The 57,671-nt window shown below is 63.1% G+C and carries 48 protein-coding genes (1 of these 48 running past the window's edge); 17 read left to right on the top strand and 31 right to left on the bottom strand.

The features are described 5' to 3' along the window. The 6 genes from frc (PHO31112_RS25520) to oxlT form a co-directional block, all read right to left on the bottom strand. Nucleotides 1–1,215, bottom strand: the 5' portion of a protein-coding gene (frc, locus tag PHO31112_RS25520) for a formyl-CoA transferase (protein WP_150624318.1). It extends 33 nt beyond the left edge of the window; only the first 1,215 of its 1,248 coding nucleotides appear in the window; its start codon is at nucleotides 1,213–1,215; the stop codon falls past the left edge of the window. Nucleotides 1,216–1,227: 12 nt separating this feature from the next. Then, on the bottom strand, nucleotides 1,228–1,359 hold the full coding sequence (locus tag PHO31112_RS27995; protein ID WP_281355121.1) for a hypothetical protein: 132 nt from the start codon (nucleotides 1,357–1,359) through the stop codon (nucleotides 1,228–1,230). A gap of 517 nt (nucleotides 1,360–1,876) precedes the next feature. Then, nucleotides 1,877–2,317, bottom strand: coding sequence for a PAS domain-containing protein (locus PHO31112_RS25515; RefSeq protein ID WP_150624316.1), 441 nt, complete (start codon nucleotides 2,315–2,317; stop codon nucleotides 1,877–1,879). Between the two features lie 213 nt (nucleotides 2,318–2,530). Further along, on the bottom strand, nucleotides 2,531–3,781 hold the full coding sequence (gene frc / locus PHO31112_RS25510; protein ID WP_010806388.1) for a formyl-CoA transferase: 1,251 nt from the start codon (nucleotides 3,779–3,781) through the stop codon (nucleotides 2,531–2,533). Between the two features lie 25 nt (nucleotides 3,782–3,806). After that, entirely contained in the window at nucleotides 3,807–5,597 is a 1,791-nt protein-coding gene (gene oxc / locus PHO31112_RS25505; RefSeq protein ID WP_174995886.1) for an oxalyl-CoA decarboxylase, read from the bottom strand. Nucleotides 5,598–5,788: 191 nt separating this feature from the next. Continuing rightward, the gene (gene oxlT, locus PHO31112_RS25500) at nucleotides 5,789–7,135 is read right to left on the bottom strand and encodes an oxalate/formate MFS antiporter (protein WP_150624332.1); all 1,347 of its coding nucleotides are present in this window, start codon (nucleotides 7,133–7,135) and stop codon (nucleotides 5,789–5,791) included. Nucleotides 7,136–7,875: 740 nt separating this feature from the next. Here oxlT and PHO31112_RS25495 point away from each other — a divergent pair. The 7 genes from PHO31112_RS25495 (at nucleotide 7,876) to PHO31112_RS25465 (ending at nucleotide 16,401) form a co-directional block, all read left to right on the top strand. Then, nucleotides 7,876–8,889 (top strand): 2-dehydropantoate 2-reductase, encoded by a 1,014-nt coding sequence (locus PHO31112_RS25495; RefSeq protein WP_150624314.1) that lies wholly within the window; start codon nucleotides 7,876–7,878, stop codon nucleotides 8,887–8,889. A 566-nt stretch (nucleotides 8,890–9,455) separates the two neighbouring features. Then, a complete protein-coding gene (locus PHO31112_RS25490; RefSeq protein ID WP_150624312.1) occupies nucleotides 9,456–9,674 on the top strand; it encodes a hypothetical protein in 219 nt (72 codons plus the stop codon). A gap of 29 nt (nucleotides 9,675–9,703) precedes the next feature. Continuing rightward, nucleotides 9,704–10,417, top strand: coding sequence for a GntR family transcriptional regulator (locus tag PHO31112_RS25485; protein ID WP_039409675.1), 714 nt, complete (start codon nucleotides 9,704–9,706; stop codon nucleotides 10,415–10,417). Between the two features lie 582 nt (nucleotides 10,418–10,999). Next, complete coding sequence (locus tag PHO31112_RS25480; RefSeq protein WP_150624310.1) at nucleotides 11,000–11,467, top strand: formate dehydrogenase subunit gamma; 468 nt, start codon at nucleotides 11,000–11,002, stop codon at nucleotides 11,465–11,467. Continuing rightward, a complete protein-coding gene (locus PHO31112_RS25475; RefSeq protein ID WP_150624308.1) occupies nucleotides 11,464–13,062 on the top strand; it encodes a formate dehydrogenase beta subunit in 1,599 nt (532 codons plus the stop codon). The genes PHO31112_RS25480 and PHO31112_RS25475 overlap by 4 nt, the downstream gene beginning before the upstream one ends. A 13-nt stretch (nucleotides 13,063–13,075) precedes the next feature. Then, the gene (fdhF, locus tag PHO31112_RS25470) at nucleotides 13,076–15,940 is read left to right on the top strand and encodes a formate dehydrogenase subunit alpha (protein ID WP_150624306.1); all 2,865 of its coding nucleotides are present in this window, start codon (nucleotides 13,076–13,078) and stop codon (nucleotides 15,938–15,940) included. Between the two features lie 227 nt (nucleotides 15,941–16,167). Beyond that, nucleotides 16,168–16,401 (top strand): formate dehydrogenase subunit delta, encoded by a 234-nt coding sequence (locus tag PHO31112_RS25465; protein WP_042115138.1) that lies wholly within the window; start codon nucleotides 16,168–16,170, stop codon nucleotides 16,399–16,401. Between the two features lie 380 nt (nucleotides 16,402–16,781). Here the strand turns inward: PHO31112_RS25465 and PHO31112_RS25460 are convergent, their stop codons facing one another. Further along, entirely contained in the window at nucleotides 16,782–17,276 is a 495-nt protein-coding gene (locus PHO31112_RS25460) for a hypothetical protein (protein WP_150624303.1), read from the bottom strand. 328 nt (nucleotides 17,277–17,604) lie between these two features. Here PHO31112_RS25460 and PHO31112_RS25455 point away from each other — a divergent pair, with 328 nt between their 5' ends. Further along, nucleotides 17,605–18,153 (top strand): SLOG cluster 4 domain-containing protein, encoded by a 549-nt coding sequence (locus PHO31112_RS25455; protein WP_246178562.1) that lies wholly within the window; start codon nucleotides 17,605–17,607, stop codon nucleotides 18,151–18,153. Here PHO31112_RS25455 and PHO31112_RS25450 read toward each other — a convergent pair. From PHO31112_RS25450 to PHO31112_RS25430, 5 genes are all read right to left on the bottom strand, one after another. Next, nucleotides 18,137–19,435: a ShlB/FhaC/HecB family hemolysin secretion/activation protein gene (locus tag PHO31112_RS25450; RefSeq protein WP_150624301.1), complete on the bottom strand. Its 1,299-nt coding sequence runs from the start codon at nucleotides 19,433–19,435 to the stop codon at nucleotides 18,137–18,139. The genes PHO31112_RS25455 and PHO31112_RS25450 overlap by 17 nt on opposite strands. A 487-nt stretch (nucleotides 19,436–19,922) precedes the next feature. Next, on the bottom strand, nucleotides 19,923–21,536 hold the full coding sequence (locus PHO31112_RS25445; RefSeq protein ID WP_150624300.1) for a bifunctional aspartate transaminase/aspartate 4-decarboxylase: 1,614 nt from the start codon (nucleotides 21,534–21,536) through the stop codon (nucleotides 19,923–19,925). A 135-nt stretch (nucleotides 21,537–21,671) separates the two neighbouring features. Continuing rightward, complete coding sequence (gene aspT / locus PHO31112_RS25440) at nucleotides 21,672–23,357, bottom strand: aspartate-alanine antiporter (RefSeq protein ID WP_150624298.1); 1,686 nt, start codon at nucleotides 23,355–23,357, stop codon at nucleotides 21,672–21,674. 74 nt (nucleotides 23,358–23,431) lie between these two features. Then, nucleotides 23,432–25,120, bottom strand: coding sequence for an aspartate-alanine antiporter (gene aspT / locus PHO31112_RS25435; RefSeq protein ID WP_150624296.1), 1,689 nt, complete (start codon nucleotides 25,118–25,120; stop codon nucleotides 23,432–23,434). A 740-nt stretch (nucleotides 25,121–25,860) separates the two neighbouring features. Further along, entirely contained in the window at nucleotides 25,861–26,253 is a 393-nt protein-coding gene (locus PHO31112_RS25430; protein ID WP_174995885.1) for a YXWGXW repeat-containing protein, read from the bottom strand. 246 nt (nucleotides 26,254–26,499) lie between these two features. On the opposite strand from PHO31112_RS25430, the gene PHO31112_RS25425 reads away from it, so the two are divergent. Further along, nucleotides 26,500–27,831, top strand: a complete 1,332-nt coding sequence (locus tag PHO31112_RS25425; RefSeq protein WP_150624292.1) for an MATE family efflux transporter — start codon at nucleotides 26,500–26,502, stop codon at nucleotides 27,829–27,831. A 23-nt stretch (nucleotides 27,832–27,854) separates the two neighbouring features. Here the strand turns inward: PHO31112_RS25425 and hisN are convergent, their stop codons facing one another. Next, nucleotides 27,855–28,655 carry a histidinol-phosphatase gene (gene hisN, locus PHO31112_RS25420; RefSeq protein WP_150624291.1) on the bottom strand — a complete coding sequence of 267 codons (801 nt, stop codon included), beginning with the start codon at nucleotides 28,653–28,655 and terminating at the stop codon, nucleotides 27,855–27,857. A gap of 203 nt (nucleotides 28,656–28,858) precedes the next feature. Here hisN and rarD point away from each other — a divergent pair, with 203 nt between their 5' ends. From rarD to PHO31112_RS25405, 3 genes are all read left to right on the top strand, one after another. After that, nucleotides 28,859–29,782: an EamA family transporter RarD gene (rarD, locus tag PHO31112_RS25415; RefSeq protein WP_150624290.1), complete on the top strand. Its 924-nt coding sequence runs from the start codon at nucleotides 28,859–28,861 to the stop codon at nucleotides 29,780–29,782. A 115-nt stretch (nucleotides 29,783–29,897) separates the two neighbouring features. Next, nucleotides 29,898–30,152, top strand: coding sequence for a hypothetical protein (locus PHO31112_RS25410; RefSeq protein WP_150624288.1), 255 nt, complete (start codon nucleotides 29,898–29,900; stop codon nucleotides 30,150–30,152). A gap of 238 nt (nucleotides 30,153–30,390) precedes the next feature. Continuing rightward, nucleotides 30,391–30,852, top strand: a complete 462-nt coding sequence (locus tag PHO31112_RS25405; RefSeq protein ID WP_150586990.1) for a universal stress protein — start codon at nucleotides 30,391–30,393, stop codon at nucleotides 30,850–30,852. Between the two features lie 114 nt (nucleotides 30,853–30,966). On the opposite strand, the gene PHO31112_RS25400 is transcribed toward PHO31112_RS25405, so the two are convergent. The 14 genes from PHO31112_RS25400 to PHO31112_RS25335 form a co-directional block, all read right to left on the bottom strand. Continuing rightward, a complete protein-coding gene (locus PHO31112_RS25400; protein WP_246178561.1) occupies nucleotides 30,967–31,851 on the bottom strand; it encodes a carbohydrate ABC transporter permease in 885 nt (294 codons plus the stop codon). Then, entirely contained in the window at nucleotides 31,848–32,723 is an 876-nt protein-coding gene (locus PHO31112_RS25395; RefSeq protein ID WP_150624286.1) for a carbohydrate ABC transporter permease, read from the bottom strand. The genes PHO31112_RS25400 and PHO31112_RS25395 overlap by 4 nt, the downstream gene beginning before the upstream one ends. Before the next feature lie 111 nt (nucleotides 32,724–32,834). Beyond that, nucleotides 32,835–34,139, bottom strand: coding sequence for an ABC transporter substrate-binding protein (locus PHO31112_RS25390; RefSeq protein WP_150624284.1), 1,305 nt, complete (start codon nucleotides 34,137–34,139; stop codon nucleotides 32,835–32,837). Nucleotides 34,140–34,242: 103 nt separating this feature from the next. Beyond that, a complete protein-coding gene (locus PHO31112_RS25385; protein ID WP_150624281.1) occupies nucleotides 34,243–35,436 on the bottom strand; it encodes an ABC transporter ATP-binding protein in 1,194 nt (397 codons plus the stop codon). 134 nt (nucleotides 35,437–35,570) lie between these two features. Next, the gene (locus tag PHO31112_RS25380) at nucleotides 35,571–36,440 is read right to left on the bottom strand and encodes an alpha/beta hydrolase (protein WP_150624279.1); all 870 of its coding nucleotides are present in this window, start codon (nucleotides 36,438–36,440) and stop codon (nucleotides 35,571–35,573) included. Nucleotides 36,441–36,442: 2 nt separating this feature from the next. Beyond that, nucleotides 36,443–37,324, bottom strand: coding sequence for a DUF4118 domain-containing protein (locus tag PHO31112_RS25375; RefSeq protein ID WP_150624277.1), 882 nt, complete (start codon nucleotides 37,322–37,324; stop codon nucleotides 36,443–36,445). Nucleotides 37,325–37,687: 363 nt separating this feature from the next. Next, a complete protein-coding gene (locus tag PHO31112_RS25370; protein ID WP_150624275.1) occupies nucleotides 37,688–38,506 on the bottom strand; it encodes a M55 family metallopeptidase in 819 nt (272 codons plus the stop codon). 24 nt (nucleotides 38,507–38,530) lie between these two features. Further along, nucleotides 38,531–39,637: a DmpA family aminopeptidase gene (locus tag PHO31112_RS25365; RefSeq protein WP_246178560.1), complete on the bottom strand. Its 1,107-nt coding sequence runs from the start codon at nucleotides 39,635–39,637 to the stop codon at nucleotides 38,531–38,533. A gap of 20 nt (nucleotides 39,638–39,657) precedes the next feature. Further along, nucleotides 39,658–40,566, bottom strand: coding sequence for a glutathione ABC transporter permease GsiD (gsiD, locus tag PHO31112_RS25360; RefSeq protein ID WP_150624273.1), 909 nt, complete (start codon nucleotides 40,564–40,566; stop codon nucleotides 39,658–39,660). 10 nt (nucleotides 40,567–40,576) lie between these two features. Then, a complete protein-coding gene (gene gsiC, locus PHO31112_RS25355) occupies nucleotides 40,577–41,497 on the bottom strand; it encodes a glutathione ABC transporter permease GsiC (RefSeq protein ID WP_150624271.1) in 921 nt (306 codons plus the stop codon). A 97-nt stretch (nucleotides 41,498–41,594) separates the two neighbouring features. Further along, on the bottom strand, nucleotides 41,595–43,154 hold the full coding sequence (gsiB, locus tag PHO31112_RS25350) for a glutathione ABC transporter substrate-binding protein GsiB (protein ID WP_150624269.1): 1,560 nt from the start codon (nucleotides 43,152–43,154) through the stop codon (nucleotides 41,595–41,597). A 200-nt stretch (nucleotides 43,155–43,354) separates the two neighbouring features. Then, nucleotides 43,355–45,241, bottom strand: a complete 1,887-nt coding sequence (locus PHO31112_RS25345; protein ID WP_150624267.1) for a dipeptide ABC transporter ATP-binding protein — start codon at nucleotides 45,239–45,241, stop codon at nucleotides 43,355–43,357. An 82-nt stretch (nucleotides 45,242–45,323) separates the two neighbouring features. Further along, nucleotides 45,324–46,280, bottom strand: a complete 957-nt coding sequence (locus PHO31112_RS25340; RefSeq protein WP_150624265.1) for an isoaspartyl peptidase/L-asparaginase family protein — start codon at nucleotides 46,278–46,280, stop codon at nucleotides 45,324–45,326. Continuing rightward, the gene (locus PHO31112_RS25335; RefSeq protein WP_150624263.1) at nucleotides 46,277–47,383 is read right to left on the bottom strand and encodes a MurR/RpiR family transcriptional regulator; all 1,107 of its coding nucleotides are present in this window, start codon (nucleotides 47,381–47,383) and stop codon (nucleotides 46,277–46,279) included. Before PHO31112_RS25335 ends, PHO31112_RS25340 begins: the two co-directional genes overlap by 4 nt. 418 nt (nucleotides 47,384–47,801) lie before the next feature. On the opposite strand from PHO31112_RS25335, the gene PHO31112_RS27285 reads away from it, so the two are divergent. Then, nucleotides 47,802–48,188, top strand: coding sequence for a hypothetical protein (locus PHO31112_RS27285; RefSeq protein WP_174995884.1), 387 nt, complete (start codon nucleotides 47,802–47,804; stop codon nucleotides 48,186–48,188). Here PHO31112_RS27285 and PHO31112_RS25325 read toward each other — a convergent pair. The 3 genes from PHO31112_RS25325 to PHO31112_RS25315 form a co-directional block, all read right to left on the bottom strand. Beyond that, the gene (locus tag PHO31112_RS25325) at nucleotides 48,162–48,719 is read right to left on the bottom strand and encodes a YggT family protein (protein WP_150624261.1); all 558 of its coding nucleotides are present in this window, start codon (nucleotides 48,717–48,719) and stop codon (nucleotides 48,162–48,164) included. The two genes, PHO31112_RS27285 and PHO31112_RS25325, sit on opposite strands and share 27 nt — an antisense overlap. A gap of 64 nt (nucleotides 48,720–48,783) precedes the next feature. Further along, nucleotides 48,784–49,947 (bottom strand): enoyl-CoA hydratase/isomerase family protein, encoded by a 1,164-nt coding sequence (locus PHO31112_RS25320; RefSeq protein ID WP_150624259.1) that lies wholly within the window; start codon nucleotides 49,945–49,947, stop codon nucleotides 48,784–48,786. Between the two features lie 90 nt (nucleotides 49,948–50,037). Continuing rightward, entirely contained in the window at nucleotides 50,038–51,171 is a 1,134-nt protein-coding gene (locus PHO31112_RS25315) for an acyl-CoA dehydrogenase family protein (protein WP_150624257.1), read from the bottom strand. 434 nt (nucleotides 51,172–51,605) lie between these two features. Between PHO31112_RS25315 and PHO31112_RS25310 the strand changes: the two genes are divergently transcribed. From PHO31112_RS25310 to PHO31112_RS25295, 4 genes are all read left to right on the top strand, one after another. Next, nucleotides 51,606–53,267 (top strand): AMP-binding protein, encoded by a 1,662-nt coding sequence (locus PHO31112_RS25310; RefSeq protein ID WP_150624255.1) that lies wholly within the window; start codon nucleotides 51,606–51,608, stop codon nucleotides 53,265–53,267. A 34-nt stretch (nucleotides 53,268–53,301) separates the two neighbouring features. Further along, a complete protein-coding gene (locus PHO31112_RS25305; RefSeq protein ID WP_150624253.1) occupies nucleotides 53,302–54,069 on the top strand; it encodes an SDR family NAD(P)-dependent oxidoreductase in 768 nt (255 codons plus the stop codon). 143 nt (nucleotides 54,070–54,212) lie between these two features. Then, a complete protein-coding gene (locus tag PHO31112_RS25300; protein ID WP_150624252.1) occupies nucleotides 54,213–55,223 on the top strand; it encodes an AraC family transcriptional regulator in 1,011 nt (336 codons plus the stop codon). Nucleotides 55,224–55,920: 697 nt separating this feature from the next. Continuing rightward, nucleotides 55,921–56,316: a transposase gene (locus tag PHO31112_RS25295; RefSeq protein WP_150624250.1), complete on the top strand. Its 396-nt coding sequence runs from the start codon at nucleotides 55,921–55,923 to the stop codon at nucleotides 56,314–56,316. 154 nt (nucleotides 56,317–56,470) lie between these two features. On the opposite strand, the gene PHO31112_RS25290 is transcribed toward PHO31112_RS25295, so the two are convergent. Further along, nucleotides 56,471–57,574, bottom strand: coding sequence for an NAD(P)/FAD-dependent oxidoreductase (locus PHO31112_RS25290; protein WP_150624248.1), 1,104 nt, complete (start codon nucleotides 57,572–57,574; stop codon nucleotides 56,471–56,473). Nucleotides 57,575–57,671 lie beyond the last annotated feature (97 nt).

The raw sequence follows: 57,671 nt of genomic DNA, 5'->3' as shown, positions 1-57,671 counted from the left end.
CTGTTGCGCGCTGAAGCCGAATTCGGAGAGCACGTCGTCCGTGTGCTCGCCGAGCAACGGTGAGCGCTCCACATGCGTGGGACTGTCCGAGAGCTTGATCGGGTTGCCGACGGTGAGGTACTTGCCGCGCTTCGGGTGATCGACTTCGACGATGGTCCCGGTCTCGCGCAGCGACATGTCTTCTGCGATTTCCTTCATCGAGAGGATCGGGCCGCACGGAATGTCGTACTCGTTGAGGATGGCCATGACGTCGAACTTCGTCTTCGTCATGGTCCATTGCTCGATCGTGTCGAAGATCTCGCGCAGACGCGGCAGACGCGCACGGGGTGTGGCGTACTCCGGATGCTCGACCCATTCGGGCTTGCCGATCACCTTGCAGATCGAACCCCACACGGGCGCCTGCGTGATGAAGTAGATGTACGCGTTCGGGTCTGTCTCCCAGCCCTGGCACTTGAGAATCCAACCCGGCTGGCCACCGCCCGAGGCATTACCGGCACGCGGCACCGCATCGCCGAACTGGCCGTTCGGGAACTGCGGATACTCTTCCATCACTCGCGCGCGCTCCAGACGCTGCTGATCGCGCAGCTTCACGCGGCACAGGTTCAGCACACCGTCCTGCATCGCCGTCAGCACGCGCTGCCCCTGCCCGGTCATCGTGCGCTGATACAGCGCCGTGACGATGCCCAGCGCCAGGTGCAAGCCCGTGCCGGAGTCGCCGATCTGCGCCCCCGTCACCATCGGCGGGCCATCGTCGAAGCCGGTCGTCGACGCCGCACCGCCCACGCACTGCGCCACGTTTTCGTAGACCTTGCAGTCCTGATACGGACCGGGGCCGAAGCCCTTGACCGACGCCACGATCATGCGCGGGTTCAGCGCGTGGATGTGCTCCCACGTGAAGCCCATGCGATCGAGCGCACCGGGCGCGAAGTTCTCCACGAGCACGTCGCAGTCGCGGATCATGCGCTCGAGCACCGCCTTGCCTTCGGGGTGCTTGGTATCGAGCGTGATCGAACGCTTGTTGCTGTTGAGCATCGTGAAGTAGAGGCTGTCCGCGTCGGGAATGTCACGCAGTTGATCGCGCGTGACGTCGCCATGCCCGGCGCGTTCGATCTTGATGACGTCAGCGCCGAACCAAGCCAGCAACTGCGTGCAGGTCGGACCGGACTGCACGTGCGTGAAGTCGAGAATGCGCACACCTTCGAGTGCCTTGCCCATGGTCGTCTCCGCTCAGCAGGCAGCCTGGGCACTTGCGCCCGGGACATACACCGAAAATTGGCTCGCGGCACACGCCGGTGTCTGCTGTGCGTGTGCGCCACACGTGGGGCTGGCTTCGCGCCGGAAGCTGGCGACGGTGAACATGGTTTGTCTCCTCCTGATGCGACGGCGTTTATGTAATTGGTATGCGAAACGAATCGGTACGCGGGCCTCGCGGCATCTCACGAAGGCCGTCGCCGCTTCGGGCGCCCCACCTGTCGTTGATCGATTATTGTGATATACAGTATTTCATACACGATATTTTATCAACGGCTTTTTGTTGCCTATCCCTTTGACTGTCTCTCGATACGGAGGCATTAAAAATGGTCAAAACCCGCATGAATAAAGGGGAAATGCAGTGCAGCATAGCATGCGTGAAACGCTCTGCCTACGGGTTTACAGGCATGTGTCGCGGCCCCCAATTCGACCGCCAACGAGGCGTATTTATCAGAGCACCTTTAAATATATTGAATACAAAATACTCGTAGAGACATAACCAACGCGCTCCCGCCATCCGAGAAACAAAAAAGCACCGATTCGCTCACCTCCCCGTGGGGGGCGCAAATCGGTGCTTCATTGATTTCCGGGTGACGCCAGGTCGCTGCCGGGCGCGCCCGGGCGATCAGCCTGCCGTTGCCGCCAACTTCGCCTCCAGCTCCGCCACGCGCTTGCGCAACTGCCGATCCTCCTGGAAGCGCGCCGTCTCGTCGCGAATCACGGCGACGATGCCGGTCACTTCGCCGCCGGCACCATGCAGCAGCGCTACCGTGAACGCAATCGACATGGCACGCCCGTCCTTGTGCGCAGCGGGCACTTTCAACAGGTCGCTGCCGTACTTGGTCTGGCCCGTCTCCATTGTCTTGGCATAGCCTTCGTTGTGACGCGCGCGCAGCCGCTCGGGAATGATGATGTCCAGCGGCTGCCCGACCGCCTCGGCGGCCGAGAAGCCGAACATCTTCTGCGCGCCGGAATTCCAGAGCGTGATGATGTTCTGCGGGTCGGCCACGACGATGGCGTCGCCTACCACCTGTACCAACTGACTGACGTCGACGGATGCACTCATGATGTCTCCAATGCTCTTGTGGGGAATGCGTCTGGCATGGCTGCCAAACATGCCGATAAATTACATCAATTAGAAGGCAGCACCGTCCCGAAAATAGAAATGGGTGCCCGCTCCGAGCGGAGCCGCACCCATGAACACCTTCGCGTGCGCGCAGGCACCGCCACCGCCCGAGGGCGGCTTTGGCGCATGCGGCGCACCGTCTGCGAGCGGAATTTACACCGAACGCGACGTATGCAGGTTCGCGATCTGGTCCTTGCTGTAACCCAGCTCGGACAGGATCTCGTCGGTGTGTTCCCCCAGCAGCGGCGAGCCCGTGATTTCCGGCTTCAGGCCCGAGAACTTGATCGGGCTGCCAACGGTCAGGTACGTACCACGTTCCTTGTGCGGCACTTCCACGATCGTGCCCGAGGCGCGCAGCGACGGGTCGTTCGCGATTTCCTTCATCGACAGCACCGGAGCGCACGGAATGTCGAACTTGCGCAGGATGTCCACCGCTTCGTACTTCGTCTTGTCGGCCAGCCAGGCTTCGATGGTCGCGAAAATGTCGAAGATGTGCGGTTGACGGGCTTGCGCCGTGGCGTAGTTCGGATCGCTGATCCATTCCGGCTTGCCCAGCGCGCGGCAGATCGGCTCCCAGGCGTGACCCTGAATCGTGAAGTAGATGTACGCGTTCGGGTCCGTCTCCCAGCCCTTGCACTTGAGCACCCAGCCCGGCTGGCCGCCACCGCCTGCGTTGCCGCCGCGCGGCACCACATCGCTGAATTCGCCATGCGGGTACTGCGGATACTCTTCGAGGTAACCGACACGGTCCAGACGCTGTTGGTCACGCAGCTTCACGCGGCACAGGTTGATGACCGAATCCTGCATCGAGACGGCCACCTTCTGACCACGGCCCGTCTGGCCGCGGCCGATGAGTGCCGTCAGAATGCCGATGGCCAGGTGCATACCGGTGTTGCTGTCGCCGAGTGCGGCAGCCGACACCGTCGGGGGGCCGTCCCAGAAACCGGTCGTCGAGGCGGCACCGCCGGCGCACTGCGCCACGTTCTCGTAGACCTTCAGGTCATCGTAGTGGTGGCCGTCCGAGAAGCCCTTGACCGATGCGACGATCAGCTTCGGGTTCAGTTCGTTCAGACGCTCCCACGTGAAGCCCATGCGATCGAGGGCGCCCGGTGCGAAGTTCTCGACGAGCACGTCCGACTCCTTCACCAGCTTCTCGAGCACTTCCTTGCCTTCCGGTGTCTTCGTATCCAGCGTCAACGAGCGCTTGTTGCTGTTGAGCATCGTGAAGTACAAGGCATCGGCGTCGGGAATGTCGCGCAGTTGGCTGCGCGTGACGTCGCCCGATCCGGGGCGCTCCACCTTGATGACGTCCGCACCGAACCAGGCCAGCAACTGCGTGCAGGCGGGGCCGGCTTGCACGTGCGTGAAGTCGATGATCTTGATACCTTCGAGGGGTTTGCTCATGTCGTGTCTCCTTGATTGACTCGGATTACTTTTTCATCGCCGCGCTTTGCGGATTCAGGTTCGTCAGACGGCCGCTTTCGGTGCCCGCGGCTTCGTCGATGACGGCATTGATGAGGGCCGGCTTGCCCGCCGCGATGGCTTCCTTCAGCGCCTTCGTTAGTTCTTCCGGCGTGGTGACGTTGTAACCAACGCCACCGAAGGCTTCGATCATCTTGTCGTAGCGCGCGCCCTTCACGAACACGGTCGGCGCCACGTCCTTGCCGCCCGTCGGATTGACGTCGGTGCCGCGGTACACGCCGTTGTTGTTGAAGATGATGGTGGTCACCGGCAGCTCGTAACGGCAGATGGTTTCGAGTTCCATGCCACTGAAGCCGAACGCGCTGTCACCTTCGATGGCGACAACCGGTTGGCCGCTCGTCACGGCAGCGCCGATGGCGAAGCCCATGCCGATGCCCATCACGCCCCAGGTACCCGAGTCGAAACGCTTGCGCGGCTGGTACTGGTCGATGATGGCTCGCGCGTAGTCGAGCGTGTTCGCGCCTTCGTTGACGAGGTTGATGTCCGGATGCTGCTTGAGCACGTCGCGAATCGCGCCGAGTGCGCTGTGGAAGTTCATCGGCGATGGGTTCTGGGCAAGCGTTGCCGCCATCTTGGCCAGGTTCTTGCTCTTGCGCTCTGCAATAGCGCCCGTCCACTCGGCGGACGGCTTGCCGAACTTGCTGTCAACGCCGGCGAGCAGTGCCGACACACACGAACCGATGTCGCCGATGACCGGCGCGGCAATCGCGACGTTGCTGTCGATTTCCGTCGGCGAGATATCGATCTGCACGAACTTCTTCGGCGCCGAGCCCCACGTTTTTCCCTTGCCGTGGGCGAGCAGCCAGTTCAGGCGCGCACCGATCAGCACGACGACATCGGCCTCTTGCAACACGAACGAGCGCGCAGCCGATGCCGATTGCTCATGCGTGTCGGGCAGCAGCCCCTTGGCCATCGACATCGGCAGATACGGAATGCCGGTCTTCTCGATGAGGGCGCGAATGTCGGCGTCGGCCTGCGCGTAGGCCGCGCCCTTGCCCAGCAGAATCAGCGGACGCTTGGCGCCCTTGATGACGTCGAGCGCGCGCTGGACGGCATCCGGTGCGGGGATCTGACGTGGTGCGGCGTCGATCACGCGAATCAGCGAGTCCTTCGCCTTTTGGGCGTCGATGGTCTGCGCCAGCAGCTTGGCCGGCAGATCCAGATAGACGCCGCCCGGACGGCCGGACACGGCCGCGCGGATCGCGCGAGCCAGGCCAACGCCGATATCTTCGGCGTGCAACACACGGTAAGCCGCCTTGCAATACGGCTTGGCCGCATTGAGTTGGTCCATTTCTTCGTAGTCGCCCTGCTGCAGATCGACGATCTCACGCTCGCTCGAACCGCTGATCAGGATCATCGGGAAGCAATTGGTGGTCGCGTTGGCGAGTGCCGTCAGGCCATTCAGGAAACCAGGCGCGGAGACGGTCAGGCAGATGCCGGGCTTTTGCGTCATGAAGCCGGCGATAGCGGCCGCGTGGCCGGCATGCTGTTCATGGCGGAAGCCGATGAAACGCATGCCTTCGGCTTGCGCGAGGCGAGCCAGATCGGTGATGGGAATCCCCACCAGACCGAAGATGGTGTCGATGTCGTTCGCTTTCAGGGCATCGATGACCAGATGAAAACCATCCGTCGTTTCTGCCTCGGACCCGATGTTCGCGTGTCGGCTGGTGTCTTTGAGCGTGTCGCCCGCGGTGTCGTTTTCCGCCTTGCCGACTGGCACGGTCATCGCAATGGACATAATTCTCTCCTCCAAATTTTCCGGTTTCAGTGTTGCGTCGTCTTGTCTGACGATTAGTGGGTATTCCTGTACTGCTTCTCTGCTTGCTCATCCGGTCGTGCAACCCGACCCGCGAGGGCACGGATTGCACGCCGGTCAAACATTTCGCTAATCAAGCCAGCCAGTCTGCGTCTTCGCTTAGTCAGTGCGCGTTACGTGGTGCTGCGGCTCAGATCCGCAGCTTTCACGACCGGCTCACTGGATTGCTCCTTGAAGTCACTGGCGTAACGCTGTGCCAGACGGGCACGCATCGGCTTGAGGACGAACAAGGCAAGGAAGGCAGCGAAGGCATTCATGGCGCAGGCGACCATGAACACGGCCTGCCAGCTACCGGTCATCGAGGTGATGACACTCGAGAAGGGCACCAGCAAAGCGGCGGTCCCCTTCGCGGTGTACAACATCCCCGCGTTGGTAGCGGCATACTTCGAGCCATACGTGTCGGCGCAGGTCGCCGGGAACAAGCTGTAGATCTCACCCCAGGCGAAGAACACCAGGCCGGTCAGGAGCACGAAGGCCACCGGGTGCTGGCCATACTTCGCCAGCGCGTAGATCCCCACGGCTTCCATCGCGAAGGCGATGAACATCGTGTTTTCGCGACCGATCTTGTCCGATATCCAGCCGAACACCGGACGCGTCACCCCGTTGAGCACACGGTCGATGGCCAGTGCGAAGGTGAGTGCGGGCAGTGTGAGACCAAGAAGCGAGACAGGTGCCTGATCCAGACCGTAGTCCTTGGCGATCGGACCGAGCTGTGCCGTTGCCATCAGACCGCCGGCGGCCATCAGCACGAACATCAGATACATCAGCCAGAACACCGGGGAGCGCATGACTTCCGTCGGCTTGGCGTTGTAGCGCATGGCGCCCGGGGCCAGCTTCTTGAGTACTTCGATCGATGCAGGCGGACTGGCGAGCGCCAGACCCAGCACCAGCACGATGATCCCCTGCCCCAGCCCGAAGGTCAGGAAGGTGTTCTCGTAGCCGCTGGACTTGATCATGTTGGCGATCGGTACCACGGTCAGTGCCGAACCGGCGCCGAAACCGGCAGCGGTAATGCCCGCGGCAAGACCGCGACGATCCGGGAACCACTTCAGCGCGTTACCCACGCAGGTGCCATACACCGCACCGGCGCCCACGCCGCCCACCGCCGCTGCGAAATACAACATCGGCAGCGAGGATGCATAGGCATTCAACACCCACGCAATACCGCACAACAGACCACCCCCGACCACCACCGGGCGCGGGCCGAACTTGTCGACCAGATACCCTTCGATCGGCACCAGCCAAGTCTCAGTCACGACGAAAATCGTGAAAGCGACCTGAATGGCCGTACGGCCCCAGTGATACTTCTCATCGATCGGGTTGACGAACAGCGTCCACCCGTACTGCAGATTGGCGATCATCGCCATGCAAATCACGCCGAACACGAGCTGAACCCAAGGGCTCGCGAACACGGATTGCTTACCGTGTTGATTTATCGTCTCCACTTGTACCTCCTCCATCGGTTTCCAGTTGTTTGGCAGCTTCACAACAACAACACCTTCCGGATGGGATCTGTGCCCCCTGGGTATGCTTTACGAGGTCTTCGCCTCGTCGACTTGTCTCTGATGCGTACGGGGGCCATTGCTTTTCCCCGCAAATATACCGAACGAAATATACGATATATCAGATATAAGTCAACACTAATTTATTGCTGTCCTCGCTTTCCTCCTCGCGTGCCGAAGTCGTTTTCGTCCATTGCAGCGAAAACAACTACGGCACGCGAGGCACTGTCCTAAGTGGCGGCTAGATACAGTAACGCCACTGTAGGACGGAGCGGCGCAACAACGCAATGCGAAAACACTAAGGAGTTAACCTGATCCACGAAGCCTGCCAGATAAGGCGCACAGCCTTTTTATATCGGGCTACTTGCTATTTTTCAAAACCAGCACAAAACGATATTTTTGTTAGTTTTTTTCACAATAACCTGGATTTTTCAATCCCTCGACATCGCTGTAATACACCGTAATAATTCACTCCTCAGACGCTTGAAGCGATTTCGGCAACGCCCTTCATGCCGGTCAAGCTCACACATCGGGACCGCTATTTCTCGCGCATCTGCGGGGAAACCATGACACTCGTCGCGCCCAGAATGCTTGGCGCTGCCCTCCTTGTGATATACGATATACAGAATTTGGTATTAGAAAAATAAACGACCAGTACCAGGCCCAGGTTTCGATTCACCTTTGGAGGGAGAGACTTCATGAAGATTTGCATCTATGGCGCTGGCGCCATCGGTGGCTATCTCGGCGTGCAACTCGCGCGCGCCGGAGCCGATGTCAGTCTGGTGGCGCGTGGCCCGCACCTGAGCGCCATGCGCGAGCACGGACTTAAACTGCTGATCGATGGCGAGGAACGCGTCGCCCAGTTGCGCTGCACGGACGACCCGCGCGAGCTCGGTCCGCAGGATTACGTGATCGTCGCCCTGAAAGCACACTCGGTCCCTGCGGTACTCGACGCGATGCAGCCTTTGATCGGCCCGGACACGGCCGTCGTCACAGCCGTAAACGGCATCCCCTACTGGTACTTCTATAAGCACGGCGGCGCGCTCGAGGGCACGACGCTGGAGAGCATCGACCCGGGCGGTCGCCAGTGGCGTCAGCTCGGACCGGAGCGCGCCATTGGCTGCGTTGTCTACCCGGCCACGGAAGTGGTTGCACCGGGCGTGATCCAGCATGTCTATGGGAATAAGTTTCCGCTGGGCGAAGCCAGCGGCGAGCGCACCGATCGCGTGGAGAAGCTCTCGCAATTGATGATCGCCGGCGGACTCGACGCCCCGATCCGCGAGAACATCCGCGATGAAATCTGGCTCAAGCTCTGGGGCAATCTCTGCTTCAACCCGATTTCGGCACTTACGCACGGCACACTCGACATCATTGCAAGCGATCCGGGCACGCGTGCCATCGCGCGCGCCATGATGCTCGAAGCCAAGGCGATCGGCGACAAGTTCGGTGTGCACTTTCGCGTTGATGTCGAGCGTCGCATCAATGGTGCGGGCGCTGTCGGCGCACACAAGACGTCGATGCTCCAGGATCTCGAACGCGGCCGCGCAATGGAAATCGATCCACTCGTCTCCGTCGTCCAGGAGATGGGACGCCTCGCTGGCGTGTCGACGCCAACGCTCGATGTGGTGCTCGCCCTCATTCAACAGCGCGAGTTCATGACGCAGCCCGATGCGGTCGCCGCCGCGCAGGAACGATTGGCCAAAGCGGCCTGAGCCGAACGCCGTTGCTTTGAGACGGTGTGGCGCGGGGCACGCGACCGCGCCTCGCCAGATTCGGCGGTATCTATATAGAGAGAACGGAAAATGGTCAGCGTGGCCGATTGAACGGATCGCGCTGCCACCCTGCCCCCGCAGTCGCTCAAACGTGCCGCCGCCGGTTCTCCGGTCGCGGCCGATTTTTTGCCGGAGACCCTCGACTTATCCGGCTGAGGTAGGCCACACCGGATGTGGTTTCGCGGCAACGCAATAACGTTTATTTGCCACACTCAGGAAGCATGACTGCTTCCCTCGAAAATCGAGCACGCCACCCGTGTCCCGAAATCCGCACTAATGCAAGCCCGACGGACATCCCAGGAGGTGCACCGCCATCATCGACCCAATGAACACTATCGGAAAAAGAGACAAATTCGAGCGACGAACAGGCAGGGTGACATAAAGAGCGTCCCGAAAAACGATAAATTTTGATATTCGGTATGTGGTATATCTTGAGACTTGTTGCGGCGCGACATACAATGCAAAGCAAGTTCTCCCCCACATTACCGTTTATCAGGAGTGTCACCATGTTAGTCGCTGCGCTTACTTTGCTTGCCCTTGCTTCCGCACTTGCCGCCGGTGTTGCGATGGTTCACCTCTTCGTCGCCCTGCCGGCCTCGATGCTCGAAAAGTCCGAACAGAACGGTCGTTTCGCATATCTGGCGGAAACCACGCAGGCAAATGAATCGGGTAAACTCGTCACAAAGCCGGCAACCATCGTGGGGCAGCAAGCATTGCGCCTCTGAAGGGGCCGTAATACCTAGGAGACTATTGCATGTCCCTGATCACCCCAACTCCGGCGCGCGTGACTCCGCTCGCGCTGGAGCCGATCGACACCACCACGAGTTTTCGCAATCAGGCGTATGCGCTGCTGAAAAAAGCCATCGCCGACGCCGATATCTATAACCAGAAGGAAGAAATTCGCCTGGACGAGCGTCAGCTTATCCAGGTGCTCGGCGTTTCGCGCACCCCGATTCGCGAAGCCATGACCCTGCTGGAACAGGAAGGTTTCCTGCGTACGGTGCCGCGCCGGGGCATTTTCATCATTCGCAAGACCAAGCGTGAAATCGTTGAAATGATCCAGATGTGGGCCGCCCTCGAAGGGATGTCCGCGCGGTTGGCCACGCTGCATGCGAGCGATGAAGAAATCGCCAAGCTGCGTCACTTGTTCGACGAGTTCGTCAATGCACCGCCGACCGATCATATTGAAGAGTATTCGGACGCGAACATCGACTTCCATCAGGCCTTGATCAATCTTGGCGGCTCGCAAGCCATTGCCAATACGATCAAGAACCTGTTCATTCACGTGCGCGCCATTCGCAAGGTGACGATTGCTCAGAACGATCGGGCCGCCCGCTCGATTGTCGATCATCTGAAGATCATCACAGCACTCGAGAAGCGCGACACCGAACTCGCCGAGAAACTCGCACGCGACCACACGCTGGGCCTGGCCGCCTTCGTGGAGGAACACTGCGACTTCCTCGAGTAAAGGTCAGCCGCTGCATCTGATCCGGCAACAACGGACGCTGCCGGAAAAAGCCAGTGACATGCGAATGTCGCTGGCTTTTTCTTTGCCCGTCCATCCGGCGCATCTCCCGTCCTCCACGCATACGGTGTGGCACCTTCAGTCTCCGCCCTTCCCCCAATTCGGGTAAACGAGCCTGCCAAACCGGGCTTCAATCTATTGCACGTATACCGTATATCATATATCGTGTTTCACATACTGATGCTTCGCTACACCGTCGGCGGCCTGCCAAGCGACCAAGGACCGTGTGACGAAGCGCCGCCGCGCAGCGGGCGAATCGAAGCGCGGTGTGTGGTTTTCGAGTCGCGGTACTAAAGCGTTGACGAAGGTTGACGGAAGTAAGCAACGGGCGAGAGGCCGAGCCCGTGCGGCATATGGTGGGGGCTATGTGCCGCACGCTCTTCCGGTGCCGCGCTGATCGCTAGACGCGAGCAGCGTCGCCGGATGTGACCATTGGGCCTCTCGCCCCGGGGCAGGACAAGAACAGATAACCCATACCCTCAGGCGCACCGTTCCCCACGGTGTGCCAAACAGGAGACAACAGCCATGCGCGAGGCTTTTTCCATCGCGACGGTGCAAGCGATTCTGGACGTTCATGCGGCTCAGGAAGGCCCCCTTCTGCCGATCCTCCATGACGTTCAGGAAGCTTTCGGCTACGTACCCCCGGATGCCGTGCCTGTCATCGCCAACGCTCTCAATCTCTCTCGCGCCGAAGTGCACGGCGTGATCACGTTCTATCACCACTTCCGCACCAGCCCGCCGACGCGTCACGTCGTGCAGATCTGCCGTGCCGAGGCGTGTCAGAGCATGGGCGCCGACGCACTCGTGGCGCATGCGGAACGGGTGCTGGGCTGCGCCATGCACAGCCACTGCGGCGATGTCTCGCTCGAGCCGGTGTACTGCCTTGGCCAATGCGCGACGTCACCCGCCATCACAATCGACGACAAGCTGCACGCGCGCGTCACCCCCGAGAAATTCGACCGTCTGGTCGCCCGCGCCAAGGATGCCGCATGAGCCAAGCCTCCACTCCTGCCAAAACGCCCGGCAAGGTTCGGTTTTATCTGCCGCGCGACTCTGCCGCCCTCGCACTCGGCGCCGACGAAGTTGCCGAAGCCATTACGGCGCAAGCCGCACAGCGCGGCCTCGATATCGAGCTGGTGCGCAACGGCACGCGCGGCATGCTCTGGCTCGAACCGCTGCTTGAAGTCGTCACGCCTGCCGGGCGCGTCGCCTACGGGCCGGTCGATGTCGACGACGTGCCCGGCCTGTTCGACGCCAACGTCACGGCCGGCGGAGATCATCCGCTCGCCCTTGGCCTGACCGAAGAGATCCCGTATTTCGAGAAGCAGGAACGTCTGACGTTCGCCCGCGTAGGCATCACCGATCCCGTTTCGGTTGACGATTACGTGGCTCACGACGGCTATCGCGGTCTGCGCAACGCGCTCGCGCTGGACGGCGCGGCCATCGTCGAGCAAGTGACCGAGTCCGGCTTGCGCGGTCGCGGCGGCGCGGCGTTCCCGACGGGCATCAAGTGGAAGACGGTGTTGAACACGCCGGCCGCACAGAAGTACATCGTATGTAACGCCGACGAAGGCGATTCCGGCACGTTCGCCGACCGCATGTTGATGGAAGGCGATCCGTTGGTCCTCGTGGAAGGCATGACGATCGCCGGTATCGCCGTGGGCGCCACGCGCGGCTACATCTACGTGCGCAGCGAGTATCCGCATTCCATCGACGTGCTGGGCGAGGCCATCGTCAACGCCAACAAGGCAGGCTACCTCGGCGAGAACATTCTGGGCTCGGAGCACACGTTCCATCTCGAAGTGCGCAAGGCGGCAGGAGCATATGTCTGCGGTGAAGAGACCGCATTGCTCGAAAGCCTGGAAGGCAAGCGCGGCGTAGTGCGCGCCAAGCCACCGCTGCCCGCCATCGAAGGTCTGTTCGGCCTGCCGACGGTCATCAACAACGTGATTTCGCTCGCCTCGGTGCCGATCATCATGGATCGCGGCGCGGAGTTCTACAAGCACTTCGGCATGGGACGCTCGCGCGGCACGTTGCCCATCCAGCTCGCCGGCAACATCAAATACGGCGGTCTCGTCGAGAAGGCGTTCGGTGTGACGCTGCGTGAAATCCTGTACGACTACGGTGGCGGCGCCATCACCGGCCGGCCGCTGCGAGCGGTACAGGTGGGCGGTCCGCTCGGTTCGTATCTGCCCGAATCGCAATGGGATACCCCGCTCGACTATGAAGCGTTCGCCGCCCTCTGGGCCGTGCTCGGCCATGGCGGCATCGTGGCACACGACGACACCGTCGATCTGGCCAGGCTCGCGCGCTATGCCATGGAGTTCTGCGCCATCGAATCGTGCGGCAAGTGCACGCCGTGCCGTATCGGCTCGACGCGTGGCGTTGAAGTGATGGACCGGATCATCGACGGCCGCGACCGTCCCAAGCAGATCAGGCTGCTACGCGACCTGTGCGACACGATGCTCGCGGGTTCGCTGTGCGCCATGGGCGGCATGACGCCCTACCCCGTGCTGTCTGCGTTGAATCATTTCCCCGAAGACTTCGGCGCGGCCGAACCGTCGAATCTGCCGACCAAGGCCGCCTAGGAGAGTGCCCACCATGATGGACCCAATGTTTGACAAGGATTACGGCACCCCGCGCCGCGAATCGACGAAGGAAGTCACGCTGGAGATCGACGGCGAACAGATCACCGTGCCCGCAGGCACCTCGATCATGCGCGCCGCCTCCGAAGGCGGCGTGAACGTACCCAAGCTGTGCGCCACCGACTCGCTCGAGCCGTTCGGTTCCTGCCGCCTCTGCCTCGTCGAGATCGAAGGCCGTCGCGGCTTCCCGGCGTCGTGCACGACGCCCGTCGAGCCCGGCATGAAGGTGCGCACGCAATCGCCGAAGCTGCAAGAACTGCGCAAGGGCGTGATGGAGCTGTACATCTCCGATCACCCCCTCGACTGCCTGACTTGTGCGGCCAACGGCGACTGCGAGTTGCAGGACATGGCGGGCGTCACGGGCCTGCGCGAAGTGCGCTATGGCTTCGATGGCGCCAATCACTTCGACACTCAGAAAGACGAATCGAACCCATACTTCACCTACGACGCCTCGAAGTGCATCGTCTGTAACCGCTGTGTGCGCGCTTGCGAAGAAACGCAAGGCACGTTCGCGCTGACAATCTCGGGCCGCGGCTTCGAAGCCCGCGTCTCGCCGGGTCAGGATCAGCCGTTCATGGATTCGGAGTGCGTGTCGTGCGGTGCCTGCGTGGCCGCTTGCCCGACCGCGACATTGCAGGAAAAATCGGTCATCCATCTCGGGCAGGCCGAACACGCCAAGATCACCACTTGCGCCTATTGCGGCGTGGGTTGCTCGTTCAAGGCGGAGATGAAGGGCAACGAAGTCGTGCGCATGGTGCCGCACAAGGACGGGCAGGCCAATGAAGGTCACGCCTGCGTGAAGGGCCGCTTTGCCTGGGGCTACGCCACGCACAAGGACCGTATCCTGACGCCGAAAATTCGCAAGAAGATCACCGACCCGTGGCAGGAAGTGTCGTGGGACGAGGCGCTCGACTATGCCGCGTCGGAGTTCAAGCGCATTCAGGCCAAGTACGGGCGCGACTCGATCGGCGGCCTGGTGTCGTCGCGCTGCACGAACGAAGAAGACTATCTGGTCCAGAAGCTCGTGCGCGCCGCGTTCGGCAACAACAATGTCGACACCTGCGCACGGGTGTGCCACTCGCCGACCGGCTATGGCCTGAAGGCGACCATCGGCGAATCGGCCGGCACGCAGACGTTCAAGTCTGTCGAGCAGTCGGATGTGATCCTCGTGATGGGCGCGAACCCGACCGATGGTCACCCGGTGTTCGGCTCGCGCATGAAGAGGCGTCTGCGCGAAGGCGCCAAGCTGATCGTGATCGACCCGCGCCGCATCGATCTGGTCAAGAGCCCGCACGTCAAGGCCGACTATCACCTGCAACTGCGTCCGGGCACGAACGTGGCGATCATCAACGCACTCGCGCACGTCATCGTGACGGAGGGCCTGATGGCCGACGCGTTCATCGCACAACGCTGCGAGGATCGCGCGTTCGAGCAATGGCGTGACTTCATCACCCGTGCCGAGAACTCGCCCGAAGCCACCGAGGCTCATACCGGTGTGCCCGCGCATCTCGTGCGCAGTGCGGCGCGCCTGTACGCCACGGGCGGCAACGCGGCGATTTATTACGGACTCGGTGTGACGGAGCATGCACAAGGTTCCACGACGGTCATCGGCATCGCCAACCTCGCCATGGCCACCGGCAACATCGGCCGCGAGGGCGTGGGCGTGAACCCGCTGCGCGGTCAGAACAACGTGCAAGGCTCGTGCGACATGGGTGCGTTCCCGCACGAACTGCCGGGCTATCGTCACGTGTCGGACTCGAGCGCCCGTGCGCTGTTCGAAGCCGAATGGGGTGTCGAGCTGCAATCCGAACCGGGTCTGCGCATCCCGAACATGTTCGATGCGGCGCTCGCCGGCACCTTCATGGGGCTGTATTGCCAGGGCGAGGACATCGTGCAGTCCGACCCCAACACGCAACACGTAACCCATGCGCTCGAACAAATGGAGTGCATCGTCGTGCAAGACATCTTCCTGAACGAAACGGCGAAGTATGCGCACGTGCTGCTGCCGGGCTCATCGTTCCTCGAAAAGGACGGCACGTTCACCAACGCAGAGCGCCGCATCTCACGCGTGCGTCAGGTCATGCCGCCGCGCGCCGGTTACGCCGACTGGGAAGTGACGATCCAACTCGCCAAGCGTCTGGGCTACGAGATGAACTACTCGCATCCGTCGGAGATCATGGACGAGATCGCCCGACTCACGCCGACGTTCACGGGCGTGAGCTACGAGAAGCTCGACCGTTTGGGCAGCGTGCAGTGGCCGTGTAACGAAGCGGCGCCGGAAGGCACGCCCGTCATGCACATCGACGAATTCGTGCGCGGTAAGGGCAAGTTCCTCATCACGCAATACGTGCCGACCGACGAAAAGGTCACGCGCCGCTTCCCGCTCATCCTCACGACCGGCCGGATTCTGTCGCAATACAACGTCGGCGCGCAGACGCGGCGCACGGACAACGTGCATTGGCACGACGAAGACCGCCTCGAAATCCATCCGCACGATGCCGAAGAGCGCGGCGTGAAGGACGGCGACTGGGTCGGCATTCAGAGTCGTGCCGGCGAGACGGTATTGCGCGCCGTGGTGAGCGAGCGCATGCAGCCGGGCGTGGTGTACACGACGTTCCACTTCCCGGAGTCGGGCGCAAACGTCATCACCACCGACAACTCCGACTGGGCGACGAATTGCCCCGAGTACAAGGTGACGGCAGTGCAGGTCACACCGGTGGCGCAACCGTCGGAATGGCAGCGTCAGTACTCGGACTTCAACCGTCAGCAGGAAGCATTCCTCGGCCACGCGCATAGCACGACGGAAGCGAGTCCGGGCTAAGTTGCCGAAGGAAGCAACGCGCGCCGCTTTGCCGGATGTCTGCGAGGTCAGCGATATCGACGAAGCGGCACGGTGACAGACAATCCGCGTCCAGCGCCGGAGGGCTCCGGCGGGCTTCACCGTCTAACGCCAGAAGACGGTGCGGCGGACGCGAGATTGGCCACGCTACGCAGAACACCACACGGCATCACACGGCAGAGAACGAACTCAGGGGGACAGAACAGATCATGGACACCGACAACCTGGTCAAGATGGCCAATCAGATCGGGGACTTCTTCGAGACGATGCCCGACCGCAGCGAGGCGCTCGAGAACATTGCAGGCCACCTGCGACGCTTCTGGGCCCCGCGCATGCGCATGACGATTCTCGAGCATCTCGAAGCCACCGATGGGCATGGCATGCGCGAGATTGTCGTGGCGGCCATCACCGCCCATCGCGCCGAACTCTGGCCGCGCGGCTAAGCGGCGCGACGGGCGCAGGCAGTCATTGCCCGCGCACCTGGCTTGATGAGTACCGCGCCGCCGGCCACGAGGCGGCTCGCATTGAGTGTCTTGCATTGCACCGGCAGCACAATGGGCGTGCCAGTCATCTCGATCGCTTGCTGTCTCTGACGAAACGAGCGAGCCGTTGCTTCGGGCACAGATTCGGGCATCGCAGGTAAGGAGATCACCGGCTATGGACTGCCAGGCCGAAAGTTGTCCACAGCCTTTGTGGATAACCCACTGGATAACCTGCCCCCGCCTTCTCGAATGCCCCGTGAACAGGGGCTGTCAAGATCATTGCCCAAAAAACGATCAGCGCCGGAACAAATATTCGGCTTGACGGTCTGCCCCCTCCCTGCTTAAGCACCATTCCCCTTGTTTGCCGACCCATCGGGGTTCTGCCTGATTGGCGTGTCGGCCTGCCCAGCCGCATCGGGCGGTGACTGGGGCACGCCGCGCAGCGCCACGACGACCTGACTCTGGCCGAGCACCGCGTCGGGCGCCTGCTGCAAGGCCAGCCGGTAACGCTCTCCGAACTCGGCGTCGGCGTTGCGGAACAGCTTGGCGGCTTCATCGGCCAGCGCAATGCCCGCCTCGGCCAGCGGCGGCGTCTGCTCGAGCCATTCGTCGAGAGCGACGATCAGACGCGAGAGCGGATCCAGCCAGCGGAACCAGGCATCTTCCGTCAGCAATTGCACGAAGCGTCCCGTCGGCACCGGCCCGAAGACGGCTTCGTATTGCTGGCGGTCATTGGCAATCAGCACCTTGTGCTGGGAGAGCAGTGCCGCGCGCAATGCCTTCACGGCGGTGATCTGGGCAGCGTTGGCCGGTGTGGTATCGATCGGTTCGGTCATCTATCGCCTCGTAAGCGTCAGAAAGGTAAAGAAACGGAAATGGAAAGTGTCTGACATGGACTTTAGGACTTGGCCCATAGCCAACAGACGTTCGGATCACGATACTACACGGGTCTCGCAGACACCTCGCGAGACCAGGCTTTCACTTCCCCGTGGGAGGCCTGCTTCCTCGCCCGCCCATCCGGCGGGTTTTTTTTGCCTGAACGATTCGCACCGCCAGGCCGGCTTGATTTCCCCCATTCCCTTCCGTCATCTCCCCTTCTCGCCGTGCCCGATGCGTCGGCGCAAATTCGTTTATCATCGGCAGCGCTCTGGACCGCCTTCCGATATGACCTCTGCTCTGCGTCCCAAAACCGTTGGTGTCATGGGCTCCGGCAAACAGCCGTGGACCGAACTCGCCGCGCCGCTCGGACGTGCACTCGCGCTCGCCGGTTATCACCTGCTCACCGGCGGGGGCCAAGGCGTAATGACCAGCGTGAGCGAAGCCTTTTGCGCCGTTCCGCAGCGTATAGGACGCAGTATCGGTGTCGTGCCGACCGAGGCCGTCGGTGAAGACGGCGCAGCCCCGACATTCCGTCCGCTGCCCGGCTATCCGAATCCGTTCGTGGAAGTGCCTGTCGTGAGTCCGTTGCCACGCCATTTGCCCGACGCGCCGGCCGGCACACTCTCGCGCAATCACATCAACGTGCTATCCAGCGACGTCATCGTTGCGCTGCCCGGCCATCACGGCACGCGTGACGAGGTCGGGCTCGCCGTGCATTACGGCAAGCCCGTCATTCTGTTCGGGGAGTGCGAGCACTTCGCGGACATGCCCGCTTCGCTCGTGCGAACGATATCGCTCGATACCGTGATGAACTTCGTCAGAACGGCACGGTGAGTTTCGCGTCGATCGACTGGAAGCGATACGACCATCCCGGCGGGCCGCTCGACGCCGGCATCCACGGCGCATTCAATCGCTGCATCACCGACACATCGAGCTTCGACGTGCCCAGATTGTGCGTGTGGCTCAGCCCCACCTCGGCAAAACTGTCGTAGGTGTGGATGGCGTTCGGATCTTCGGTGCGACTGCGGTTGTAGCGAAATTCAAGCCCCGTCGAGCCGTTGGCCGTGAAGTCGAACGCGCGGCGCACGCGCCATTGCAGTGTCTGCGTCTGCGTGGTGCCGGTGGCGATCTGGTCCGTGGCCGCGTTGGTCTTGCCCGTGACGCCGACTGTCCAGTCCGCATCGATCGGCAATGAGTAGTTGGCCGTCACATTCCGATTCGTTGTATCGCGACGCGCGTTCTGCAAGTCCTGACTCAACGTGGTATGGAACTTGCCGTACATGCCCAGCGGGTTGTTCATCAACAGGTTCGCCGTGCCCTGCATCTTGCCCGTGGTCGTCATGCCACTGTTGTTCATGCCGACGTTGAACTGATAAGGCTGCTCGTTGAGCACCTGCAAGCCTACGGCGCCCTCGCCGGGGGTACGGCTACGCGTGGCGATGAGTGGCAACGAATCGTCTCGCACCACGAGCCCCTGGCGCATCAACATGCGCAGGTTGCGCGTCGCGAAGCTCTCGTGGCGCGGCTGCCCGCGCAGGCATGCGGCGCGTGCGAGGAAGGCGTTCGGCGGCGCGACGTCGGCGACGGGCTGCGGCTCGCTTGCCGCCGATGCCGCCGATGCGGCAGCATCCAGATCCACTGCGGAAATTGCCGTGCCATCGGCACTCAACTCCGGCGCGACCGCAAAGTCGCCGGCGGGTAATGGCACAGAGGGAGGTGCAGATGGTGTGCCGGCCGATGCTTCCGGGGCGCCCTCTGCGACTGGCGTCGTTTGGGATGGATCGGTGTTAGACGCTTGCGCCCCCGATGCCGTCTGCGCCGCCTGAGCGGCGGCGGCCCGTTGCTTGGCCTCGCGATCGACGGCAGCAGCGACGGCGTTCGGATCGTCCCCCGCGAACAATGCGATGGGGTCCGATGAAGCGCCAGGGTCCTGCACGACGGGCACGGGAGGGGGCACGAAATACTGAGGCGCAAGGCCGCGATCCCACAAACCATAGGACACGGCATTCTGCTCAGTAAAACATGGCGGATTGAGATCCGAGAGCAAGGATTGTGCGTGCGCGAACACCGGTATCCCGGCGCTCAGGCACGCGGCCAGCAGGAGGCGACTCCGCACGGCCAGATTTACCGACGACATTCGACACCCGAAATCCCACCCCACACTGATGCCATCCGCTAGCGTTATGCGCCGCGTCCGACATGAGGAGGATGCTTTAGCGACAAGGGGCTATTCTACGTCGATCGGATGACGCGCTGCCAGTCACAAAATGCCGGGAACTCTTTCAATCGATTGACACTCGTATCGCGTGACTTCCCCTGTAGTGATTTTTGCCCGCCTCGTGCGGGCATTTTTATTGGGTATCGGTCGATCACAGGCCTGCCATGCGCGTTTCGCACCTACGACGCACTTTGCGTGCATTCCCAACGCCAGCGAGCCGCATCGATCCCACGTCACAAAAAGCCTGGGAAACCACTTCCCGGGCAATGGTCGATCGCCCTCGATCGCCCTCGATCGCCATCGAGGGGCGACCGAGGGGGGCCCGCAGGTGCCGGGCAATCAGACCCGGCACCGAAGTCGATGCGCAACGCCCGGTGTGGCTTGCTTACTTCTTCTTGCCGCCCTTGCTGCCGCCCGCGAGAAAGCGCGCGTTGTACTCGTCCATGAGCTTGCGCACCGTCTTGCCGATCTGGATGTAGTCAGGCTCGTTGAGGTTGGCGAGCGACACACGGCCGGACGGATGCAACGTGCCGAAGCCACGGCCCGGCAGCAGCACCACGCCACTTTCCTTTGCCAGACGGAACAGCACCTCCGACGGGTCGATGTTCTTCATGAACCAGTCGACGAAGCCCCTGCCGTAGATCTTCGTGCCCAGCACTTCGAGGTCGAGGATGTTGTAGTAGTCGACGGCCGTCGGTCCGGTCTCGTCGGCAATGCCTGCCGCGCGATACATCGCAGTCTTGCGGCGGCGGATGATGCGCTTGACGGCGTGCTTGTAGGCATCCGGCTCGTCCATCAGGCAAAACAGCGAGAAGAGCGCCATTTGCACCTGCTGAGGCGTGGACAGCCCTGCCGTGTGGTTGAGCGCCACCGCGCGGCTGTCTGCCACCAGACGGTCGATGAACTTGAGCTTCTCCGGCTCCGTCGTGATCGACGCGTAGCGCGCATTGAGCCCTTCGCGTTCCACCTTCGGCAGCTTGGCAATCTTGTCGTCGAACAGGTTCTTCTCGTGCGTGGCGATAACGCCCAGACGCCAGCCCGTCGCTCCAAAGTACTTCGAATACGAATACACGAGGATGGTGTTGTACGGCGCGATCGCGAACAGCGAGCGGAAGTCGTCGGCAAACGTGCCATAGACATCGTCGGTCAGGATAATCAGATCGGGACGCTTCTTGACGATCTCGGCCAGGTGATCGAGCGACGCGTCGTCGAGCTTGACCGACGGCGGGTTGCTCGGGTTCACGAGGAAGAACGCCTTGATCTTCGGATCGAGCAGCTTGTCGAGTTCCTTCTTCGAATACTGCCAGCCCAGCTCCGGATCGGCGTTCAGGTTCACTTCGTGAAGCTGGTAGTCGGCCAGTTCCGGAATTTCGATGTACGGCGTGAAGATCGGCATGCCCAGCGCGATGGTGTCGCCGGCTTGCAGCAGATGGTTGGTCTTGAGCGTATTGAACAGGTACGTCATGGCGGCCGTGCCGCCTTCGACCGCGAACAGGTCGAAGTTGCCCACGAACGGATGACCGCCGACCATCTCGTGACGCAGATACTTGGCGGCGATTTTCTCGGTGTTGCGCAGCATGCGATCCGGCACCGGGTAGTTACACCCGAGAATGCCCTGCACCATTTCCGTGAGGAAGTCCTCGACGACCAGACCCATCTGGTCACGGATATAAGAGATCGCCTTCTCGAGGAATTTCACCCCCGGCTCGTGCTGATGTTCGCGCGCGAAATCCAGCCAGCGCGCTTCAACGCCCTTGCCGGGCGGGATGCCGCCCACGCCTTCGGGCATATACGTAAACTGACGCTCGGCTTCCGAGAGCGCGAACAGGCCCAACTGGAAGAAGCCATGCCGCGGCTCGAGCGCGAGGAAGTTCGGGTTGCCGCGCCCGGCATTGAGCATCGAGCGCTGTGCGCCATTGTCCTGAGCGAGTTCGATCAGCGTGTCCTTGAGTTCGAACGGGCTGAGTTTGGCGAGTGCGTCGAGTTCCTTCGATTTCATAGCAATTTCTCCATGAACAACCATCTACAACCAATTGCGATTCCGTCTTGCGGGGGGCGATGACGGACGATCGTGTGAATGAACCAAATACATCGGGCTGCACGGCGTCGCGATAGCGCGACGTCTCTGCGTACCTCAAGTCAGCGACACCACCAGCGGTCCGAGCAACGTGAGCAGCACGTTGGCGATGGCGTAGGTAATGGCGAACGGCACTGTCGGCACATTGCTCTCGGCCTTGTCGAGCACTTCGCCGAAAGCCGGGTTGGCGCTGCGCGAGCCTGAAAGCGCACCGGCCAGAATGGCCACGTTGTCATAGCGAAGCACGTAACGGCCGAACAGGTAGGTGAGAAGCAGCGGCACGATCGTGACGATCACCCCGGCGACGAAGATCGAGACGCCGCTCTGTTGAAGGGTTTGCCATGCCTGCGCGCCGGCCGACAGACCGACACAGGTCACGAAGGTCGCGAGCCCCAGTTCCTTGAGCAGCGAACTAGCAGCGAGCGGCATCGCGCCGAAGGTCGGATGCTTACCGCGCAGCCACCCGAAGATCAGGCCGGAGAGCAGTGCGCCGCCGCCGCTGCCCAGCGTGAGCGGAATACTGCCGGCCTTGACCACGATGTAACCGATCAGCAGACCGAACACGATACCGATCCCCATGTACACATAATCGGTCTTCACCGAATAAGCGACGGGGTAACCGGCCTCCTTCGCAGCGCGCTGCACGTCGCTGTCGGCGCCATACAGCGTGACCACGTCGCCGTGATAGACGATGGTGTCGTCGAGCACCGGCACGGGCTGGCCCATCCGCGTGATCTTCGCGATATACACACCGTGCTTGACGTCGCGCTCTACGCCCGCCTTCAACTCGCCGAGCGTCTTGCCGTTGCCGCCCTTGCGGGCGAACACGACTTCCTGCATACGCAACGGAATGTCGAGATCGCTTGACGGACGCTGCTCGTCGCCCAACAGGCGCCATGCGTCGGTCGCTGCCTCACGGCGTCCGATGAGCATCACGTCGTCGCCGGCTTCGAGCACCAGATCGTCGGTGGCGATGATGATCTTCCCGTTGCGGCGCAAGCGCTCGATGGTCACACCGTCGGTCAACTGCTTCTCGACGTCGACCACACGCTTGCCCGCGCCGGTCGTCACACGATAGACGCGGCCGACGAGCGGCGGCAGCGAATCGACCTGATCGGCCGAGAGCGCAGCCTGACCACCGGCCATCTCGAGTTCGGCTTTCTTCGCATCGCCCTTGAGCGTGCGGCCCATGAGCTTGGGCACGAGCGACGCACACACGATGATGGCGCCGAGGCTGCCGAAGATGTACGTGACGGCATAGCCGATGGCCACTTCCGATTGCAGACGTTTGACCTCGTCCGCTGGCAGCCCCAGACGCGAGATGGCATCGCCGGCCGTGCCGATGATGGCCGATTGCGTGAGACCGCCGCCGGCCACACCTGCGGCAAGCCCCTTGTCGAAGCCGAAAATCCTGGCGCAAATCAGCACCGTCACCAGCCCCGAGGCGGCAAGGAAAACGGCCATGCCGATTTCGCGCAGCGTCTTGCGCGAGAGCGAACTGAAGAACTGCGGGCCGCTCTCGTAACCCACGGCGTAGATGAAGAGCGCGAACATGATGCTCTTCACGCCCGCGTCGACCGAGATGCCGATCTGGGAGACAACAACAGCCACGAGCAGCGAGCCGCCCACGCCACCTAACTGGAACGACCCGAACTTGATCGCCCCGATCGCGTACCCGAGGGCGAGCGATAGAAAGATCGCGACCTCCGGGACATGTTTAAGAATGCTATGCACGAGTTCCACGGCAGAACCTCCGTCAAGAAATGGGAACGGCGACCGGCAGGGTCAGGGCCATGCCCCAGCCCTGCCGGCACGCCCTAACGCGAAAACTGATGGGCGACGAATACCACCGCCGGCCCCATGAGCGGCAACAGCACGTTCGACAGGGCGTACGTCACCGTGTACCCCACGACCGGCAACGCGCTGTCTGCCGTTTGCACCACAGCGCTGATCGCAGGCGTGCTCGCCTGCTGACCGGCGATGGCGCCGATGAGAATGGGGCCGTCGATACGCAGCAACTTGTGGCCGACCCACAGCGACACCAGGGCCGGGATGAGAGACACGCAGATGCCTACCACCGGCAGCGCCAGACCGTGCTCTCGCAGCAGCACGGCAGCTTGCGGCCCGGCCGACAGACCAACGCACACCACGAACGCCGCCAGCCCCAGATCCTTGAGCAACTCATAGGCTGCAGGCGGGAACGCGCCCCAGGTGGGACGCCGCGAGAGCAGCCAGCCGCTCGCCAGACCGGAGAGCAGCGCGCCGCCGCCCGAGCCCAGCGTCATCGGCACACCGCCAATACGCACCGACAGATGTCCGATGCAAAGCCCCACGATCAGCGCAAGGCCGACAAACACGAGACTGGTCTTGTTGCCATATGGCACGGGTTTGCCGAGCACGTCGCCCGCACGGTCCACATCGCTTTGCAAGCCATGCAGCGTGACCACGTCGCCGCGTTGCAGCACGATCTTGCCCAGCGACGGCAACTGCATGCCCATGCGCCTGACCGACTTGACGAACACGCCGTGGCGCACATCGACTGGCGCTTCGCGGCGCAGGTCGGTCACGGTGCGGCCTTCGGCTTCCTTATTGGTCATGACGAAGTCGCGCTCCACCAGCACGATCTCGTTCGTTTCGGTGCCCGCGACCTCGGGGCCGACAAGCGCATTCGCGTCGAGCATGGCGTCGCGCCGGCCGACGAGCAGGAGTTCGTCGCCCGGCTGGAGCGCGAGGCTCTGCGCGACAGGCACCGACGCCGACGCACGACGCACCCGCTCAACGGCCACACTTCCCTCGAGCGCCGCCTCCAGCGCGGCGACGCTCAGCCCCGGATGCGCCACACGATAGCTGCGTCCGACCAGATCGGGCGCCGCGGGTACGCCGGCTTCGCCGCCGTTCTCGTCTTCCATTTCCCGGGCGAGGCGCGCGCTGTCCTGCTTGAGATCGATGCCCAGCAGACGCGGCGCCAGCAGATTGGTGAACAGCACGATGGTGATGAGGCCGAACGCATACGTCAGCGTATAGGCGGTCACGACGTTGGCCTGCAATGCCTTGAATGCGTCAGGCGCAAGACCGAGCCGATTGAGGGCTTCGATGGCGGTGCCGACCATCGCGGATTCCGTTGCAGCACCCGCCGCCAACCCGCCCGCCGTGCCGGGGTCCAGACCGAGCAACTTCACGGCGATCATCACGATGCCGAACACGAAGACCACTTCGATAATGGAAAGCACGCCAAAGCGCAGGCCGCGCAAGTTCAGGTTCTCTACGAACTGCGGTCCGGCGGAAAAGCCCATGGCGAAGATGAAGAGCGCGAATGCGAAGTCCTTGAGCGAGCCTTCCACCATGCAGCCGGTCTGGCCGACGAGCAATGCGACGAGCAGCGCACCGCACACGCCGCCGAGTTGTATCGGCCCGAGCTTGACGCGCCCGAGCAATTGGCCCAGCACGACGCAGACAAACACGGTGATCAACGGTACGGCATCGAACAACGGTACTGAACACTGCATACACGCTCCTGCCATATGTCACACAACGGTGACGAGCTGTGCCACACGTCGCGGCGCTTGTCCGGCATATGAATTCGGGAAACGACAGAGCTTCGTGGCGATTGCCCGCAGATCGAAGAGACCGCAGACCGTGTATGCGGTCTTACGTTAAGCACCTGCGCGTGAGTCTGCCAGGCGTTTGAGTGGGTACGGAAGAATACCGAGCCAAATAACGAGTGAAGCGCGCGGCCCTCGGGGAGGCGCTCGAGACAATGCGTACGGTGCACATAACGGATCCCAAAACGTTGAGACAACCCGATAATCGATGACGCCCGCCTCCTCCCCGGAAGTCCTTGGACGTTACACCTTCAGCCGCTGGCGACGCATTCGAAATGCGTATCCGATACGCGCGACACGCGCGAATCTCGTGCAATTTCTTCGCACAAATAATTTAAATTACGCCTACTGCGACTGTTCCGCGTTTCGTGGTGACGCGATGTCGGCATAGTGTTGTTCAACGTTCTGGACGTGTCAATATTTTTCGCTTAACGGCATCGCCTTGTGCCCGTCAAGTCGGTAATTAATCGAATACCTCGGATTGCTGACTAAAACGCCAAGTGGATTCTCGGCGCGTGCACCGGTGACGCACCGTGGCGCAGGACAAGTATCTGCACGTCACGCCGCCGTCGCAATTCCTCGACAGCATTGGTGAAAGACCTTTCAAGCCCTGCGACCCGATGCCGCAGGGCGACAACGCAACATCACTGGGGTGCGCGAATCTCGTGAATCGTACCCGGCCCCCAGCCCGACGGCTCCCACGCGCCGTCGCGCAAGGTCCATTCGTGATCGCCCGTCTCCTCCCAGTGCGGCGGGGTGTAGCGCATACCCGGTCGTTTGGGTTCCGTGTGACCGTCGACCCAGTCGTAGCGGCCGTCTTTCCACTGCCAGTAGCCCGGTACCCAGAACTCTCCCTTGGGGGCCGCGTGCGGGTCTTCGAAGCGGGGCGGCGGCGGGCCGCGTTGCAGCGTCACATCGGCGAGCACCGGCAGGCTCGCAAGGCATAAGGCGACGGCAAGCGCGTAACGGCGATAGGGGCGATAGGGGCGGTGGGGGCGGCAGGCCGAACGGGAAGCCGGGAAGTTCGGTGAAGTCATGACGAACGAAACCTGTGAAAACAACGCGGACGGCCTACGCGGCCTTTCCGTGGCGACCGAGAAGTCAGGCATTGTACCGTTCGTGTTTTATGTGTGCCCTCGCCCTATCGAGTCCGGACGTCTGCCCCCGCCTGTCAACCCCACCTGTCAACCCCGTCTGCCAGCCCTTATAATCGGCGCACTCATAACCCACCGCCCTGCGCGGATCGACGGTGCCGCCACGAACGGCTGCCGCACAGCTCACCCATGAACCCTGCCCCTGCGGCCGCCGGTCACCGGCAACTGCTTCGTCTGGCGGTGCCCATCGTGCTCGCCAATCTCACCCAGCCCCTGCTATCGGCCGTCGACACTGCCGTGGCCGGTCACTTGCCGGGACCGGCCTATCTGGGCGGCGTCGCGCTTGGCGGCCTGCTGCTGAACCTGATCTTCTGGGGCTTCTCGTTCCTGCGCATGGGCACCACCGGGCTCGCCGCGCAGGCGTTCGGTGCGAACGATACGGTGCGTCTGCGCGATACGCTTGCGCGCGCGCTGGCGCTGGCGTTTGCCATCGGTGCGGTTCTGCTGGTCTTTCGCCATCCGCTGGTGTCGGTGGGCGTTTCGTGGCTGGGTGGCAGCGAGCAAGTGCAGGCGCTCGGACGCGAATACGCCAGCATCCGCATCATCGCCGCGCCGCTGGCACTGGGCAACTATGTGGTGCTCGGCTACCTGCTGGCGTGTCAACGTGTGCGGCAAGGGCTCGCCGTGCAGGTGTTCATCAACCTCGTGAACATCGTGGCCGTGCTCGTCTTCGTGCGCGGATTCGGGTGGGGCGTGACAGGCATCGCTTCGGCGACCGCACTGGCCGACGTGCTTGGCTTCGTGCTCGGCGCCTGGCTGCTCTGGCTCGCCCGCACGCCCGGCCTGCCACCCCTGCGGCTTGCCACGCTCGTCGAGCGAACCGCCCTGTGGCGCCTGCTGCGGCTCAATCTCGATATCTTTCTGCGCACGCTGTTCCTGCAACTCGCCTTCGCGTGGTTTGCCCGCGTCGGCGCAAGGCTTGGCGATACGACGCTCGCCGCCAACGCCCTGCTGCTGAACTTCCAGACGTTCATGGCGTATGGTCTCGATGGCTTTGCCCACGCCGCCGAAGCGCTGGTAGGCGCCTATGTCGGCGCGCGCCAACGGCAGGCGTTGCTGCATGCGATACGGCTGTCGCTCGGATGGGCACTGGGCTGCGCCGTTGCGTTTGCGCTCGTCTACGCGCTGGCGGGCGGCGCCATCATCGACACGCTGACCGATCAACCGGCGCTGCGTGAGGCCGCGCGCGAATTTCTGCCATGGGCGGTGCTTTCGCCGATTGTCGCGGTGTGGTGTTTCCAGCTCGACGGCGTGTTCATCGGCGCGACGCGCACGCGCGAACTACTCACGTCCTCGCTGATCGGCCTGCTGGTCTTTGGTGCCGTGATGCCGCTCACGCTCGCGGCGTGGGGCAATCACGGCTTGTGGCTTGCGCTGCTGGCGTTTCTCGCCACGCGCGGCATCGTGCTGGGGGTCTTGCTGCCGCGCATCTGGCAAGGCCTTCCGCGTCAGATGGCGTGATCGCCCCCGACGCTCTTGCGGTCTCAGTCTGCGCGAATGCACGCCAGCGCGGCGGCGTGCAGTTCGGCATTCGCAGCCGCCAGCACGCGCCCCTGCGAGGTCAGCGTAAGCGGCTTGCCTTCCCAATCGGTGATGACACCCCCCGCCGCTTCGACGACGGGCGCCACCGCCAGATAGTCGTAGGTCTGCAATCCGGCTTCCATGACGAGTTCGATGTGCCCGCTCGCCAGCAGCCCGTAGGCATAGCAATCGCCGCCGAAACGACGGCGGCTCACGGCCTTCGTCAAACGCTCGAACTGCGCATACTCCGCCGCATCGAAAATGTCGGGCGACGTCGCGTAGACCGTCGCGTCGGCCAGCACAGTGACCGGGCTGGTGCGGCATAGCTCGCCGCCGAAGCGGGCTTCGTGCACACCGCTGGCGGCGTCGTTCACACCGACCCAGCGCTCGCCCGTTGCCGGAATGTCGATCAGGCCGACGATCGGCTGACCGTTTTGCAACAAGGCCAGCAAGGTGCCCCACAGCGGGTGTCCTGTGATAAAGCTGCGCGTGCCGTCGATGGGATCGACCGACCAGACGAATTCCGCATCCACACCGCGCTTGCCGAACTCCTCGCCCCAAATGCCGTGCGACGGATATCGTGCTGCGATCTTCTCGCGCAGCGCGGTCTCGACCTCGCGATCCGCAATCGTGACCGGACTCTCGTCCGCCTTGTCGTCGACGGCCAAACGCCGGCGGAACCAGCCCAGCGACAGCGGCCTGACGGCATCGGCCATCGAAGCTGCGAAAGCCGCGTATTCAGCAACAGCGGGGACGGACGGCATGCACGAATCTCCTGCAAATGTGCCGCGCGCGGCGGCAAGAAATGAAAAACGGCGACGAATGGCGATCATACGCGCTCGCGAGCCTGGCCGGGCCCGGCCAGGCGCAATCCCATGAGAACGCCCCGGTCTGGTGCAAATTTGCTATGCTCGCGGCCTGTACCGGGCGAAGCACCTGCCCTCTCGCTTCATTTCACAGGACACCCATGCTTTCCGGTCGCGGCGTCATGCTCTCTGTCTCGGCGTCGGTCATGTTCGCCGTCATGCCCGCGCTCGTCTCGCAGTTGGCGCCCCTGACCGGCCTGGACGTGTTCGCCTGGCGTATTCTGCTGACGCTGCCCGGCACGCTCGTCATCGTGTCGGTACTGCGGCGCTGGAACATTCTCGGCAGCACGATTTCGCACGTACTTCACCGGCCGGCGCTGTTGGGCGCGGTATTACTCTGCGCGGCGCTGTTGAGCGTTCAGCTCTGGCTGTTCGTGTGGGCTCCGCTGCAACAGCGCCTGCTCGACGTCTCCCTCGGCTACTTCCTGCTGCCGCTCACCATGGTGCTGGCCGGGCGCACGGTGTACAAGGAGCGGCTGAACCGGCTACAGATGGCCGCCATGATCGTGGCCGCATTGGGAGTGGCCCATGAACTCTGGGCGACGCGCGCCCTGTCATGGGTGACAGCGCTCATCATGTTCGGCTATCCGCCCTATTTCGTGCTGCGCCGGCGACTGCGGCTCGACGCACTCAGCGGCTTCACGATGGAAGTGCTGGCAATGACGCCGGTCGCCGCCGTCGTGCTCTGGCAAGCCTGGCCGCAAAACGCCATAGTGCTCGGCGAACCTCGCTACTGGCTCTGGCTGCCCGCGCTTGGCCTGCTCAGTGCCGGCGCACTGGCGAGCACGCTAGGTGCCGCGCGCATGCTGCCTATCGGGCTGTACGGCATTTTCGGATACGTGGAGCCGGTGCTGCTTTTCGTAGTCTCGATCTTCCTGCTCGACGAACCCTTCACGGCTCGCGGTCTATGGACGTACATGCCGATTTGGTTCGGCGTCGTGCTCGTCGTGTTCGACAGCCTGCGCACACTGCACCGCCAACGTCTGGCAAGTGCTGCAGACCGCACCGACGCGGCGAGTCGATAGAGCGGCAGTCAGCGGCGATCAGAGGCCGCTTGAGACGTATCCCAACCTTGGAACCGGGGCACGCTCAGCGCCATGACACCGCGTTATACTCGCGAGAGCTTATAAGACGACCGTTATGAAAAATCTCGCAAAGATCGCCACTCTGCTTTCCTCGGGGCTTCTCACGATCACGCTGTCTGCTTGCGGCTCGTCTGCCCCGCTGTTCACCTCGGACGGACGCCCCACTCAGCAGATCCAGTGCTCGGCCACCAATGCCGGCGACTGCGACCAGCGCGCCCGCACCCAATGCCAGCAAAAGGGCTACGACGTACTCGCACGCGATGTGAGCGGCGGCGTCGCCAATCTCGTGATCGCCTGCCGGCCGAACTGAGGCGGCATGCGTTCCGGCATCTGAAACAGCCCAAACCTCCCGGCGCACGCCCCCCCCCGGCGTGCACGCGCCGGCGGTTGGCATTACGATGCGATATTGCGCATGGTCAACCCGGTGCCGTTGCATGGGATGACTTTCGATACGCCCGGTGCGAAAATCAAAATCATCCCGGCGTATTCATGCCCGCCGTGGCATCACGCAGACTTTCACACGTTTTCAGCCCAAAGAGGACACCATCATGTACGAACGCATTCTGGTCTCGATCGACGGTAGCACCCCCTCGAACCGCGCCATGGACGAAGCCGTCAAGCTCGTGGCCCTGAGCCAGGGCAAGATCCGCCTGGTGTCGGTCGTTCCCTCGCTTGCCAACGCCTACGCTGCGGGCGCCTATAGCGGCTTCGTACCGCTGGAGAGCCAGGAGTCGTTCGAGAAGGAAACGGGCGAGATTCTCGCTAAGGCACAAGCCGAGTTGAAAAAGCGTGGTGTCGAGGCCGAAACGAAGATGATCACCCTCGACGCAGGCACCGATGAAATCGCCGACGCCGTGCTGCGCGAAGCGCAGGAATGGAACGCCGACGTGATCGTGCTCGGCACGCACGGCCGCCGCGGGCTCAATCGCCTGCTGCTCGGCAGCGTCGCCGAAACGCTGCTGCGCATTACCACGCTGCCGGTTCTGCTGGTCAAGGCCGCCGACCAGTAAGCCGGCGACAGCAGGCCGTCTGACCCGATAGGGTCCGGCGCTAAACGAAACGGCACGCCCTGCGGTGTGCCGTTTTGCTTTCTGGCCGATGACTGGCGCCCGCCTGCTCGCCGTTCAGCGGATGCCCGCCCGCATGAACGACTGCACGAACTGACGCTGAAAGAGAAGAAAGGCGATGAACAACGGCGCGGCGGTCATCAACGTGGCGGCCGTAATCATCGACCAGTCGATCCCCTGATCGGTCGACGCGAACACCTGCAACCCCACCGTCAGCGGGCGCGCTTCGACAGAGTTCGTCACGATGAGCGGCCACAGGAAGTTGTTCCAGTGGTGACTGATCGACACCAGCGCATACGCGACATATACCGGACGCGCGAGCGGCACATACACGCGCCAGAGCACTTGCCACGCGTTGGCGCCTTCCACGCGCGCGGCATCGTCCAGTTCGCGCGGCACCGTCTTGAACGCCTGCCGCAACAGGAAAATGCCGAATGCCGACGCGAAGTACGGCAATGCAATGCCCAGGATCGTGTCACGCAGGCCCATCCAGGCGATGGTGCGATAGTTCTCGACGATGAGCACGTCGGGCATGACCATCAATTGCAGCAGCACGATCATGAACGCCACCTCGCTGCCACGAAACGCGAAGCGAGCGAACGCATAGGCCGCAAGCGTTGCGAGCACGAGTTGCGCGGCGAGGATCACCGTCACCAGCGCGAAGGTATTGACGAGATACCGCCCGAACGGCGCCGCTTGCCACGCGTGGACGAAATTCTCGAGCGTGAGCGGCGCGCTCAGCGAGAAGCGCGTGGCATAAGCCGACGGATGAAATGCGCTCCAGAATGCATAGAGCAACGGCAGCAGCCACAGCAGGCCGAGCAGCCATGCACCCGCAGTGTCGATCAGGTTCGCCTGACCGTTCGCGGAAAATGCTGGAAGGACGGCACGTGGCTTCACAGGCGTGAGCGTGGCAGGCGTCGGGCTGGTGGAGTTCGTCATTGGTAGTGCGTGCGTGAGTCGAGCAGACGGAATTTCACAAAGGCGACGATGGCGAGCAGCGTGAGCAAGACCACCGTCAGCGCCGCCGCGTAGGACGTATCCCAAAAGCTGAAGGCCACCTGATAGATGTAGTACAGCAGCAATTGCGTGACGTTGTCGGGCCCGCCGCGCGTCATCACGACAATGTGGTCGACGAGGCGGAACGCGTTGATGAGTGCATTGATCACCACGAACACGGTGGTAGGCATCAGCAGCGGCCACTGCACGCGCAGGAAGAACTGCCAGCGCGACGCGCCTTCGAGCGCAGCCGCCTCGGCAAGCGTCGGCGAAATCTGTTGCAGCGCGGCCAGATAGAAGATCATGAAGAACCCGGCCTCTTTCCAGATCGTCACGATCATCAGCGCGGGCAGCGCCGTGCCGGGCTGACCGAGCCAGTTGTGATCGCCCCATCCGAACGCTTGCGAAATCTGCGCGATCAGGCCGTACTGCGGTGTGTAGAAGAACAGCCAGATGTTGGCCACCGCGATCATCGGCAGAATGGCCGGCGTGAAATACGCCAGACGCAACAGTGCGCGCCCCGGCACCTGACGGTGCACCCACAGCGCCATGGCAATCGAGAGCGCAATCGCCACAGGCACGGTAATCAGCGCGAACAGAAGGTTGTTACGCAGCGCCTGCCAGAAGACGGGGTCTTCGAGCAGAAGCTGATAATTCTCGGCGCCCACGTACACGGACGACGCGCCGGCACGCGCCGTCGAGAAGACGCTGTGCCATAGCGTAGCGACAGCCGGATAGTGGGTGAAAGCAACGAGCAGCACCAGCGCCGGTAACAGCAGCAGCCAGGGCACCCACGAAGCAGAGGAACGATTCATCGACGGTCCATCGATTCAACACTCGGGGCCGGTACACACGGAAGTGTCACCGCGATATGCCGGCCCCGCATTTCAAAGAAACTGACAGCGACGTCCAGCGAGGACGAGATTTCAGCGAGCGTACGCACGCAGGATGCGATCCGCTTCGCGCTGCGCGTCGTCCAGCGCCTGCTTCGGCGACTTGGTGCCGGTGAGCGCGGCTTGCAGCGCATCGTTGAGCGCCTTCGTGACACGCTGATTGTCGTGCGTGGAGAACTCCGCCACGCTCACGCCAAGCTGGTCGCGCGCCACGGCGGCAGCGGGCACCTTCTGCACGTACTGCTTCATCGCCGGAGTCTCCCAGGCGGCCGGCGTCACGGCAACGTAGCCGGTGTCGATGCCGAACTGCGCCGCGCGCTCAGGCGTGGTGGCCCACTTGATGAACGTCATCGCAGCCTGCCTCTCTTCCGGCGTGGTCTTCTTGAACACGTAGAAGTTGCCGCCGCCGGTCGGGCTGCCGCCGCGCACCTTGGCCGGCATCTTGCCAACGCCGAACGGGAACGTGGCATTGGTGCGGATGTTGGTCAGGTTGCCGGTCGTCGTGTAGATGACGGCCGTCTTCTTCTCGAGGAAGTCCTTCGGCGTGGTGCCCCACTCGATCGCGCCCGTCGGCATGACCTTGTATTTCGCCGCGAGATCCACCCAATACTGAAGCGACTCGACCGCCTGCGGCGCGTTGAGGAACGTCTTGGTACCTGCCGGGTTCATCAGTTCGACGCCGGCCGGCGTGGTGAACGCCTGGAACAGCCAGTAGGCGAAGCCCACCGACGGCACCTTGATACCCCACTGCGTCACATTGCCCGACGCGTCGCGCTTGGTGAGCTTCTGGGCATAGCTGGTCAGCTCGGCCCAGTTCGCGGGCGCGCGATCCGGGTCGAGACCGGCCTCGCGGAACATGTCCTTGTTCCAGTACATGACGATGGTCGAGCGCTGGAACGGCACACCCCAGGTGTGACCGTTGATGCGCGAGTTCAGCATCAGCGCCGGGTAGAAGCCGTCGAGCCACTGCTTGTCGGCAGCCGTGCCGGCGATGCTGTCGATGGGCACCACGGCGTCTTCGTCGATCAGCGTGAAGACATCGGCGGCGGCAAGCACAGCCAGTTGCGGCGGCGTGCCGGCCTTCGCGGCGGTCAGCGCCTTGACCACGGAATCCTGGTACGTCCCGGCGTACACCGGCTTGACCTTGATGTTCGGATGATCCTTCTCGAAGTCCGCCACCAGATCGTTGATGATCTTCGTGACCGGGCCGCCAACAGCGACCGGGTAATAGAACGTAAGCTCGACCGGCTTCTGCTGCGCCATGGCCGAGCCCGTCAGGCCGCCCAATGCCAGCGTGGCCAGACTGGCCGCAAACGTTTTCAGAATCGTGCGTCGCATGTCGCTTGGTTCCCCATGTAAGCGTTGTGGTGGTGTGATTGGTGTCCGATGCCGGGCTTCTCGATCGCCGCGCCGGTTCCGCAGCAACGGCGGCGGGCCTATGTCAGACGTGTTGCTCTGGCTTGAGCGACGCGAGCGCTGCCGCCGTCGCGAGTTCGCTCGCCGACACGGCGATAGCGCCGGTGCAGACCGGGTCCGCAGCTTGCACGGTTCGCCAGTTCGCCGTCGCCTCGGCGAGGCGCACGCCGGTGGTCGCGTCGAACAGATGTTGGTGGGCCGCGTCCCATTGCAAACCGATGGCTTCGCCGGGCGCGAACGGCCGATGCCCCGGCACGCGGGTGGCGACTTCGCCCGCCTCGCCCAACGTGCAAGCGACGAGCGTGTCCGCGCCCAGATATTCGACGGCGCTCACCGTGGCCAGCACCGCACCTACCGACGTCGGCGGGACTGCGCGCACATGCTCGGGACGCAACCCAAGCAACGCAGTGTCTCGCGCACCGCCTAGGGCCGAGGCCAGCGCGGGGCCGGTCTGCCCGGCAGGCACCAGCGCATCGCCATGGCGCACGAGGTGCAGCAATTGCATCGGCGGCGTGCCGATGAAGCTCGCCGCAAACCGGGTGGCGGGCGTGGCATAAAGCGTGTGCGGTGCACCGCGTTGCTCGATGCGGCCGTCGCGCAGCAACACGACCTGATCGGCCATGCTCATCGCTTCAGTCTGATCGTGGGTGACATAGACGAGCGTCATGCCAAGCTGCTGTTGCAGCGCGCGGATCTCACGACGCATTTCCTGCCGCAGTTGGGCGTCGAGATTCGAGAGCGGTTCGTCCATCAGACAGACGGACGTCTCGGCGATCACGGCGCGGCCCAGTGCCACGCGCTGTTGCTGCCCCCCCGAGAGCTGCGACGGCTTACGCTCCAGATACGGCTCGAGGCCGAGCAGCGATGCCACGCGCGCCAGACGCTGCGGGTAATCGCGCGCCGGTTCGCCGCGCACGCGCAGACCGAACAGCAGGTTGTCGCGCACCGACAGATGCGGGAACAGCGCGTACGACTGGAATACCATCGAGAGCTTGCGACGTGCGGGGGGCAATGCGGTCACGTCGATGCCGCCCAGCACGATGCGTCCGGTGCTCGGCGTATCGAGGCCGGCGATCATGCGAAGCAGGGTCGACTTGCCACAGCCCGACGGGCCGAGAAGCACCACCAGCGAACCAGCATCCGCGGCGAAACTCACATCGTGAAGCGCGTGTGTATTGCCCCACTGCTTACTGACGGATTCGATGAGGAGCGATGACATGGCCTGGGGTATGCAGCGCCGCCAGCAAATCATGCCAGCGGCTGGATCGGAAAACCCAGACCATAACCGGCCATCGATGGCAGTTTGATGACACTACCCCCTTCGCACTGGCGCGTGAGCGCGGCACGGCAGTATCAGGCAGCCGCCCGACGGCGTTTGGCGCGCAGCAGCGCCTTGGAGATGATGCGCGTCTCGGACGTGGCGCTACCGGTACTACGCGCGACGGCATCGCGGAAAAAGCGGCGTGTCTCGTCGGCGACGGTCTCGCGCTCGTTGTCCATCGTCAAAATGTGATAGCTCTCGCCAAGCAGGCACTTCTGCTTCACCTCGGACGACACACCGTCGTAGACGATACGTGCATTGTGCGGGCTCGACGTATCGTCGTCCACGGCGTGAATGATGAGGCAATCGGCCGTCACGCGGTTCAGCCGTTCGCGCACATACGCCGCCAACCGGCGCGCGTTGTAGAGGTGCGCCAACGGCAACGAGGCCGAGCCGATTTCCGAGGCGTCGTGCAGCGACATCGACTTCGCCACGCGCGCGCGCAGCGCTTCGTTTTTCAGACCGAACGGCGCCTTTTCCTGATAGCGATAGCGATGACGGAATGGCGTGTGGTAGAGCAGATCGACGAGCGGGTAATACCAGGGAATGGTCCAGCCGTCGTAGACGAGCGTGACAGCGAGCAGCGAGAGCGCCGTGATATCCGGCTCTTCCTCCGCGACGGCCAGACTCAGCGTCGCGCCCATGCTCAGGCCGCATACCGACACGGTTTCGTACGTATCGCGCAATTCGCGATACTTCGCCCGTGCCGCAGCGATCCACGAGCGCCAATCGGTGCACGGCGTGCCGAGTCCGTAGCCCTCGATATGCGGCACCGAAACGGTATAACCGTCGAGATGCAACGCCTTCGCCACCGGACGCATCTCAAGCGGTGTGCTCGACAGCCCCGGCAACAGCAGCACCGCGTGCTGGCCACCCTTGTAGAAAACATCGTCCTGAAACATCGTCAACCCCCGCCTGAGACGACCCGCGTCTCGACAACATCTCGCGCATTGGCTGCCGGCGCAAGCGTGTGTAACGGCGAGACCGGGCACACTGCCGGCCCCGCATGCAAACGCAGAATCACGTAGGTGCCGACATGAGCCCGGAAATACTGTAATTCGCAGTGGAACATCTCATAGCCGCCTTCGCGAGTGCGCATGCGCAGATTGTGCACGCCGTGCTGCGGACGCTCGCCATCGGCAGAGAATAGTCCCGCGACACGCGCAGCGTCCTCGGGATGCAGCAACGCACGCAGCCCCTCGCGCTTGACGACTTCGGGCGCAACGCCCGTCGCCCGGCGGAAATGCTCGTCGACGAATTCGTAATGCGTCGCGAGATTGGCCAGATAGAAAATCGTATCGAGGTGATTCGTGAGATACGTCATCAAGGCGTTGCCCAACTGCACCGAGTCGGACAGCAACATGCGCTCGTTCTCGGCGCGCAGCAACATCTCGTAGCGCGTCTGCGCGACCTCCGCGATCAACTCTGCGCGGTACTGGGCACGGCGCAGGCGTTCGATCAGCACGACGGCAAGCGGTGCAATCAGCAGAAAGCCCGTGATGATCAACACGTCGCGCCGGTCAAGCTCACCGATGTCGCGAAATGGCGGAACGAAGAAGAAATCGAAAATCGGGATGCTGATGACCATGGCCATGATCGCCGGTCCCAGGCCCCAGAAGAATTCGACAATGATGACAGCGCAGACGAAGAAGATGCCCGGCATCGAGTGATCGAGCACCGGATGCAGCAGGCTGCGAACAAGAAACGCAGCAAGTACCACCATTGACGCACCGACGTAACGCTTGGCGCCGGGCTCCGCCCAACGTCGGGCGTTTCTGATATCCATGATTTACCGCCGGGACTGACCGGCGTCCAATAATCCGAAGCCGCACCTCGTAGGGCAACGCGCCTGTTACAAAATATTACGAATTATCGCATGCCGACCCGACAGCCATCGATAGGCGGCCGCCCACTCAGTCCCATTTCAGCAACACGAAATACGCACGCCTGCCAGACTCAAGCGCTGGCGCGGTTTCACACGCAATGCCAGCCTGTTTGTCCGACAGGGAATACCCTAGCGATTAAGTGGGTATTCGATCACAAACCATCGACGCTCGAGCGAGCGCAATGTTTCCGGCAAAACAATGGCGCATTGCCGGCCACCGTGGGCACTGTAGCACTCAAAACCCTCCGGACCAGCCGCCAGCAACTACCTCAGCATGAACGACATGGCCGACAGGCAGTTCAACACCCGCACTGCCGCTTCGACGCTCGGCGCCACATACTGAAGCGTGACGCCATCGACACGTTCGAGCGTGGGCCACTGGCAGAAGAGATCGGCCAGCGCCGTTGTCTGCGCCTGAAGACGCACTTCGACGGGCGTTTCCACCGGGTACGTGTGCCACTTGCGCGGCTGCACAAGCGACGCCTTCGCGGCGTCGCGAATCAGGTCGCATGACTGGCTCGGGCTGAGCGTCATGCCGCTACCCTGCCCCCACGCCGCCTTCGTTTGCACGAAGCGCGCGTGCGGGAAGATCAATCGTGTTTCCTCGCAGAAAACGTCGTCGCCGCTCGCCATGACCATCGGCACGCCGCGTTCGCTCGCGAGCGCGCCGTAGAGCATGGCCTCGCTCGCTTCCACGCCCCCCAGCCATACGCGCGCGAAGGCGAAGCTGTTGATCGTGTGCGCCAGAATGCCTGCGCTTTGCGCCTTGCCGTGATAGCCGATCATGAACAGCGCGTCGCAGCCTGCTTCCACCCCGGCCACCATGCCGAGATAGCGCGGCTTGCCCAACACGAGGCGGGCGCGGGGATCGAGGTCGTCAGGCAGCAGGTTGCGAAATCCGCCGTGCGAGTCGTTGACCATGACTTCGGTCGCCCCGCCCGCGAACGCCCCTTCGACGGCCGCATTGGCTTCGCGCGTCATCCAGCGGCGCGCGCGTTCGTACTCGCCGTTGCCCGGCCGGGTCTGTTCTGCGTGAAAGACGCCCGCGACGCCTTCGATGTCGGTGGAGATCAGAATACGCATGATGTCAGCAATGGAGAAAGAGGCTCAAAGCGTCGCCCAGTCGGGCAGCACGTCGGCAAGCGCGCGCCGCACATGGCCGTCGCGCCCGAGTACGGACTCGGCCGCAAAGAGCGCGTGCAGGATCGCCTGCTCGGTGGCGTCGGCCGTAGCCTGAAAAATCGGATCGAGTTGCGTGTCCGGCACGAGCGCCGCGGGGGCGACGCGCCCCATGGCGTCATACGGCACCGTGTAGCCCGTTGTGAGGGCAAGCGCGACATCGCCACTACCATGACCGTACACCGAGCCGGTACGCGCCAGTCCGGCACTGGTGCGCGTGGCGACGCGACGCAACTGCCGCGCATCGAGCGGCGCGTCGGTGGCGACCAGCATGATGATGGAGCCGCGCTCGGGTTCTGTACTTTGCTCGGGCTGCGCGAGACGCTCGTCGAGCACCGGCCCGACGTGACGCCCCGCGATAGTCAGTTGCGAGGCACGGCCGAAGTTCGACAACACGAGAACACCGACGGTAAACGTCTGCCCCGCCGTTTCCACCACGCGCGACGCGGAGCCGATACCGCCCTTGAGACCGAAGCTCGACATGCCGCGCCCGGCGCCGACGGCCCCCTGCTCGACCTCGGACGACGCATTCGCCAGTGCCTGCGCATAGTGCGCCTCGGTCACGGCGAACGCCTGCATGTCGTTCAGATAACCGTCGTTACATTCGAGAACGGTCGGATTGAGCGATGGGCTGCCACGCCCGATATCGGGGTTCGCCGCGAGTGCCGCGCGCAACTGGCCAAGCACCACATGGCTCACGGAAAACGTGTTGGTCAGCGCCACCGGCGCTTCGATGACACCGAGTTCGTCGATCTGCATGAGACCGACGCTCTTGCCAAAACCATTGATGACGGCCGCCGCCGCCGGGATCTTGGTGCGGAACGGGTCCCAGCGGGCGTCAGGAGAGGTCGCCGCCAGGTCGGCCGGCGTCGGACACACCACCGTCACCCCCGTCTGCAACGGCCCGTCTGCGAGCGTGACATGACCAACGAAAACGCCCGGCACGTCGGTGATCGCGTGGCGCGCTCCGGCGGGCAAATGCCCGACGTATGGCGCACCGAACAAGGCTTCGCGAAGATCTGACGATGGTGTCATGTCGCGCTCCCGCGTTGAAATCAATGGCGATCGAGCTTGGGATCGAGCGCGTCGCGCAGGCCGTCGCCCAACAGATTGAATGCGAGCACGGTCAGGAAAATGGCCACGCTCGGAAAGATGGCGATATGCGGCGCGTTGACCATGTCCGCACGCGCCTCGTTGAGCATCGCGCCCCACTCGGGCGTGGGCGGTTGCGCCCCCAGACCGAGGAACGACAGGCTCGCAGCGGTGATGATCGACGTGCCGATACGCATTGAAAAATACACCACAATGGACGACACCGTACCCGGCAGAATGTGCCGCATGATGATCGTCCAGTCCGACGCCCCGATGGAGCGCGCCGCTTCGATGTACGTGAGGTGCTTGAGCACGAGCGTGTTGCCGCGCACGAGCCGCGCAAACGCCGGAATCGAGAAAATGGCAACGGCGACGATCACGTTGATCATGCCGTTCCCGAGCACGGCCACTACACCGATGGCGAGCAGAATGCCCGGGAAAGCGAACAGCACGTCGGAAATGCGCATGACGATGCGATCCCACCAGCCCTCGTAATAGCCGGCGAGTAGCCCGAGCACCGTGCCGATCACCGCGCCAAGCGCGACCGAGCCGAACCCAGCGGCCAGCGAAATTCGCGTGCCGGCGAGCACGCGGCTGAAGATGTCACGCCCCAGCGAATCGACGCCGAACCAGTGATTCGCCGAGGGTCCGGCGTTCAGCGCGTCGTAGTCGAAGAAGTTCTCCGGGTCGAACGGCACGAGGTGCGGTGCCAAAATCGCGACGATGACCAGTACCAGCACGAACGCTCCGGCGACCAGGGCGATGTGCTGCTTCTTGAATTTTCGCCAGAATTCGCGCCACGGCGTGCGTACGCGATTGCTGCCGGCAGCGGCTGCGGTGTTGGTGGCAGTAGTCGGTTGACCCGCGTTCATGATGCGTGCCTCACTTGTAGCGAATGGTCGGGTTGATGACGGCGTAAAGCACGTCGACCACGAGGTTGATCAAAATGAACTCCAGCGAGAACAACAGTACCAGCGCCTGAATCACCGGATAGTCGCGCATCTCGACCGAATCGATCAGCAGACGTCCGAGCCCCGGCCAGTTGAACACCACCTCGACGACAATCGAGCCGCCGAGCAGGAAGCCAAACTGCAAACCCATCATGGTGACGACGGGAATCATGGCGTTACGCAGCGCGTGCTTGAACACCACGTGCATTTCGTTGAGCCCCTTCGCGCGCGCCGTGCGCACGAAGTCTTCGTGAAGCACTTCGACGAACGCCGAGCGGGTGAAGCGCGCCATCACGGCCGCCACCGCCGCCCCGAGCGTGATCGAAGGCAGGAGGTAGCTCCGCCAGGAGTCGGCGCCCATCGTGGGCAGCCATCCGAGCTGCACCGAGAAAACCTGCATCAGCAGCATCCCCAGCGCGAATGCCGGGAACGAGATGCCTGAGACCGCGAACGTCATGCCCAGCCGGTCGGGCCAGCGATTGCGCCAGACGGCGGACGCCACCCCCAGCCCCATGCCGATGACCACCGACCAGATCATGCTCACCAGCGTGAGCCACAGCGTCGGCAGGAAGCGGGTGCCGATCTCCTCAGAGACGGGCTGCTTGCTGCGCATCGACAAACCGAAGTCGCCCCGCAGGGCGTGCGTGATGAAGTGTGTGAATTGCGTGAGCAGCGGCTTATCGAGGCCGAGATCCTGACGCACCAGCGTCACAGTCGCCTCGTCCGCCTGCGGGCCGGCAGCCAGACGCGCCGGATCGCCCGGCAACATGTGCACAAAGCCGAACACCAGCACTGCCACGATCAGCAGCGTGGGGATCAGGCCGAGCAGGCGTTTGAGAAAGTAATTGAGCATCGCAGTCTTGCCGAACGTCTTGCCAAACCATGTCTTGCGGTAAACCGCGCCGCCAGCCGGAGCGGCGGCGCGGGCACTTCACACTTGCGCGTGATGCTTACTTCATCGAAATGTCGGTGAAGTTGAACGAGCCGTCAGGCATCGTGTACACGCCCGACAGGTTCTTGTTGCGTGCATACAGCAGCTTTTCCGTCACGAGGAACGCCCACGGCGCGTCGTTCCAGATCTTCTGCTGCGCGTCCGTATAGAGCTTAGTCTTCTCGGCACGGTCGGTCGTGAGCAGTGCCTTCTTGAAGTCGGCATCCACCGCGTCGTTCTTGTAGTACGCCGTGTTGAACAGCTTCGGCGGGAACGATTCGGAGGCCAGCAGCGGACGCAGCGCCCAGTCGGCTTCGCCCGTCGACGACGACCAGCCCACGTAGTACATACGAACCGGGGCCTTGTCGGGGTCCGGTGCCGACTCGACCAGTTCGACACGTTGACCGGCTTCGAGCGCGCGCACCTGCGCCTTGATACCTACTTGCGCCAGTTGCTGCTGCACGAACTGGATCACCTTTTGCGCGGTCGTGAACGTGTAGGCCGACCACAGCGTGGTCTCGAAACCGTTCGGGTAGCCGGCTTCCTTGAGCAGTTCCTTCGCCTTGGCCGGGTTGTACGGCCACGGGCCAGTCTTGGTCGCGAAGTCGACACCCTTCGGCACTACGCCTTCGGCCGGCGTGGCGTAGCCCGAGAAGGCCACCTTCACCAGCGCTTCCTTGTTGATCGCGTAGTTGATGGCCTGACGCACGCGCACGTCGTCGAACGGCTTCTGCTTCGTGTTGAAGCTCACGTAGCGCTGGATGATCGACGGGCCGGCGATCACATCGACCTTGCCACTCGCCTTCAGGCCGTCGGCCTGCTCATACGGCACCGGGAAAGCGAAACCCGCTTCGCCCGTCTGCATGACGGCCGCGCGCGTGTTGTTGTCGACCACCGGCTTGAAGGTGATCGTGTCGACCTTCGGATAGCCCTTCTTCCAGTAGCCGTCGAACTTCTTCACCTTCACGTAATCGGTGCGGTTCCATTCGACGAACTCGAACGGGCCGGTGCCGACCGGGTGCGACGCGATGTCCTTGCCGTACTTCTTGAGGGCTTCCGGTGAAATGATGACGGCCGACGGGTGAGCCAGCGTATTGATGAACGGCGAGAACGGCTCTTTGAGCGTGAACTTCACCGTATGGGCATCGACCGCTTCCGTCTTGGCGATTTCCTTATACAGGTTGTAGCGCTTGAGCTTGTTGTCCGGATTCGTCACGCGGTCGAAGTTCGCCTTGACGGCTGCGGCATCGAGAGTCGTGCCGTCCTGGAACTTCACGCCCGACTTGAGCTTGATCGTGTAGACGAGACCGTCCGGCGAGACCGTATAGCTATCGGCCAGCACGTTGATGAGTTTCATGTCCTTGTCAAAACCGAACATGCCCTCGTAGAACGACTTGGCGACCGCCTGCGACAGCGTGTCGTTGGCATCGTACGGGTCCATCGTCGTGAACGTCGACTGCACTGCCATCACGACATCCTTGGCGGCGAACGCCGGCGCTGCACTGAGCACGGCGGAGGCCACGGCGACGGACGCGAACGCGGTTTTCCAGCGAGCGCCCAACAAAGCGTTTTTCGACATCTGTCTTTCTCCTTCTGGTCTGACGGGGTCGCCGTGAGCGAGTCGTAGGACTACGTCCCTCGGCGGACATTGTGGTGATAACTAGAGCTGCAACTGGGTACTGCCTGAGCTACCGGGGAATCACTTCCCCAGGGGAAACCATGCCGGCGAACGCAAGCCCCCACATCTGGCCACGCCGCCGCATTCGCCGGATCACCGGTTCAATACGCGCCCGCCACGCGGTGACGCGCCACGAAGTGCCCCGCGCCGACTTCCACCAGCGGCTGCACCTGCGGTTCGTCGCCGACCGCGCGGATCGGACTCGGAATCTCTTCCGTCAACAACTCCCGTTTGGCGTGACGCCGCGCCGGATCGGCGATCGGCACCGCCGACATCAGCTTCTTCGTGTACGGGTGTTGCGGGTTCTCGAAAATGGCGCGGCGCGGACCGATCTCGACAATCTGGCCGAGGTACATCACCGCGACCCGATGGCTGATACGCTCCACAACCGCCATGTCGTGCGAAATGAACAGGAATGCGATGCCGAACTCCTTTTGCAGGTCGAGCATCAGGTTGATGATCTGCGCCTGTACCGAGACGTCGAGCGCCGAGACCGATTCGTCGGCGATCACAACCTTGGGCTTGAGCGCCAGTGCCCGCGCAATGGCGATGCGCTGACGCTGGCCGCCCGAGAACTCGTGCGGGTAGCGTTGCGCGTAATCGGCCGGCAGACCGACCCGGTCGAGCAGTTCGGCCACCCGCTTCTCGGCCTCCGCGCCGCGGGCCACGCCGTGCACGAGCAGCGGTTCCATGATCGAGAATCCGACCGTCAGGCGCGGATCGAGCGAGGCGAACGGGTCCTGGAAGATGAACTGGATATCGCGGCGCAGCGTCTGCAAGGCGCGTCCGGCGAGATCGTGAATCGGCTTGCCGCCGAATTCAATAGAGCCGCCCTGACTGGCGACCAGACGCAGCAGCGCGCGACCCGTGGTCGACTTGCCGCATCCGGACTCGCCCACGAGGCCCAGTGTCTCGCCCGGATACAGATCGAAGCTCACGCGCTCGACGGCATGCACACGTTGCTTCACACGGCCGAAGAAGCCCGACGGTACGTCGAAGCGGGCCACGAGATCCTTCACGCGCAGAATCGGACCCGCTTCGGTCCGGACGGTCGGCTGCGGCGTTTCGGCAGCGGGCTTGGCGTCGGCCGGCGCGTCGTAGCGCAGCAGCGGGAAACGGGCGGGCAAGTCGGTGCCATGCATCGAGCCCAGACGCGGTACGGCAGAGAGCAGCGCCTGTGTGTAGCGCTCGCGCGGCGCTGCGAATATGTCACGCGAGGGGCCTTCTTCGATTTTGTCGCCGCGATGCATGACGAGCACGCGGTCGGCCACTTCCGCCACGACACCCATGTCGTGCGTGATGAACACGACGCCCATGTGCATTTCGTCCTGCAACGCACGAATCAATTGCAGGATCTGCGCCTGAATCGTCACATCGAGCGCGGTCGTCGGTTCATCGGCGATGAGCAAGCCCGGCTTGCACGACAGCGCCATCGCGATCATGACGCGCTGGCGCATGCCGCCCGAGAGCTGATGCGGAAAGCGCCCGAGCACGCGGCGCGCTTCGGGAATTCGCACGAGTTCGAGCATACGCAGGGCTTCGGCACGTGCGGACGCCACGTCCTTGCCCTGGTGCAGGCGAATGGATTCCGCAATCTGCTCGCCCACCGGGAACACCGGGTTGAGCGAGGTCATCGGCTCCTGGAAGATCATCGCCATGTCGGCGCCGCGAATGCTGCGCATGGTCCGGCCGCTGGCACGCGTCAGGTCGACGAGTTTGCCGTTACGGCGGCGCATGATCATCGAGCCTCGCGTGATGCTTCCGCCCCCGTTCTCGACCAGGCGCATCGCCGCCAGCGACGTCACCGACTTGCCGGAGCCGGATTCGCCCACGATGGCGAGGGTCTCGCCACGATCGACATGGAAGGACAGGTCGCGCACGGCCGTGACCACGCGCTCGGACGTCGCGAACTGCACGGTGAGGCCGCTCACGTCGAGCACTCGCTCGTCGGGCAACGAAATCGTTGGGGTTGTCTTGCGCTCTGCCACGCCTGTCCTCGCTAATCTTCGCTTGCTGAATCTGGTGCCAAAGGCCCTGCCGTCAACGGCCGGGCCTGATCTTTCGGGGGCGTTACTCGTGAATGGCCGTCGCAGGCGTCTCGCCCACACGAGCCACGCCGCGGTACATCCCTTCGGTATTGAACGGCAGCGCGACATTGCCTTGCGCGTCCACCGCAATCAAACCGCCGCGACCCTGCACGCGCGGCAGACGTTCCCGGATCACGCGCTCGGCAGCCTGCGCGAGCGACAGCCCGGCATAGGCCATCAACGCGCCCACTTCGTAGCAGGCGATGGTACGAATGAATGCCTCGCCCGTCCCCGTGGCCGAGACGGCCGCCGTGGCATCGTTCGCGTAACAACCCGCGCCGATGAGCGGCGAATCGCCCACGCGGCCAACGGCCTTGTTCGTCATGCCACCGGTAGACGTGGCCGCTGCCACATGACCGTTGCTATCGCAGGCGACCGCACCGACCGTGCCGAACTTGGTGTCGGGATCGATGGGCTCCGGCTTGAGCGGCATGTCGTGGTCGAGCGCCACACCGGCGTCGGCCAGCGCACGTTGCCATTGGGCGTAGCGCGCTTCGGTAAAGAAATAGTCGGGCTCGACCAATACGGCGCCGTTCGCCGCCGCAAAGGCTTCCGCGCCCTCGCCCACGAGCAACACGTGCGGGCTGTGTTCGAGCACCGCGCGGGCGGCGAGAATCGGATTGCGCAAGCGGTGAACACAAGCGATGGCGCCCGCGTCGAGCGTTGCGCCGTCCATGATCGCGGCGTCGAGTTCATGCGTGCCTTCGTGCGTGAACACTGCACCGCGTCCCGCATTGAAGCGAGGGCAGTCTTCGAGCAGACGCACGGCTTCGGTCACGGCGTCGAGTGCGGAACCGCCCGCGGCGAGCACGGCCTGCCCCCCGCGCAACACGTCGGCCAACGCCTCGTGATAGGCCTTGAGTTCTTCGGGCGAGGTCTCGCGACTGATGGTGCCGGCACCGCCATGAATGGCAATGACCGCGCGTTGGGCATGACTCATGATGCTTTGTCCTTTCTGTCCTCACTGCCCGGCGCAGTGCGGGGCGTGGCCTGCTGGCCGGGGTTCGGTGCGCCTTGCGTGCTAGCGCTCGCCACAACGGCGGTGTTCGTAAGAGAGTTCGCCGTGGCGTTGGCGGCGGCGGTACGTTGCGGTGTGACGATCCGCCCGACTACCGGCCCTGCCTGTGCATTGGCCGGTGCGCTCGCGCTTGCCGCCGAAGCCAGCGATGCCGAGTCGAGCCACGGCAGCAGGAAATCGGTGAGTTCGGTGGCACGGTCCACCGCATGTTTGGCGCGCTGGGCGACGGCGTCGCACAGGGCGTCGATGACCGCCAGCACACTCGCTTCCGAGTTGCTCGACAGACGCGGCTTGCTGCGCACGAAAATCACGATGTCGCCAAGTGGCGCCAGCGGAGACGTCGGACTGTCCGTCAGCACCATGACGGGTACGCCGCGCCCGCGCAGACGGCGGCACAGCGTGATGGTGTCGGACACGTATCGCGGAAACGCAAGTGCGATCACCAGATCGCCCTCGCGCAATTTGAAGAGCTGGCGCGCGGCATGCGTCGATCCGCCGGCCCCGACCACCGCCTGCACGTTCTCGCAGTACGGATCGAGGCCGTGGTGCAGCAACCCGGCGAGGTATCCGCTCGCGCCCAGCCCCAGCACATAGATACGACGCGCCTGCAGGATCGACTCGACGGCACGCTCGCAAGTCGCGGCGTCGAGCGCACGACGTGTCCAATCCAGATTCTCGATGGCCTGGGCCAGCGACGCGGCCATTACATCGGCGCTCGCGCTCGCCTGCGCCTTGCTCGTGCGCAGACTTTCGATCGGCGCGAGCGTGGCTTCATACCCGCGCACCATGGCCGCCCGGCATTGCGGATAGCCGTCGAAGCCGAGTGCGCGCGCGAAACGATTGACCGTGGCAAGCGACACGCCGACGGCATCAGCGAATTCGTCGATACGCATGGTTGCCGCGCGAAACGTGTTGTCGAGCACGAACGCCGCCATGCGCTGCTGCGCGGGCGTCAGGTCGGGCATGGCTCGCACGATGCGCTCGGTGAGCGGCAGATCGGCGGGCAACGAGTCGTCGTCAATCATGAGTCAAGGCAATCCATCGAAGTGAAGGAAAGTATATTTTCATCAGAACCCCGTCAAATGAAAAAAAATAGTTCAAATGTCATCGAAATGTCCGCACACACCCTCTCAGCACCGCGCAAACCCTGTCAAAACAAGGGGGCTGTGTCACATAGATACGCAAAATACGGGCATACTAGGGAAAACCCGAATGTACGAACTTGCCGGACGTTTTGCGAGCCGACGTCAGAACTACGGTGTCACGACGCGACGGTGTTCTCCCGTCGCGAAATCATCAGGCAACGGAACACAGGACTGTCGCGGGACCGCCTGGGGAGGCTTGGTCGGAGGCGAGTCGTAACGTGCGGTAAACATGGCGTGGCCGTAGGCTGACATCTGCCCGGTACGCTGACGATATGAATTCGCCTCAAGGAGCATGACCATGCTGAGTCCGCATGAAATCGCCACGCTGTTGCTGGCGGCCGCATCCCTTGGCCCCATCGATGCCGACGCGCTCGAGCCACCGGACCTTGCTGCGCTGGAACAAGCACGTCTGGTGCATGTGAATGTCGATCAAGGGCAAGCCAAAGTGATCGTGACCGAAGATGGTCACCGGGTGTTGCGTCGTCTGGGGCTGGAGCGTTCGGTTGGCGAGCGCGCGGAATTGGCGCGGCTGACGATCGCGCAGCGCGCGGATCGGGAGACGGGGAATGGTGTCAGCGGACGGTCCGCACCGACGGAGGCTGCCGCCGGGGAGACCGCCCGTGAATGGCAGCAGGCAGCGGCGCTGCCTGCCAACGCATCAGAGCGTCGCGAAGAACAGGCTTAAGCGGGCGAACACGATCAGCAGGATCTGCATCAGCAGGAACAGTCCCAGCGGCGACAGATCGAATCCGCCCATCATCGGAATGACTTTGCGGATCGGGCGCAGCAGCGGGTCGAGCAGATGCTGGAGAATCGGCATGGCGGTGGCGCGCGGATTAACCCACGACAGCACCGCCATCAGCAGCGTGAGCCACATCACGAGATTGGCGCCCCACTTGGCGACCAGCACCAGCGCCACCAGCAAGCCTCGCGGGAACACCGAGACCGGCGACACCCCCACCACGGCCGTGATCAGCACCAGATAGACGATGGCGCTCAGCCATGCGCCGATCACGCACGCCCAATCGATCCCGCCGACACCCGGCATAACACGCCGCAACGGCAACACAATCCAGTTCGTGAACTGGAACACTCCTTGAGAGAGCGGATTGCGCGGCGGCAACCGCGTGGCCTGCATCCACGCACGCAACAGCAACAAGGCGCCGAATAGCGAGAAAACAAGGTCTAGTAGCAGACGGGCGATTTCGACGAGCATCTGGACTCCAACGGATTGTGCGGTCCCCCGCAAAACCGGCATTGTCGCACGCGTTTGCCCGAGTTCAATGCTCCCCTAACGCTTTGAGCGGATGACCGTCTTGCGGCCACGGCGAGACAAAGAAGGCATCGACCTGTGCCGCCGGCACATCCGCCAGCGTGGCGTAGCGCCAGCGCGGTTGCTTGTCCTTGTCGATCAGCAGCGCCCGCACCCCTTCGACGAAATCACCGGTCGCGAATGCGTGATGCCCCAGCACCAGTTCCATCCGGAAGGCGTCGGCCAGACCGAGGCGACGCCCCTTCTGCAATTGCCGGTCGGTCACGCATAGGCTCAGCGGTGAGCGCTGCTGCAACAATGCCAGCGTCTCGGCTGCCCACGGCGTGCGCGCATCGTTGGCTAGCGACGCCACGATGCTTGGCACATCGATAGCGCTGAAATGCCGATCCAGCGTCGCCCTCACCTGGGCGAGCGGCGCGGCGTCCGTCCATGTGCGCCCCAGCGGCAGAATGGCGGCGCGCAGTCGCTCGAGCAGATCGGCCGAGTCAGACGCGTATTGCCCCGCAGGGCGCTTCGCCGGGTTTCCCGTCGCACCGGTACACCAATCGAATTGACGGAGCATCGCTTTGAGTTGTGCAGGCGCGTCACCCTCAAGCCAGACGTCGGCGAGCCCGCAATACAGCGCGTCGGCGGCGGAGACGGTCACACCGGACAGCCCCAGATAGCGCGCCAGCGTCGGCGCCAGATGCCCCAGGAACCAACTGGCCCCGACATCCGGGAACAAACCGATCCCCGTCTCCGGCATCGCCAATCGCGTGCGATCGGTGGCGATGCGCAGCGCCGCCCCTTGCGCAACGCCCATACCCCCGCCCATCACAATGCCGTCGAGCAATGCGATATACGGCTTCGGATATCGGTGGATCAGATAGTCGAGCCGGTATTCGTCGACGAAGAACGCCTGATGTTCGTTGGCATGATTCACGCGGCTCTCGTAGAGCGCGCGGACGTCACCGCCTGCACAGAAGGCCTTCTCGCCCGCTCCTTCGATCAGCACCGCCCGCACTGCCGGGTCTTGCGCCCACGCATTGAGCTGTGCCCACATCGCGCGCACCATGCCGTGTGTGATCGCGTTCAATGCGCGCGGCCGGTTCAGCGTAATCACGCCGAATCCATTGACCACGTCGAACAACACGTCGTCTTGCGCCTCAACGGCGTTGTCACGCAGATTCACTCTCCCTCCTCCTTGCGGTGCCCTGCTTCCGGCGGCAGACGCACGCACAATCTTGTGGCAATACGATTCGCAGTGAGTGCCGCGACGCGATCAGTCCAGCGCGCGTGCAATGACTTGGCGCTGAATCTCGCTGGTGCCCTCGTAGATCTGTGTGATACGGGCATCACGATAATGACGCTCCACCGGATAGTCCTCGAGATACCCGTAACCGCCGTGAATCTGGATAGCGTGCGAGCACACCCACTCGGCAAGTTCGGACGCAAAGAGTTTGGCCTGCGATGCCTCGGACAGGCACGGCAATCCCTGTGTGCGAAGTGCTGCCGCGTGGAGAATCAGAAATCTTGCCGCGTTGATGCGCGTCGTCATGTCGGCCAGCATGTTCGCGATGCTCTGATGCTCGCGAATCGGCTTGCCGAACTGCTGACGCTCACCGGCGTAACGCAGCGCGGCTTCGAATGCCGCGCGCGCCACGCCGAGGGCCAGTGCAGCAATGCCGATGCGTCCGCCTTCGAGATTGGACAGCGCAATCTTCAGCCCCTGCCCCGGCTCGCCAAGCAGTGCCTCGTCGCCAACTTCACAATCGACGAGAGTGATCGGGCACGTATCCGATGCCCGGATGCCGAGCTTGTGTTCGGGGTGTCCCACTTCGAAGCCCGGCGTATTCGTCGGCACGATGAAGGCCGAAATGCCTCGCTTCCCCGCCGCCGGGTCTGTCACCGCAAATACGATGGCCATTGCCGCGCGTTTGCCGTTCGTCACGAACTGCTTGCTGCCATTGAGCACCCACTTGTCACCGCGACGCTCCGCACGCGTTCGCAGATTGTTGGCTTCCGACCCGGCTTGCGGCTCGGTCAGGCAGAACGCCCCGATCTTCCGGCCGGCGGCAAGATCTGGCAGCCAGCGCTCACGTTGCGCATCCGTACCGAATTTCAGGACCGGCGCGCACCCCACGGAGTTATGCACCGACATCATCGTGGCCGTGGAGGCGCAACCCACGGCAATCTCCTCCATCGCGAGCGCATATGCCGTGTAATCGGTGTACGACCCGCCGTATTGCTCGGGCACCATCATTCCCAATAGTCCGAGTTCCCCCATTTGCGCCACCATCGCGTCCGGCAATGCGCAATCGCGATCCCACTGCGCGGCATTTGGCGCAAGCTGCTCGCTGGCAAACGTGCGCGCCATGTCACGAATCATGCGTTGGTCTTCGGTATAGAAATCCATGTTCTGTCTCCTGCACCCTGACGTTGTCCGAATGGACCGCCGGCGCTTGTGCCATGTCGATGGACCCAGTTTAGGCATCGCGCCGCATTGGCACCATAGCCAAAAACGGCAATTTGCATGAGCGAAATTGCCATCGGAGACGTCCTAAACCCGCCCCGGACAAACCCTTAGCGCGTCGGTCAACCCCGAGCGGTGTTGTCCGGCAAGCCCTCGGCCAGTCTCGATTTCCCCACCGGCGGAGTGGATAAATCCCTCACGAACTCTGAGCCGTTTGGACATTGCCTGCCGCCGACGCCACGCATTACGATGAATTTCGCCATTGCCCTTGAGCGCTGCGCCCCATCAAGACGGCGCCAAGGGTGGCCAGCGACGCGCGTCGAAGTCTTTCCATGATAGGCGCGCTGCCGGCCAGCACCGACTACAGGAGACGATCCATGACTGCCGATTACGCCGACGCCTATCGGGCGTTCGACCTCGACGCCGCTGTACGCGCCACGCTCGCAGGCAATCTCGACGCGATGAACGCGTGCGTCGAGTGCTGCGACCGTCACGCACTTCCCGGGCGCATCGCCTTGTTCTGGGAAGGGAAAGACGGCACGAGCCAGACATGGACGTTCCGGCAATTGCAAACGCTCTCCGCGCGCTTTGCCAACTTCCTGCGCGAACAGGGCGTGCAGCCGGGCGACCGCGTGAGCGGACTGCTGCCGCGAACGCCCGAACTGCTCGTGACGATCCTTGGCACATGGCGCGCAGGCGCGGTATATCAACCGTTGTTCACAGCGTTCGGGCCGAAGGCCATCGAACACCGGTTGCACGGTGCGCAAAGCAAGCTCGTGATCACCGACGGGGCGAATCGGGCCAAGCTCGATGAAGTGGCCAACTGCCCAAGCGTCGTCACGGTCGGCGGCCCGCGCGGTCAGGGCGTGCGCCGCGGTGATTTCAGCTTCTGGCACGAGGTCGATCAACACGCCCCGGACTTCGAGCCCGTGCTGCGGCGCGGCGACGATCCGTTCCTGATGATGTTCACCTCCGGCACGACCGGGGCCGCGAAACCGGTCATGGTGCCGTTGCGTGCGATTCTGGCGTTCGCCGGCTACATGCGCGACGCCGTCGACCTGCGCTCCACCGACACGTTCTGGAACATCGCCGATCCGGGCTGGGCCTATGGCCTGTACTACGCAGTGACGGGCCCACTCGCCATGGGCATCCCCACAACGTTTTACGACGGTCCGTTCACCGTTGAAAGCACCTACCGGATCATCGACAAACTCGGCATTACGAATCTGGCCGGTTCACCGACCGCATTCCGCCTGCTGATTGCGGGCGGCGACAAGGCTGCGGCTCCGCTCAAGGGAACGCTGCGCACAGTGTCCAGCGCTGGCGAGCCGCTTAATCCCGAGGTCATCCGCTGGTTCGCCAACCATCTCGGCGTGACCATTCACGACCACTATGGGCAGACGGAACTCGGCATGGTCGTCTGCAACCATCACGCCCTCGCCCATCCTGTTCAGGCGGGGGCCGCCGGCTTTGCCTCGCCCGGCCACCGCGTGGTTGTGCTCGATGACGACGGGTGCGAATGCCCGGTTGGGCAGGCGGGGGTTCTCGCGCTTGATCGCAAGCAGTCGCCATTGATGTGGTTCGGCGGGTATTGGGAGCGGGAAACGCCGGCGTTCGTCGGCGACTACTACCTCTCCGGCGATACCGTCGAGCGTAATAGCGATGGCAGTATCAGCTTCGTCGGGCGCAATGATGATGTCATCACGTCGGCCGGGTACCGTATCGGGCCGTTCGATGTCGAGAGCGCGCTGATCGAACATCCGGCAGTGATCGAAACGGCCGTGGTCGGCAAGCCGGACCCTGAGCGCACTGAGTTGGTCAAGGCCTTCGTCGTGCTGCATCCGCAGTTCGCACCGACGGGAGCACTCGCGAGCGAGTTGCAGGCGCACGTCCGGCACCGCCTCTCCACACACGCCTATCCGCGTGAAATCGAATTCGTCACCGAGTTGCCCAAGACGCCGAGCGGCAAGCTCCAGCGCTTCATCTTGCGCAATCAGGAAATCGCCAAGGCCGCGCAGGCGTCGGCCAACGCGGCCTGAGCGCCGCCCTCCTTTCTTTCAGGAATCGCAGCTCATGCAAATCAAGGATCGTGTCTTTCTCGTGACCGGCGCCTCGTCGGGTCTGGGTGCCGCCACCGCGCGCATGTTCGTCGACGCCGGCGCCAAGGTCGTGCTCGGTGACATCAACGCTGAAGCGGGTGCGGCGCAAGCCAACCTGCTGGGCGACGCCGCTCGCTTTGTTGCGACCGACATCACGCGCGAAGACGACGTGCAGCGCCTGGTCGATACCGCAAAGCACGCATTCGGCGCGCTGAACGGTGTCGTGAACTGCGCGGGACTCGTGATCGGCGAGCGCATTCTGGGCAAGCAGGGCCCGCACCGGCTCGACAGCTTTGCACGCATCGTCAACGTGAATCTGATCGGCACGTTCAACGTGCTTCGCATCGCGGCGTCGGCAATGGCCGAGGGCGCCGCCGACGCCGAAGGCGAACGGGGCGTAATCGTGAACACGGCATCCGTCGCGGCGTTCGACGGCCAAATCGGGCAGGCAGCGTATGCGGCATCGAAGGGCGGTGTTGCCGCGCTGACACTGCCCGCAGCACGCGAACTGGCACGCGTCGGGGTGCGCGTTGTGACGATCGCACCCGGCATCTTCGAGACCCCGATGATGGCGGGAATGACGCCAGAGGTGCAAGCTGCGCTGGGGGCCTCGGTTCCCTTCCCCCCGCGCCTCGGACGCCCGTCGGAATATGCCGCGCTCGTGCGTCACGTCGTCGAGAACACCATGCTCAACGGTGAGGTGATTCGTCTCGATGGCGCATTGCGCATGGCACCGAAGTAAGTCACCACACGTATCGAGATCCCGCGACACACGCGAAATCGGAAGGCGCCGAACCAGTTTTCGGACGGCGCCGGAAGCGCCGGCAGGGGCCACGCTGCTAGAATCCTTGGGTTCCCCTGCTACGACGTACCGTTTCGCAACGCATGGAAAAGGGCAGCATCTCGATCTATTTCGTTATCAACGCATTGGCGCATGTCGAGCGACTCGGCGGCGATCCGACGGCATTGCTGCGTGCCGCCGATATTGCGCCGTCGTTGCTCGCGCATCCGCAAGCCCGCGTTTCGGCGGATCGCTACGCTCACTTGTGGCGGTTGATCAGTCTCGCGCTCGACGATGAATTCTTCGGACAGGATTCCCGCCGCATGAAGGTCGGCAGCTTCGCGATGCTGTGCTACAGCGTCATCGGTTGCCGCACGCTGGAACAGGCGCTGCAACGTGCAGCACGCTTCATGGGATTGTTGCTGGACGATCTCGAAATGCATCTGGTGCGCGACGGCGCGCTCGCCCGGCTCGAAGTGCATGAACGCGCGGACGCGCAAACGCCGCGCATCTTCGGCCACGAAACGCTGCTGATCCTCTTCTATGCGCTGACGTGCTGGCTGATCGCGCGTCGCGTGACACTGGGCACGGCGTACTTCGCATTTCCCGAGCCGGCTTACAGCGACGAGTACCGAACGATGTATTCCCCGCGTCTGGTCTTTCACGCGCCGCATACCGCCATTGAATTCGACGCGGCATGTCTGGATCTGCCTGTGGTGCAGAACGAAGTGTCGGTCAAGGAATTCCTGCGCGCGGCCCCGGCCAACATCATCCTCAAATACAAGAATACGAAGGGTATGGTTGCACGGGTGCGCCGGCGTCTGAAGACGATGCCGACCGACGGCTGGCCTGCGTTCGAAGCGCTTGCGGGAGAATTTCACACCACGCCTTCAACACTGCGTCGACGGCTGGAAGAAGAGGGCCAGTCGTATCAGTCGATCAAGGACCAATTGCGGCGCGACCTCGCCATTCACGCGCTTTGCCACACATCCAAGCCGATGATGGAGATTGCCCTCTCGCTGGGCTTTGCCGATCCAAGCGCGTTCTTTCGCGCATTCCGGAAATGGACGGGGGTTCGTCCCGGCGATTATCGGCGTCAGGCCGTGGAGGCCTGACGCATATCGTAAATCTCAGGCCGTGTGCGCCTTCGCACGGACCACGCTACTTCGCCGTCATCGGCACCGCGCCTGCCAGTTGCGCACGATAGCTGCGACCAGGCCACTTTCTCGCCTGACGAGATTCGGTTGCGCCGATGACAAATCGGGTTGCGCCCATTCTCGCGACATGGTGCCCTATCGGGGCGCAAGCGAGCACCCAACTTGGGCGAGTCACCTTCGTCGTGAGCCATGCACCGCAATGGGGGTAATTCCGAAGCGCGTCGACTCGCGCTTTTTGTCATCATTGCGCCTGCAAGCTTGACAAGCTGGCGCATGTGGAGCGAGACACCGAAGCCGGGACCGAGAATAAAAAACGATCCGGACTGGCCCAAAGGCACGTATTCCTTTTCTCCTGACGCTTTTGCGATTGCCTATCCCAATAGCCACTCAGGAGCTGCGCCCACCTGCCAAGTGGGCGTTTTTTTGCTGGTTAAACGCTCCCTTCGCAGTGTGGTTCGATCCGCCCTCGGCGTTCTTCACGAGAGAACCCGATGCCCTGGCATGCTTGTTGCTTGTATTTCCAGCATCGGGGAACGACGCCGCCTTGGCCGAGGTTTCATTGATAAGCACGCACCAGATTGCACCGGTACCTGCCAGATCGTGAAGCCCGGACTCGCCCCCTGCGGCGCCTCCGTTTGTTTTGGGTCGAGGTGTTATGTTTACTGAACTGAGCGACGTTGAATGGCACGCCCTGCGTGATCTGATTTGCGACCGACCGGTCCGTACGGAACGACGCGGCCGCCCTCAAGTCGAGCAGCGCACGCTGACCAATGCTGTCTTGTGGGTGCTGTTCACCGGCGAGAGCTGGTCCAAACTGCCCATGCAGTACCCCTCCGTGCCGACTTGCCGCCGCAAACTCAATGAGTGGCGCGAATCGGGCATGCTCGATACGATCCTGAAACGCCTGCAACAATCGGGCCGCGATATCAGCACCTGCGCAGGTCAAATCAGCAAGCCGGCCCGCAGCACGCCGTGTGGCGACACCGATCGCCTGCGCGGGGTGTTCTGGACGAACCCGGCGTCGTGGAAGCCGCCGGTTGCGATGCGTTGAGCGGCCGCCCTCACGGTTACGCCGCACCGCGATTGCAACCGTTCTCATTCGACAGGAATGCCCGTGCAACGCTCGCGGCACCGTCGGACGGGAATTACGGGGTTAGCCAGATAGCAGCGAATACGCGAGATGTGACCGCCGGTCACGTCTCGCGTCAAAGCACCGCGCGCGCCGCTTCGGCAATGGCCAGCGAGGCGGTGAGGCCGGGTGACTCGATGCCGAACAGGTTCACGAGCCCTGCCACCCCATGCACTGCCGGCCCGTCGATACGGAAGTCCGCCGCCGCTTCGCCTGGCCCGCTGATTTTCGGTCGAATACCGGCATAGCCGGATTGCAACGCGCCGTCCGCCAGCGTCGGCCAATAGCGCCGCACCGCCGCGTAAAAGCCATCGCCATCGGCTGGATCGACCGTGTAGTTGATCTCGTCGACCCATTGCACGTTCGGCCCGAAGCGCGCCTGCCCGGCAAGATCAAGCGTTAGGTGCACGCCCAGCCCGCCCGGCTCCGGCACCGGATAGATCAGGTGCGAGAACGGCGCGCGCTGTGCACACGTAAAGTAGCTTCCCTTCGCGTAATAGCGCTGCGGCACGTGTTCGGGCGCCAGCCCCGCAAACGTGCGGGCGATGTCGACGGCGTAAAGCCCGGCGCTGTTGATAACGGTGCCCGCGAGCAGTGTCGACGTGACGCCCTGCGTCTCGACATCCAGTTCGATCCCATCGGCATGACCGACACGGCCGCCGACGACACGCGCGTCGAACGCGAGCATCGCGCCGGCATTCTCCGCATCGCCCTGCAAAGCCAGCATGAGCCCATGACTGTCCACGATGCCCGTCGACGGGGAGAGCAATGCACCAAATGCGTGCAATTCAGGCTCAAGCCGGGTGACTTCATCGGCGCTCAGCCACTGTAAGTCGTCGACACCACTGGCGCGCGCGTTGGCGGCGATGGCTTCGAGCTCACCCACCTGTGGGTCGGTGGTCGCGACGATCAGCTTGCCGCAACGGCGGTGCTCCACCCCATGCGAGGCGCAGAAATCGTAGAGCCGGTGCTTGCCCTCGACGCATAGCTTCGCTTTGAGCGAGTCGGGCGGATAGTAGATACCGCCATGAATGACTTCGCTGTTACGCGAACTCGTACCGGTGCCGATCGCACGCTCGGATTCCAGGATGACCACTTCGCGGCCGGCCATGGCCATCGTCCGCGCGACGGCCAGCCCCACCACCCCCGCGCCGATCACGACGCAATCGACCTTGTCCATTGCTATTCCTTAATTACCTTCCGATTCGCATGAAGACCCCCCACCGTCGCCGGTCGGTTTCCTCATGCGGATCGGCTGCGGGACGCGCTCACACGCG

The sequence above is a fragment of the Pandoraea horticolens genome, from assembly GCF_902459555.1.
Taxonomy (GTDB): Bacteria; Pseudomonadota; Gammaproteobacteria; order Burkholderiales; family Burkholderiaceae; genus Pandoraea; species Pandoraea horticolens.
Note: the sequence above shows the minus strand (reverse complement) of the source record. Positions and strands in the feature narration are given on the sequence as shown.

What these genes read in the sequence shown, in the direction of transcription:
- PHO31112_RS27995 (WP_281355121.1), bottom strand. Translation starts at nt 1,359, where the DNA reads ATGTTCACCGTCGCCAGCTTCCGGCGCGAAGCCAGCCCCACGTGTGGC.
- PHO31112_RS25515 (WP_150624316.1), bottom strand. Translation starts at nt 2,317, where the DNA reads ATGAGTGCATCCGTCGACGTCAGTCAGTTGGTACAGGTGGTAGGCGAC.
- frc (WP_010806388.1), bottom strand. Translation starts at nt 3,781, where the DNA reads ATGAGCAAACCCCTCGAAGGTATCAAGATCATCGACTTCACGCACGTG.
- oxc (WP_174995886.1), bottom strand. Translation starts at nt 5,597, where the DNA reads ATGTCCATTGCGATGACCGTGCCAGTCGGCAAGGCGGAAAACGACACC.
- oxlT (WP_150624332.1), bottom strand. Translation starts at nt 7,135, where the DNA reads ATGGAGGAGGTACAAGTGGAGACGATAAATCAACACGGTAAGCAATCC.
- PHO31112_RS25495 (WP_150624314.1), top strand. Translation starts at nt 7,876, where the DNA reads ATGAAGATTTGCATCTATGGCGCTGGCGCCATCGGTGGCTATCTCGGC.
- PHO31112_RS25490 (WP_150624312.1), top strand. Translation starts at nt 9,456, where the DNA reads ATGTTAGTCGCTGCGCTTACTTTGCTTGCCCTTGCTTCCGCACTTGCC.
- PHO31112_RS25485 (WP_039409675.1), top strand. Translation starts at nt 9,704, where the DNA reads ATGTCCCTGATCACCCCAACTCCGGCGCGCGTGACTCCGCTCGCGCTG.
- PHO31112_RS25480 (WP_150624310.1), top strand. Translation starts at nt 11,000, where the DNA reads ATGCGCGAGGCTTTTTCCATCGCGACGGTGCAAGCGATTCTGGACGTT.
- PHO31112_RS25475 (WP_150624308.1), top strand. Translation starts at nt 11,464, where the DNA reads ATGAGCCAAGCCTCCACTCCTGCCAAAACGCCCGGCAAGGTTCGGTTT.
- fdhF (WP_150624306.1), top strand. Translation starts at nt 13,076, where the DNA reads ATGATGGACCCAATGTTTGACAAGGATTACGGCACCCCGCGCCGCGAA.
- PHO31112_RS25465 (WP_042115138.1), top strand. Translation starts at nt 16,168, where the DNA reads ATGGACACCGACAACCTGGTCAAGATGGCCAATCAGATCGGGGACTTC.
- PHO31112_RS25460 (WP_150624303.1), bottom strand. Translation starts at nt 17,276, where the DNA reads ATGACCGAACCGATCGATACCACACCGGCCAACGCTGCCCAGATCACC.
- PHO31112_RS25455 (WP_246178562.1), top strand. Translation starts at nt 17,605, where the DNA reads ATGACCTCTGCTCTGCGTCCCAAAACCGTTGGTGTCATGGGCTCCGGC.
- PHO31112_RS25445 (WP_150624300.1), bottom strand. Translation starts at nt 21,536, where the DNA reads ATGAAATCGAAGGAACTCGACGCACTCGCCAAACTCAGCCCGTTCGAA.
- aspT (WP_150624296.1), bottom strand. Translation starts at nt 25,120, where the DNA reads ATGCAGTGTTCAGTACCGTTGTTCGATGCCGTACCGTTGATCACCGTG.
- PHO31112_RS25430 (WP_174995885.1), bottom strand. Translation starts at nt 26,253, where the DNA reads ATGACTTCACCGAACTTCCCGGCTTCCCGTTCGGCCTGCCGCCCCCAC.
- PHO31112_RS25425 (WP_150624292.1), top strand. Translation starts at nt 26,500, where the DNA reads ATGAACCCTGCCCCTGCGGCCGCCGGTCACCGGCAACTGCTTCGTCTG.
- hisN (WP_150624291.1), bottom strand. Translation starts at nt 28,655, where the DNA reads ATGCCGTCCGTCCCCGCTGTTGCTGAATACGCGGCTTTCGCAGCTTCG.
- rarD (WP_150624290.1), top strand. Translation starts at nt 28,859, where the DNA reads ATGCTTTCCGGTCGCGGCGTCATGCTCTCTGTCTCGGCGTCGGTCATG.
- PHO31112_RS25410 (WP_150624288.1), top strand. Translation starts at nt 29,898, where the DNA reads ATGAAAAATCTCGCAAAGATCGCCACTCTGCTTTCCTCGGGGCTTCTC.
- PHO31112_RS25405 (WP_150586990.1), top strand. Translation starts at nt 30,391, where the DNA reads ATGTACGAACGCATTCTGGTCTCGATCGACGGTAGCACCCCCTCGAAC.
- PHO31112_RS25400 (WP_246178561.1), bottom strand. Translation starts at nt 31,851, where the DNA reads ATGACGAACTCCACCAGCCCGACGCCTGCCACGCTCACGCCTGTGAAG.
- PHO31112_RS25395 (WP_150624286.1), bottom strand. Translation starts at nt 32,723, where the DNA reads ATGAATCGTTCCTCTGCTTCGTGGGTGCCCTGGCTGCTGCTGTTACCG.
- PHO31112_RS25390 (WP_150624284.1), bottom strand. Translation starts at nt 34,139, where the DNA reads ATGCGACGCACGATTCTGAAAACGTTTGCGGCCAGTCTGGCCACGCTG.
- PHO31112_RS25385 (WP_150624281.1), bottom strand. Translation starts at nt 35,436, where the DNA reads ATGTCATCGCTCCTCATCGAATCCGTCAGTAAGCAGTGGGGCAATACA.
- PHO31112_RS25380 (WP_150624279.1), bottom strand. Translation starts at nt 36,440, where the DNA reads ATGTTTCAGGACGATGTTTTCTACAAGGGTGGCCAGCACGCGGTGCTG.
- PHO31112_RS25375 (WP_150624277.1), bottom strand. Translation starts at nt 37,324, where the DNA reads ATGGATATCAGAAACGCCCGACGTTGGGCGGAGCCCGGCGCCAAGCGT.
- PHO31112_RS25370 (WP_150624275.1), bottom strand. Translation starts at nt 38,506, where the DNA reads ATGCGTATTCTGATCTCCACCGACATCGAAGGCGTCGCGGGCGTCTTT.
- PHO31112_RS25365 (WP_246178560.1), bottom strand. Translation starts at nt 39,637, where the DNA reads ATGACACCATCGTCAGATCTTCGCGAAGCCTTGTTCGGTGCGCCATAC.
- gsiD (WP_150624273.1), bottom strand. Translation starts at nt 40,566, where the DNA reads ATGAACGCGGGTCAACCGACTACTGCCACCAACACCGCAGCCGCTGCC.
- gsiC (WP_150624271.1), bottom strand. Translation starts at nt 41,497, where the DNA reads ATGCTCAATTACTTTCTCAAACGCCTGCTCGGCCTGATCCCCACGCTG.
- gsiB (WP_150624269.1), bottom strand. Translation starts at nt 43,154, where the DNA reads ATGTCGAAAAACGCTTTGTTGGGCGCTCGCTGGAAAACCGCGTTCGCG.
- PHO31112_RS25340 (WP_150624265.1), bottom strand. Translation starts at nt 46,280, where the DNA reads ATGAGTCATGCCCAACGCGCGGTCATTGCCATTCATGGCGGTGCCGGC.
- PHO31112_RS25335 (WP_150624263.1), bottom strand. Translation starts at nt 47,383, where the DNA reads ATGATTGACGACGACTCGTTGCCCGCCGATCTGCCGCTCACCGAGCGC.
- PHO31112_RS27285 (WP_174995884.1), top strand. Translation starts at nt 47,802, where the DNA reads ATGCTGAGTCCGCATGAAATCGCCACGCTGTTGCTGGCGGCCGCATCC.
- PHO31112_RS25325 (WP_150624261.1), bottom strand. Translation starts at nt 48,719, where the DNA reads ATGCTCGTCGAAATCGCCCGTCTGCTACTAGACCTTGTTTTCTCGCTA.
- PHO31112_RS25315 (WP_150624257.1), bottom strand. Translation starts at nt 51,171, where the DNA reads ATGGATTTCTATACCGAAGACCAACGCATGATTCGTGACATGGCGCGC.
- PHO31112_RS25310 (WP_150624255.1), top strand. Translation starts at nt 51,606, where the DNA reads ATGACTGCCGATTACGCCGACGCCTATCGGGCGTTCGACCTCGACGCC.
- PHO31112_RS25305 (WP_150624253.1), top strand. Translation starts at nt 53,302, where the DNA reads ATGCAAATCAAGGATCGTGTCTTTCTCGTGACCGGCGCCTCGTCGGGT.
- PHO31112_RS25300 (WP_150624252.1), top strand. Translation starts at nt 54,213, where the DNA reads ATGGAAAAGGGCAGCATCTCGATCTATTTCGTTATCAACGCATTGGCG.
- PHO31112_RS25295 (WP_150624250.1), top strand. Translation starts at nt 55,921, where the DNA reads ATGTTTACTGAACTGAGCGACGTTGAATGGCACGCCCTGCGTGATCTG.
- PHO31112_RS25290 (WP_150624248.1), bottom strand. Translation starts at nt 57,574, where the DNA reads ATGGACAAGGTCGATTGCGTCGTGATCGGCGCGGGGGTGGTGGGGCTG.